Source organism: Marinomonas rhodophyticola (genome assembly GCF_026113935.1).
Lineage (GTDB): Bacteria > Pseudomonadota > Gammaproteobacteria > Pseudomonadales > Marinomonadaceae > Marinomonas > Marinomonas rhodophyticola.
On the sequence record NZ_JAPEUL010000007.1, the window covers coordinates 1032962 to 1090632 of the forward strand.

Annotated in this window: 58 protein-coding genes, 1 tRNA gene and 2 pseudogenes (1 of these 61 cut by a window edge); 39 read left to right on the plus strand and 22 right to left on the minus strand. The window is 44.3% G+C overall.

Annotated elements, in window-relative coordinates:
- The first annotated feature begins 137 nt into the window (after positions 1–137).
- From lon to ONZ52_RS13775, 4 genes are all read left to right on the plus strand, one after another.
- A complete protein-coding gene (lon, locus tag ONZ52_RS13760; protein WP_265219235.1) occupies positions 138–2531 on the plus strand; it encodes an endopeptidase La in 2394 nt (797 codons plus the stop codon).
- Between the two features lie 124 nt (positions 2532–2655).
- Positions 2656–2928 carry an HU family DNA-binding protein gene (locus ONZ52_RS13765; RefSeq protein ID WP_012069435.1) on the plus strand — a complete coding sequence of 91 codons (273 nt, stop codon included), beginning with the start codon at positions 2656–2658 and terminating at the stop codon, positions 2926–2928.
- Positions 2929–2935: 7 nt separating this feature from the next.
- Positions 2936–3012, plus strand: a tRNA-Asp gene (locus ONZ52_RS13770).
- A 76-nt stretch (positions 3013–3088) separates the two neighbouring features.
- Positions 3089–4912 (plus strand): SurA N-terminal domain-containing protein, encoded by a 1824-nt coding sequence (locus ONZ52_RS13775; RefSeq protein WP_265219240.1) that lies wholly within the window; start codon positions 3089–3091, stop codon positions 4910–4912.
- 107 nt (positions 4913–5019) lie between these two features.
- Here the strand turns inward: ONZ52_RS13775 and ONZ52_RS13780 are convergent, their stop codons facing one another.
- The 8 genes from ONZ52_RS13780 to ONZ52_RS13815 all read right to left on the minus strand — a co-directional run bounded on the left by ONZ52_RS13780 (position 5020) and on the right by ONZ52_RS13815 (position 12990).
- The gene (locus ONZ52_RS13780; protein ID WP_265219242.1) at positions 5020–5934 is read right to left on the minus strand and encodes a Dyp-type peroxidase; all 915 of its coding nucleotides are present in this window, start codon (positions 5932–5934) and stop codon (positions 5020–5022) included.
- Between the two features lie 30 nt (positions 5935–5964).
- The gene (locus ONZ52_RS13785; RefSeq protein ID WP_265219243.1) at positions 5965–6735 is read right to left on the minus strand and encodes a BatD family protein; all 771 of its coding nucleotides are present in this window, start codon (positions 6733–6735) and stop codon (positions 5965–5967) included.
- 53 nt (positions 6736–6788) lie between these two features.
- A complete protein-coding gene (locus ONZ52_RS13790) occupies positions 6789–7817 on the minus strand; it encodes a BatD family protein (RefSeq protein WP_265219244.1) in 1029 nt (342 codons plus the stop codon).
- On the minus strand, positions 7811–9562 hold the full coding sequence (locus ONZ52_RS13795; RefSeq protein ID WP_265219246.1) for a VWA domain-containing protein: 1752 nt from the start codon (positions 9560–9562) through the stop codon (positions 7811–7813). The genes ONZ52_RS13790 and ONZ52_RS13795 overlap by 7 nt, the downstream gene beginning before the upstream one ends.
- Positions 9559–10572, minus strand: a complete 1014-nt coding sequence (locus ONZ52_RS13800; RefSeq protein ID WP_265219247.1) for a vWA domain-containing protein — start codon at positions 10570–10572, stop codon at positions 9559–9561. The genes ONZ52_RS13795 and ONZ52_RS13800 overlap by 4 nt, the downstream gene beginning before the upstream one ends.
- A complete protein-coding gene (locus ONZ52_RS13805; RefSeq protein ID WP_265219250.1) occupies positions 10565–11062 on the minus strand; it encodes a DUF4381 domain-containing protein in 498 nt (165 codons plus the stop codon). Before ONZ52_RS13805 ends, ONZ52_RS13800 begins: the two co-directional genes overlap by 8 nt.
- A complete protein-coding gene (locus tag ONZ52_RS13810; protein WP_265219252.1) occupies positions 11062–11820 on the minus strand; it encodes a DUF58 domain-containing protein in 759 nt (252 codons plus the stop codon). The genes ONZ52_RS13805 and ONZ52_RS13810 overlap by 1 nt, the downstream gene beginning before the upstream one ends.
- A gap of 201 nt (positions 11821–12021) precedes the next feature.
- On the minus strand, positions 12022–12990 hold the full coding sequence (locus tag ONZ52_RS13815; protein WP_265219254.1) for an AAA family ATPase: 969 nt from the start codon (positions 12988–12990) through the stop codon (positions 12022–12024).
- Between the two features lie 130 nt (positions 12991–13120).
- On the opposite strand from ONZ52_RS13815, the gene ONZ52_RS13820 reads away from it, so the two are divergent.
- From ONZ52_RS13820 to ONZ52_RS13910, 19 genes are all read left to right on the plus strand, one after another.
- Entirely contained in the window at positions 13121–13342 is a 222-nt protein-coding gene (locus tag ONZ52_RS13820) for a DUF2835 domain-containing protein (RefSeq protein ID WP_265219256.1), read from the plus strand.
- A gap of 83 nt (positions 13343–13425) precedes the next feature.
- Positions 13426–14466 carry a quinone-dependent dihydroorotate dehydrogenase gene (locus ONZ52_RS13825; protein ID WP_111607698.1) on the plus strand — a complete coding sequence of 347 codons (1041 nt, stop codon included), beginning with the start codon at positions 13426–13428 and terminating at the stop codon, positions 14464–14466.
- Between the two features lie 120 nt (positions 14467–14586).
- Entirely contained in the window at positions 14587–16755 is a 2169-nt protein-coding gene (rlmKL, locus tag ONZ52_RS13830; RefSeq protein ID WP_265219258.1) for a bifunctional 23S rRNA (guanine(2069)-N(7))-methyltransferase RlmK/23S rRNA (guanine(2445)-N(2))-methyltransferase RlmL, read from the plus strand.
- A 117-nt stretch (positions 16756–16872) separates the two neighbouring features.
- A complete protein-coding gene (gene purU / locus ONZ52_RS13835) occupies positions 16873–17730 on the plus strand; it encodes a formyltetrahydrofolate deformylase (RefSeq protein WP_111636686.1) in 858 nt (285 codons plus the stop codon).
- A 154-nt stretch (positions 17731–17884) separates the two neighbouring features.
- Positions 17885–18145: a formyltetrahydrofolate deformylase gene (locus tag ONZ52_RS13840; protein WP_265219260.1), complete on the plus strand. Its 261-nt coding sequence runs from the start codon at positions 17885–17887 to the stop codon at positions 18143–18145.
- Between the two features lie 1297 nt (positions 18146–19442).
- Positions 19443–20474 (plus strand): DUF262 domain-containing protein, encoded by a 1032-nt coding sequence (locus ONZ52_RS13845; protein ID WP_265219261.1) that lies wholly within the window; start codon positions 19443–19445, stop codon positions 20472–20474.
- Position 20475: 1 nt separating this feature from the next.
- Positions 20476–21141, plus strand: a complete 666-nt coding sequence (locus ONZ52_RS13850) for an MAE_28990/MAE_18760 family HEPN-like nuclease (RefSeq protein WP_265219263.1) — start codon at positions 20476–20478, stop codon at positions 21139–21141.
- Between the two features lie 91 nt (positions 21142–21232).
- On the plus strand, positions 21233–21622 hold the full coding sequence (locus tag ONZ52_RS13855; RefSeq protein WP_265219264.1) for a hypothetical protein: 390 nt from the start codon (positions 21233–21235) through the stop codon (positions 21620–21622).
- Between the two features lie 348 nt (positions 21623–21970).
- Positions 21971–22942: a transposase gene (locus tag ONZ52_RS13860; protein ID WP_265219266.1), complete on the plus strand. Its 972-nt coding sequence runs from the start codon at positions 21971–21973 to the stop codon at positions 22940–22942.
- Positions 22943–23497: 555 nt separating this feature from the next.
- Complete coding sequence (locus tag ONZ52_RS13865; RefSeq protein ID WP_265219267.1) at positions 23498–24295, plus strand: glucose 1-dehydrogenase; 798 nt, start codon at positions 23498–23500, stop codon at positions 24293–24295.
- A 167-nt stretch (positions 24296–24462) separates the two neighbouring features.
- The gene (locus tag ONZ52_RS13870; protein ID WP_265219268.1) at positions 24463–24684 is read left to right on the plus strand and encodes a hypothetical protein; all 222 of its coding nucleotides are present in this window, start codon (positions 24463–24465) and stop codon (positions 24682–24684) included.
- Positions 24685–24851: 167 nt separating this feature from the next.
- Positions 24852–25613, plus strand: coding sequence for a carbon-nitrogen hydrolase family protein (locus tag ONZ52_RS13875; protein ID WP_265219269.1), 762 nt, complete (start codon positions 24852–24854; stop codon positions 25611–25613).
- Positions 25614–25685: 72 nt separating this feature from the next.
- The gene (locus ONZ52_RS13880; RefSeq protein ID WP_265219270.1) at positions 25686–26108 is read left to right on the plus strand and encodes a hypothetical protein; all 423 of its coding nucleotides are present in this window, start codon (positions 25686–25688) and stop codon (positions 26106–26108) included.
- Positions 26109–26235: 127 nt separating this feature from the next.
- A complete protein-coding gene (locus ONZ52_RS13885; protein WP_265219271.1) occupies positions 26236–26730 on the plus strand; it encodes a DUF1993 domain-containing protein in 495 nt (164 codons plus the stop codon).
- Between the two features lie 62 nt (positions 26731–26792).
- Positions 26793–27113, plus strand: coding sequence for an NIPSNAP family protein (locus ONZ52_RS13890; RefSeq protein WP_265219273.1), 321 nt, complete (start codon positions 26793–26795; stop codon positions 27111–27113).
- 480 nt (positions 27114–27593) lie between these two features.
- A complete protein-coding gene (locus ONZ52_RS13895; protein ID WP_265219274.1) occupies positions 27594–27872 on the plus strand; it encodes a hypothetical protein in 279 nt (92 codons plus the stop codon).
- Between the two features lie 128 nt (positions 27873–28000).
- Positions 28001–28258: a type II toxin-antitoxin system Phd/YefM family antitoxin gene (locus tag ONZ52_RS13900; RefSeq protein ID WP_265219276.1), complete on the plus strand. Its 258-nt coding sequence runs from the start codon at positions 28001–28003 to the stop codon at positions 28256–28258.
- On the plus strand, positions 28246–28557 hold the full coding sequence (locus ONZ52_RS13905) for a type II toxin-antitoxin system RelE/ParE family toxin (RefSeq protein WP_212918493.1): 312 nt from the start codon (positions 28246–28248) through the stop codon (positions 28555–28557). Before ONZ52_RS13900 ends, ONZ52_RS13905 begins: the two co-directional genes overlap by 13 nt.
- 12 nt (positions 28558–28569) lie before the next feature.
- Positions 28570–28758, plus strand: a complete 189-nt coding sequence (locus tag ONZ52_RS13910; RefSeq protein WP_265219278.1) for a BrnA antitoxin family protein — start codon at positions 28570–28572, stop codon at positions 28756–28758.
- Between the two features lie 117 nt (positions 28759–28875).
- On the opposite strand, the gene ONZ52_RS13915 is transcribed toward ONZ52_RS13910, so the two are convergent.
- On the minus strand, positions 28876–29946 hold the full coding sequence (locus tag ONZ52_RS13915; RefSeq protein ID WP_265219279.1) for a DUF3549 family protein: 1071 nt from the start codon (positions 29944–29946) through the stop codon (positions 28876–28878).
- Between the two features lie 131 nt (positions 29947–30077).
- On the opposite strand from ONZ52_RS13915, the gene ONZ52_RS13920 reads away from it, so the two are divergent.
- From ONZ52_RS13920 to can, 7 genes and pseudogenes are all read left to right on the plus strand, one after another.
- Positions 30078–30419: a YqcC family protein gene (locus tag ONZ52_RS13920; protein ID WP_265219281.1), complete on the plus strand. Its 342-nt coding sequence runs from the start codon at positions 30078–30080 to the stop codon at positions 30417–30419.
- Positions 30416–31276 (plus strand): DUF1853 family protein, encoded by an 861-nt coding sequence (locus ONZ52_RS13925; RefSeq protein WP_265219282.1) that lies wholly within the window; start codon positions 30416–30418, stop codon positions 31274–31276. Before ONZ52_RS13920 ends, ONZ52_RS13925 begins: the two co-directional genes overlap by 4 nt.
- 62 nt (positions 31277–31338) lie before the next feature.
- Entirely contained in the window at positions 31339–32952 is a 1614-nt protein-coding gene (locus tag ONZ52_RS13930) for a putative bifunctional diguanylate cyclase/phosphodiesterase (RefSeq protein WP_265219283.1), read from the plus strand.
- Entirely contained in the window at positions 32918–33340 is a 423-nt protein-coding gene (locus tag ONZ52_RS13935; RefSeq protein ID WP_265219284.1) for an EAL domain-containing protein, read from the plus strand. The genes ONZ52_RS13930 and ONZ52_RS13935 overlap by 35 nt, the downstream gene beginning before the upstream one ends.
- A gap of 128 nt (positions 33341–33468) precedes the next feature.
- Positions 33469–33558 (plus strand): annotated as a pseudogene (locus ONZ52_RS25060) (putative RNA methyltransferase); the annotation flags it as partial.
- Between the two features lie 97 nt (positions 33559–33655).
- Entirely contained in the window at positions 33656–34327 is a 672-nt protein-coding gene (locus tag ONZ52_RS13940) for a methyltransferase domain-containing protein (RefSeq protein WP_265219285.1), read from the plus strand.
- Positions 34320–34954 (plus strand): annotated as a pseudogene (gene can, locus ONZ52_RS13945) (carbonate dehydratase). Before ONZ52_RS13940 ends, can begins: the two are co-directional and overlap by 8 nt.
- A 76-nt stretch (positions 34955–35030) precedes the next feature.
- Here can and ONZ52_RS13950 read toward each other — a convergent pair.
- Together ONZ52_RS13950 and ONZ52_RS13955 are read right to left on the minus strand one after the other, a co-directional pair.
- A complete protein-coding gene (locus tag ONZ52_RS13950; RefSeq protein ID WP_265219287.1) occupies positions 35031–35984 on the minus strand; it encodes a LysR family transcriptional regulator in 954 nt (317 codons plus the stop codon).
- Between the two features lie 132 nt (positions 35985–36116).
- Positions 36117–37307: an AGE family epimerase/isomerase gene (locus ONZ52_RS13955; protein WP_265219288.1), complete on the minus strand. Its 1191-nt coding sequence runs from the start codon at positions 37305–37307 to the stop codon at positions 36117–36119.
- Between the two features lie 173 nt (positions 37308–37480).
- Here ONZ52_RS13955 and ONZ52_RS13960 point away from each other — a divergent pair, with 173 nt between their 5' ends.
- Complete coding sequence (locus tag ONZ52_RS13960; protein WP_265219289.1) at positions 37481–38683, plus strand: ROK family transcriptional regulator; 1203 nt, start codon at positions 37481–37483, stop codon at positions 38681–38683.
- A 77-nt stretch (positions 38684–38760) separates the two neighbouring features.
- Positions 38761–40230 carry a TyrR/PhhR family helix-turn-helix DNA-binding protein gene (locus tag ONZ52_RS13965; RefSeq protein WP_265219291.1) on the plus strand — a complete coding sequence of 490 codons (1470 nt, stop codon included), beginning with the start codon at positions 38761–38763 and terminating at the stop codon, positions 40228–40230.
- Between the two features lie 67 nt (positions 40231–40297).
- On the opposite strand, the gene ONZ52_RS13970 is transcribed toward ONZ52_RS13965, so the two are convergent.
- The 4 genes from ONZ52_RS13970 to ONZ52_RS13985 all read right to left on the minus strand — a co-directional run bounded on the left by ONZ52_RS13970 (position 40298) and on the right by ONZ52_RS13985 (position 44598).
- Positions 40298–40459 (minus strand): hypothetical protein, encoded by a 162-nt coding sequence (locus ONZ52_RS13970; RefSeq protein WP_265219292.1) that lies wholly within the window; start codon positions 40457–40459, stop codon positions 40298–40300.
- 103 nt (positions 40460–40562) lie between these two features.
- Positions 40563–41384 carry an HAD family hydrolase gene (locus ONZ52_RS13975; RefSeq protein WP_265219293.1) on the minus strand — a complete coding sequence of 274 codons (822 nt, stop codon included), beginning with the start codon at positions 41382–41384 and terminating at the stop codon, positions 40563–40565.
- Between the two features lie 51 nt (positions 41385–41435).
- Positions 41436–42860, minus strand: coding sequence for a sigma-54-dependent transcriptional regulator (locus ONZ52_RS13980; RefSeq protein ID WP_265219294.1), 1425 nt, complete (start codon positions 42858–42860; stop codon positions 41436–41438).
- Between the two features lie 10 nt (positions 42861–42870).
- On the minus strand, positions 42871–44598 hold the full coding sequence (locus ONZ52_RS13985) for a transporter substrate-binding domain-containing protein (protein WP_265219296.1): 1728 nt from the start codon (positions 44596–44598) through the stop codon (positions 42871–42873).
- A gap of 417 nt (positions 44599–45015) precedes the next feature.
- On the opposite strand from ONZ52_RS13985, the gene ONZ52_RS13990 reads away from it, so the two are divergent.
- Positions 45016–45987, plus strand: coding sequence for a TAXI family TRAP transporter solute-binding subunit (locus ONZ52_RS13990; protein ID WP_265219297.1), 972 nt, complete (start codon positions 45016–45018; stop codon positions 45985–45987).
- A 113-nt stretch (positions 45988–46100) separates the two neighbouring features.
- Positions 46101–48689: a TRAP transporter permease gene (locus ONZ52_RS13995; protein ID WP_265219299.1), complete on the plus strand. Its 2589-nt coding sequence runs from the start codon at positions 46101–46103 to the stop codon at positions 48687–48689.
- Between the two features lie 70 nt (positions 48690–48759).
- On the opposite strand, the gene ONZ52_RS14000 is transcribed toward ONZ52_RS13995, so the two are convergent.
- From ONZ52_RS14000 to ONZ52_RS14030, 7 genes are all read right to left on the minus strand, one after another.
- Positions 48760–49113, minus strand: a complete 354-nt coding sequence (locus ONZ52_RS14000; RefSeq protein ID WP_265219300.1) for a HopJ type III effector protein — start codon at positions 49111–49113, stop codon at positions 48760–48762.
- A 45-nt stretch (positions 49114–49158) separates the two neighbouring features.
- On the minus strand, positions 49159–49428 hold the full coding sequence (locus ONZ52_RS14005) for a hypothetical protein (RefSeq protein ID WP_265219301.1): 270 nt from the start codon (positions 49426–49428) through the stop codon (positions 49159–49161).
- Positions 49429–49442: 14 nt separating this feature from the next.
- Positions 49443–49724, minus strand: coding sequence for a hypothetical protein (locus ONZ52_RS14010; RefSeq protein ID WP_265219302.1), 282 nt, complete (start codon positions 49722–49724; stop codon positions 49443–49445).
- 44 nt (positions 49725–49768) lie between these two features.
- Positions 49769–50356, minus strand: a complete 588-nt coding sequence (locus ONZ52_RS14015; protein ID WP_265219304.1) for an MFS transporter — start codon at positions 50354–50356, stop codon at positions 49769–49771.
- Positions 50357–50614: 258 nt separating this feature from the next.
- On the minus strand, positions 50615–52129 hold the full coding sequence (locus tag ONZ52_RS14020; RefSeq protein ID WP_265219305.1) for a tripartite tricarboxylate transporter permease: 1515 nt from the start codon (positions 52127–52129) through the stop codon (positions 50615–50617).
- Between the two features lie 4 nt (positions 52130–52133).
- Positions 52134–52607 carry a tripartite tricarboxylate transporter TctB family protein gene (locus ONZ52_RS14025; RefSeq protein WP_265219306.1) on the minus strand — a complete coding sequence of 158 codons (474 nt, stop codon included), beginning with the start codon at positions 52605–52607 and terminating at the stop codon, positions 52134–52136.
- Between the two features lie 119 nt (positions 52608–52726).
- Entirely contained in the window at positions 52727–53710 is a 984-nt protein-coding gene (locus ONZ52_RS14030; protein ID WP_265219308.1) for a tripartite tricarboxylate transporter substrate binding protein, read from the minus strand.
- A gap of 182 nt (positions 53711–53892) precedes the next feature.
- Between ONZ52_RS14030 and ONZ52_RS24770 the strand changes: the two genes are divergently transcribed.
- From ONZ52_RS24770 to ONZ52_RS14045, 5 genes are all read left to right on the plus strand, one after another.
- Positions 53893–54411 (plus strand): sensor histidine kinase, encoded by a 519-nt coding sequence (locus ONZ52_RS24770; RefSeq protein WP_321160321.1) that lies wholly within the window; start codon positions 53893–53895, stop codon positions 54409–54411.
- Positions 54399–55544, plus strand: coding sequence for a sensor histidine kinase (locus ONZ52_RS14035; RefSeq protein WP_321160322.1), 1146 nt, complete (start codon positions 54399–54401; stop codon positions 55542–55544). The genes ONZ52_RS24770 and ONZ52_RS14035 overlap by 13 nt, the downstream gene beginning before the upstream one ends.
- A gap of 4 nt (positions 55545–55548) precedes the next feature.
- Entirely contained in the window at positions 55549–55941 is a 393-nt protein-coding gene (locus ONZ52_RS24775) for a response regulator (protein ID WP_321160323.1), read from the plus strand.
- Positions 55938–56240, plus strand: coding sequence for a helix-turn-helix domain-containing protein (locus tag ONZ52_RS24780; protein WP_321160324.1), 303 nt, complete (start codon positions 55938–55940; stop codon positions 56238–56240). The genes ONZ52_RS24775 and ONZ52_RS24780 overlap by 4 nt, the downstream gene beginning before the upstream one ends.
- A 186-nt stretch (positions 56241–56426) precedes the next feature.
- Positions 56427–57671 carry the 5' portion of an ABC transporter ATP-binding protein gene (locus ONZ52_RS14045; protein ID WP_265219310.1) on the plus strand. 642 nt of this gene lie beyond the right edge of the window, so 1245 of the gene's 1887 nt are visible here — the first part of the coding sequence; it begins with the start codon at positions 56427–56429; its stop codon lies off the right edge, out of view.

Here is a 57671-nt window from a genome sequence, read left to right on the forward strand (position 1 = left end):
CCTGTCAAAACACTGTGTAGACTAAATTCAAATGGTGATAGTGCTTGTAATTTTGGGCTTCGCCCCTATCTCTTTCCTAATCAATGTTGAAATATAAAAGTGCGCGTTTTTCTTATGTGCCCAGATTGGAAAAAAATATGACAGATTCTTTACTCCTTCCAATGTTGCCACTGCGTGATGTGGTTGTGTATCCCCATATGGTGCTGCCGCTTTTTGTAGGTCGTGCTAAATCCATCGCGGCTTTAGAGTCGGCTATGGAAAATGATAAATATGTGTTTTTGGTTGCCCAGCAAGATGCGTCTAAAGATGATCCTGCCATGGCGGATCTTTATTCAATTGGTACCACTGCAAAAGTAATGCAATTGTTGCGTCTGCCGGATGGCACGGTAAAAGTGCTGGTCGAAGGTAGTAAGCGTGCACGCCTTGAAAAGATGGAAGAGGCAGATGGTTTTGTTTTGGGTCGTATTGTTGAATTGGATTTGAAAGAGGAAGACAAAACTGAGCATGGCGTGATTCGTCATGCCCTGCTTAAGCAGTTGGACGAGTATGTGGCTGGTAGTAAGCGTATTCCGGCTGAAGTGGTTGCGTCACTAAAATCCATAGATGATTTGGCAAAATTGATCGACAACATCACCGGCCACATGAGCTTAAAGCTTGAAGATAAGCAAAAAGTGTTGGAAATAGATTCTCTGACAGGGCGTGGTGAGTACCTTATTGGTTTGATGGATGGCGAACTTGATATTGCTCACTTAGAAAAGAGCATTCGCAGCCGTGTTAAGAAGCAAATGGAAAAAAGCCAGCGTGAGTACTATTTGAATGAGCAAATGAAGGCGATTCAAAAAGAGTTGGGGGACATGGAAGATGGCAGTAATGAACTGGATTTGCTGCAGGAAAAAATTGCTCAAGTTGGTATGTCTGATGAGGCAAAGGAAAAGGCGGAAGGGGAGTTGAAGAAACTTCGCATGATGTCACCTATGTCGGCAGAAGCCGCTGTGGTTCGTGGTTACATTGATTGGCTAACGTCCTTGCCTTGGAAAAAACGCAGTAAAGTGCGTAATGACTTGGCGTATGCTGAAAAAGTATTGAACCAAGATCATTATGGTCTTCAAGATGTTAAAGAGCGAATTCTCGAATTCCTTGCTGTGCAGCAGCGTGTGAAGAAAGTAAAAGGCCCTGTTTTGTGTTTGGTTGGGCCTCCAGGTGTGGGTAAAACGTCTCTTGGTCAATCCATCGCGAAAGCGGTGAATCGTCAATACGTTCGCATGGCGCTGGGTGGGGTGCGTGATGAAGCTGAGATACGCGGTCATCGCCGTACTTACATTGGCTCAATGCCGGGTAAGTTGTTACAGAAACTGTCTAAAGTAAAAGTGAAGAACCCGCTCTTTCTGTTGGATGAAATCGACAAAATGGGGATGGATCAGCGTGGTGATCCAGCGTCTGCGCTTTTGGAGGTGCTTGATCCGGAACAAAATCATACTTTCAATGACCATTATCTTGAAGTGGATTTTGATCTGTCAGATGTGATGTTTATTTGTACGTCAAACAGCATGAATATACCAGGGCCTCTTCTTGACAGGATGGAAGTGATTCGAATTCCTGGTTATACCGAGGATGAGAAGCTGAACATTGCTAAGCGTTACTTACTGCCTAAACAAGTTAAATTGGCAGGTTTGAAAGAACGCGAGATTAATGTAACCGATGCGGCTTTGATGGATGTGATTCGTTATTACACCAAAGAAGCGGGTGTTCGTGGTCTAGAGCGTGAATTGAGTAAAATTTGCCGCCGAGTTGTGAAAAAGCAAGCCTTGAGCAAAGAAAAAGAGTCTGCCGCTGTGGAAGTGACAAGCGACAATTTAGAAGATTTTTCTGGGGTGCATAAATTTAGTTACGGCAAAGCAGAAGAAAAAAATCAAATTGGTCAAGTAACCGGACTGGCATGGACCTCTGTAGGTGGTGAATTATTGACCATCGAGGCGGCAGGAGTGCCAGGTAAAGGTCGCCATGTGAAAACTGGATCCCTCGGAGATGTCATGCAGGAGTCCATTCAAGCGGCGTTAACCGTGGTGAGAAGTCGTGCCGTTGGTCTTGGAATTGACGATGATTTTCATGAGAAAACAGATTTGCATTTGCACGTGCCGGAAGGGGCGACTCCGAAGGATGGGCCAAGTGCCGGTGTGGCAATGTGTACGGCGATTGTGTCTGTGTTAACTAAGATCCCTGTTAAAGCCTCTGTGGCGATGACTGGCGAGATTACGTTGCGCGGGGAAGTGCTACCCATAGGTGGACTCAAAGAGAAGCTTCTAGCGGCTCACAGAGGTGGTATAAAAACCGTTATTATTCCACAAGAAAATGCTCGTGATTTGAAGGAAATTCCTGATAATATCAAGGCAGACATTGACGTCATACCTGTTAAATGGATTGATGAGGTGCTTGATATCGCTTTGGAGTACATTCCTTCGCCAAAAAAGGTAGAAACCTTGCCTTCGAGTGAAAAAACTGTTGATGAACAAGAAACTGTAAGTCATCATTAGAAGCATATCCTGTGTTGACAGGGAGTAGGTCGGGCTTGTATAACTTCTCGCTCGGCCTTTTTGGTAGGTTATATTGCGCCGAAAAAAATACTAAGGAACCACGAAAATACTGAAGGGGTACAACGTGAACAAATCTGAATTGATTGATGCTATTGCAGCGTCTGCTGATTTATCTAAAGCTTCTGCTAGCAATGCTCTTGACGCTACTCTAAAAGCAATTGAAGCGGCTTTGGCAAAAGGTGACCAGGTTACACTAGTTGGTTTTGGTACTTTTGCAGTGAAAGAACGTGCGGCGCGTACAGGCCGTAATCCTCAAACTGGTGAGGAAATCCAAATTAAAGCAGCGAAAGTTCCTGGTTTTAAAGCCGGTAAAGGTCTAAAAGACGCTGTAAACTAATGTTTTTGGAGCAGTAGTTCAGTTGGTTAGAATACCTGCCTGTCACGCAGGGGGTCGCGGGTTCGAGTCCCGTCTGTTCCGCCATTAGACACAAAAGGTGTATTCCAAGCGGAATGCACCTTTTTTATTTGTCATTTAATTCATTCATTCGGAGGCAGTAATGCTCCAGGATATAAGAGATAAGTCACAAGGCATTGTGGTAAAGATCATTGTTGGTTTTATCGTTGTGACTTTTGCTCTATTTGGCGTAGACGCCTTGGTTCAAAGTTTTAACTCATCCGATACGGTTGCCGAAGTGGATGGGGTCGATATTTCTCGAACACAAATGTTGCAAGGCGCAGAAACTCAGCGTCGTCAGTTGATTTCTATGATGGGCGGTCAAGTTAACCCTGCATTGTTGGAAGATAACCTATTACAGCGTCGTGCATTGGAAGAGCTTATTCAGCGTGTCGTACTAACGAATCAGGCTAAAGAGTTAGGCTTGGGAGTGTCTGATGCTCAAGTTAATGCTTACTTGTTGCAAGCTGAACAATTTCAAACGGATGGACAATTTGATCAAAACAAATATTTGAACTTTATACGATCACTTGGCTTTACGCCTTTAGCTTTTAAAGAGCGAATTAAGCAGGATGTTTTGATTCAGCAGCCACGTAATGCGATTGCAGGTTCTGAGTTTGTTTTGCCTTATCAGGTTGATAGTGTTGCGAAGCTGCAATCTCAGCAGCGTTCTTATGATTATGTTTCTTTCTCGTTAGCAAGCGAGTCAGAAAATACGAATGTGTCAGAAGAAGAATTACAAGCTTACTACGAGGCAAACAAAGACAATTTCAAGACACCAGAACAGGTGAAAGTGAATTATGTGGTTGTTTCAAGCGCCGATTTTTATAGCAAAGTAAACGTCACGGATGCTGAATTACAAGAAGCATATCAAGCTTCTATTTCAGGTTTGACGCAAGAAGAAAGATCAGCATCGCATATTTTGATAGAAACATCGGATCGCAGTGATGCTGACGCGCAAAAACGTGTTGATGAGATTCAAGAGAAGTTGAAATCTGGTGAGGCATTTGCCGATTTAGCGGCAACCTATTCAGATGATATTGGTTCTAAAGACGATGGTGGTAATTTAGGTTACGTTGAAAAAGGCACCATAGATCAGGCTTTTGATGATGCGTTATTCTCAATGCAGAAAGACGAAGTGAGAACAGTAAAAACACAGTTTGGTTACCATGTTATCAAGTTAGATGATATCACTAAGCCAGATGTGCCTAGCTTTGCTTCACTAGAAGCGGATCTAAAGCAAAAGCTATTAGATGAGAAAGCCAGAGACGCTTTGTTGACTGCGCACGAGGATATTACGGATTTGGCGTATGCAAGTGATAAATTAGACGCAATCGCTAAAGAGTACGGCGTCGATGTCTTGCAAAGTGCCTACTTTGGGCGCGATGGCGGCTCTGATGAGATATCAAGCAACCCTGCGGTGATTGCAGCGGCGTTTGATGTGCCGGTATTGGAAGACGGTCAAAACAGTAATTTGATTGAATTGAACGAAGACCAAGTGGTTGTGATTCATTTAAATGATCATAAGCCAGAATCTTTCCAATCTTATGAAGAAACAAAAGAGCAAGTGGCTTCGATTGTTGTGCAAAACAAAGCAGTAGAATCGCTTAGAGCGAAAGCAGAAGCGGCGAAAGACGCGGAAGGTACTGCTTGGTCTTCTGTGAGCGATGCACAGCGTGGTCAGGACGAAATGACATCATTGGCTTTCTCTATGCCGCACCCAGATGATAAGCCTGTTGTGGCAATCAAGGGGTTGTCTAATGGGGATTTGGCTTTGATTCGTCTGAATAAGGTCGATGTGGGTAATGACGTTGCACCTGATGATCAAAAGTTAGCTTATGAGCGTTACTTGAGTCAGACTCAAGCGACTCTTAGCACGCAAGGTCAGCAAGACTTCTTGAAAAATAATGCAAAAATAGAAAGATAAATTACTATTACGCGTAACAAAAAAGCCACTTCTATCATGAAGTGGCTTTTTTTTGTTTGACGGTTCTTGTGGATCAATGAGCTGAGGTGATGTTTGTTTTGTTGAAATCAAACTAAAGACATTAGCCAGTGGTTCGAGGGCACAAAAAAAGCCTGGCCTGTTGTGGCGCGAGTGTATTTCATAAGGTGATCTGTATTACCCTGTTCATCGCCTTTTACCATACTTTCGAGCATTTGATTAAAAATGACAGGGGTTTTGCTGTAGCTTGCAAACATGAGGCCTTTTTCTGTTAAAGAGGCGAAAGGCATGCTGTGACGCAAGATTTCCAAAGAGCGACCTTGCTCATCTTTTAATGAGGTTCGCTTGGTATGAGCATGAACAGATTTTTCTGCAGAAGGATACTCTTGGTTGCTGTGTTTGGTTCGACCGTAAATATCCTCTTGGGTTTTTAAGTCTTCTTTTTCCCATTTGGCTAGGTCGTGGACAAAGCGCATTAAATTAAAATACGAGCCATTTTTGAAGTCTGGATCCTCGTCATCAACGAGTGCCACCGCTTTGCGTTTTTCTCCTTCAGGATTTTCTGTGCCGTCCACAAACCCTGTCAAATCACGGTTATCTAGATATTTAAAGCAATTGACTTCTTCTACCAGCGTAACGCTTTTGCCAAAGGCGGCAAACAATGTGGTGCCTAACTGGTAGGTCACATCTCGACGAGAAGAGCGAATATGTAGCACAAGGTCCACGTCCGTCGGCAAGATTTCTGTTTCTTGGCCTACAATGTGGGGGAAAGGAGACAGCAGTTGTGGGCGCTTAGTGTCTAGCGTGTCCCATATTTGGCTGCTAAGGCCGATACTGGCATGCAGCGCCGCATCAGGAAATTGTTGTTGCATTCCTTCGATTAGCCGAGGGGCGGCCGCTAACGTGTCTTTAAACGTTTTGATTTCGGATTTATTGACATTAAGTGTGATAAAGAGAGCGTCACTAGATGCTTCGGCAATAATACCGGATTGAAAAGGTGTCATTATGGTCGTCCTTACTGACGCTAAAGGTCATTAGAAATTGGGGTAGAGTGTTTTCAGTTGACTAGCCTGAGACGGCTTGGCTTGGCCGCTGGTGTACTCTTCTAGCGCTTCGGCAAGAGGGTGTCCTTGCCATTCATGAGCTGGGTTATTTGAGTACAGCATCAATTCAGCTTCCATTAGTAATTGTGTAACCTGAACAGTTGTGAGGCGTTTGATATCATCGACGCTGCGAATTTCATTGTCGCCCCAGCGATGACGTGCCCATTCTAACAAACTCGGTCTTAGGGAAGGTAGATCGTTTTGGTTGCAGCATTCCATTAAGGCTTTAAACGCGCTCTGCTCATCGTAAGTGCTGAGTGGCGCAAAGTCCTGCAACGTAGGAACTTGGTAAGTATTTTCTGGCTCTGTTTTCTTGCGTTTGAACCACAGCACAGCCCAACTGGCCGTCATAACCGCTGCCAGTAGAAGCAACCCAGCGATGAGGTACTGGCGAACCGTATAACCGTCATGTGCGGGTGTGATTTTCACCGCCAAAGGCTTGGGTTGGTTTTGGGTATTAGGTTCGGCCACTTGTTGCGGTGGTTGCGAAGGCTCTACAGGTTTTTTTGCCAGAGAGATGGGAGCCATAGAACGCGTTGGCTCTGGTGATGCTTCGCTTACAACGGGCGGTGTTGGTGTTGAATCGCTGGCTTTGTTTGTGCTGCTGGGTAGTGGCGCAATCTCGATGCTTTGCGTGGTCGCACTGGCCACGCTGATGGCTTGTTTTTCTGTGTCCCAGTAAGGGATATTAATGTCGGGCAATACCAGTGTGCCTTCTTGAGTTGGAACAACTTCAATCGTTATGCTCTGGCTGCCTATGACCCCCGCAGCGGTTTTTGAGTATCAAATTTCGGTGGTTGAGGATACAGTTTGTAGAGGCGTGTGCTATTAAAGTCTACCGCTGGAATTTGTTCTGGCAATGCGCCTTTCGCTTTTATATCAATGGTCCAAACCAGTGTATCGCCCACTCTTGGTGAAGCGTCTGATTTTGTGAGCGAAGTGGATACGGTGACGGCTTCGCTTGGCAACCAAGCATCTGCTGTGTAGCTTGCAGGAATAGGAATAACTTGAAGGTTCAAAGGTTCACTTTGCACCTTGATCATTCGGCGTCCAGTGGAGGTGTTGACCATGGCTTGGATGCTTTGTGGTGGTATAGTGACTTGGCCACTACGCTGTGGAAACACCATATACTCTCGTGTGATGACTTGGTACTGGGTGCCATTGATCGTCTGATAACTCATCTGGTCATCTATCAGTCTTTCAATGATCAAGTCAGGATGAGAGGGTATTGCTCGATTGGCATTCTGCAGCGCGACAGATGTATAAAGCTTCACGCTGAGCGTGATTTCTTGTTGAAGGTATGGCTCTGTTTCAGATACTTCTGCTTTTAGCATTACTGGCGGATTGCCATTACTGTCCAGTAGCTGAGGAGAGCTTTTGACCGTGAGTCTAACGGGTTGCGATTGAAGGTCGCCTATTTGTATCGGCGGGATTTCAACGGTACCAACCGATTTTGGCATTAAGCTAACAACCCAAAAGTTCAACGCAGTGCTGGTGCCGAGATTAAAACTAAACTGGCTGTTTTGGCTTTTGCCTAAGATGTTGAAATCGCGCTCAAGGGGAGTGAGATCTGGACCGTTTCCGGTATTGGAAAAATCAGCGCGCAGCGTAAGTTGGACCACTTCATTTTCGGTGACGACATTTTTATTAAGCGTCGCGGTAACACTGGCGGCTTGAAGAGAGCTTGAAAGCACAATAAAAAGCACAGCCATCATTAGTGAGAAAAACAGGCGCTTCAGCGTGTTTTGCGAAATTAATGAAAGGGAATATTGCTTTGTTACCATGGGTTTTGCCCATCCTCTTGCGAAAATCGAGTGTCATTGCGTTTTTCTTGGTGTAAGTACCAAAGTTTGCGCTGCAGCAATAATCCAGGGTCGTCTTGGATTTGCCTTAGCCACTGGTTTAATGCCTGTTGTTTTTCTTTATTCAGCGGTATTTTTTCCGCTTCGTCTTGGTTTTCATTGTCTGAGTGTTCATTTTGCTTATTATCCTCAGGTGTTTTGTTCTTGTCTTGTTTTTCGTTCTTTTTATTGTCATTTTTTGAGTCAGATGACTCTTTGGCGTCATTTTGGTCGCTAGAACGGGAAGCGTCGTCCTGGTTTTGTTCTTGTTTTTGCTCTTGTTCTTGATTTTGTTGGTTTTTGTTTTCGTTATCTTTTTGTTCTTGTTGCTGGTTTTGTTGTGATTGTTGTTGCTTTAAGTAGTCCAGATTCTCTTTGGCCGCCTTGAAAGAAGGGTCCTGTTCCAAGGCTTTTCCATAGGCTTGGATGGCTTTTTCAATGTCGCCAGACAAGGCCAATGCGTTGCCCAAATTATAATTCTCCGCAGCGTTTCTACTGAGGTTATCAAGTTGCTGAATGGTGTCTGGATAATTTTCTAACGCGTAAGCGGAGGCCGCTTTCCAATCAGGGCGTTGGAAATATTGATCGGCCGTTTGCCAATCGCCTTTATCTACCGCCTGCTGACCTTTTTGATCTGGTGTTAAAAACCAATCCAGTGGTGAGGCGTATGACTTCTCTGCAGGAAAAGACAATACGCCAAGTAACAGCATAAAAAGCATGCCTTTTCTAAACTGGAGTCCTAGCCACAGTAAAAAGGGCAAAGCAAACCAGTGGCCTTGCTCTATCCAATGAATGCTTTTGTTTTGAGCTTTTTGAGTCTGTTGATTGTCCATTGAAGTATTGGTGATTTGTGTGATTTCTTGCGGCGTCAAACGACCCTGATAAAACTGCCCGCCAAGGGCAGTTGTCATATTCTTGAGTTCGTCTATCGGGGTAATGGGTGTAACGTTTTTTCCATTTTTTCTGAGCACTTGCCCATCGGGTAATTGGATGAAAGTGGTATTGGTTGTGCCAACCGCAATGAGGCTTAATTGTATGTTTTTATCTTTAAACAATGCTGGAATGGCGGTTTTATCTTGTTCGCTAATGTCGTCCGTTAAGACAATAAGGCGCAGTGGCAAGGTATCATCCGTACTGAGCGAAAGTGCTGCTTCGAGGCCACTGGTTAGATTGCTGCCGTACGTTGGCATGATGATCGGATCTAATGCCAGCAAAAAATGGGTAATGGTTTCTCTATCTTGGCTAAAAGGGCTAATAACAAAACCCTCGCCAGCAAATGCCACCAGCGCAATGTCGCCTTCTTTGCTTTGCTCTAGTATATCTCGTATCGTCTGTTTTAATTGAGTTTGTCGATTGGGCTTGATATCGGTCGCGTACATGGATAAAGATTGATCGACAACCAAAACGGTTTTTTGGGTGTTTTCGAACATGGTAGTGGGTGCTTTTGTCCAGCTGATGCCCGCCAAGCCAATCCAACACAGTGATATTGCGATTAAACCAAGCCACTTGTTCGTATTGCTGGCGCTATTTTGATAGACCAAATGCGGCATTAAACGTGGGTCGACCACTTTATTGAGTGTGCTTTTGTTCGCGCTTTTTGCCGTAATAAACAAAGCCAATAGCAGGGTAATAGGGAGTAAAATTAGCCAGTAAGGCCGTTCAAAATGCACCGCATCAAACAGCATCATGCTTTGTCTCCTTTACGCCAAATTTCTCGGTTCCATGACAAGGAGTTGCTGGTCAGTAGGGCCAAACCAAAAAACAGCATGGAGGCTAACCCTAGCCAATGGAATAAGCTGGTTAGTGGGCGTTGCCATACCTCTTCGGCGGGGGTGGGTTCCAAGGCGTCAAGCGTTTGATAGATAGCGTGCAGGTCTTCCGTGCTTTTAGCGCGGAAATATTCGCCACCGGTTTGCGCGGCGATATTCTTCAATAGCGTTTCATCTAGGTCAGTGGATGGATTAATCGCTTTTGGTCCGAAGAAGCTTTGTACAATCATGCTATCGGCACCAATACCAATGGTATGTATTTTGACATTCTGCGACGCCGCAAAGGTGGCTGCCTGTTGCGGCTGGACGCGGCCAGCGGTATTCGCGCCATCCGTCATTAGGATAAGGACTTTTTTATCGGATGGTTTGTCTTCCAAGCGTTTAATACCTAAACCTATGGCATCACCAATGGCAGTCTGTTCGCCAGCAAAACCAATTTGTGTTTCTTGCACCAGCTGATTAATGGTTTTGGTATCAAAACTTAACGGGGCTTGCAGATAGGCTTTAGAGCCAAACACGATAATACCAATCCGATCACCACGACGTTGTTGGATAAAATCAGAGAGAACCGATTTTGCGGCTTCTAGTCGGTTTGCCGATTGATTATTGAGCGTCATATCGGTGACTTGCATGCTACCAGATAAATCCAAAGCAATAAGCAAATCGCGTCCAGAGGGCGTGACTTTTGTTGGCTCGCCAAACCAAACAGGTCGTGTCATAGCAAAGATTAACAGCACCCAAGACAAGAGCAGGAGTAGGTAGCGCCATGATAGACCTTTGGACGTTGCTTTACGGTCTTGATGATGGATTAACTGTCCTGTATTTCCCCACCAAATACCGTCGCCTTTGGGTTTGGCTTTGGGGAGGAAATACATAAAAAAAGGCAAAGGTAAAAGAAGGAGAAACCAAGGCCAAGATAGCTCAAGCATGGTGTTTCCTTATCCAATAACAGGTTGTTTTTAGCATGGCAGTACGTTGTTGTTTGGTGAGTTCAATCTGACTTCTATAAGGGCCATCGATAAATTCGTTGCCAATGACTGAAAATTGTCGTTTTGTGGGCAAGGTTTTGTCTAATATTTCAAACAGCGTTTTGCTTGGTAGCGCCGCGGTTTCTATTTTTCCTTCACTCATCAAGCAGCGGCGAACCATTTCGTGACACAGTAAAATGCAGTCTTTGTCGTTAAGTTTGCCCGCTTTTTGGGTAATGCCGGCTAAGGCTTCGCGTCGGTAAGTGCGCTTCTTGTATCGTCGATAGTAAAAGATCAGTGCGCCGATTAATAACAAAACAATCGCAGCAACTATTAGCCAAGTCCACCACACGGGTGGCCACATAGGGACGGATTGCGGCAGCATGTAGGCTTTGTTTGGTAAGTCAATGACCTGTGACGGAGCTTGAACTGGCGTGAGCGCGGCAGACATTAGTGCAGTGCTCCTTGTGACAATAGATAACGGGCGATTTTTTCGGGAGATTCTGTGATATCAAATATTTGATGGCGAACACCAAAAGACATTAGTTTGTTACGCATTAAGGTGTTTTGTGAGAGAAAATCGGCTTTTGCCTGTTGCATACTGTTTTTGCTGATAGAGACCGATTGAATGCCGCTGTTGTCTGCTATTTGGTATTGTCCAGCGGGTAAATTAAAGACGTTACTATCAATGATTTGTATCCAGTGAACAGTATTGTGCTCGGCTAGCTTTATCAATGCGCTTTCTTCGTCATCATTCCAGCTTTGTTTGTCCGTCAGGATGATCACATCTTTATTATGAGTTTTGCGGGTCAGTGGGGTATTGGACCAAATACTGACCGTGTTATGGTCACAGGATCGATGCACTAGTTTAGAGGCGTCTTTTAGGGTGCTTAGCAGGGTCGACAATGTGGCCACTTTATTGCTGGCATGCTCTTGATCGCCATAGGTCATGCGATAAGACAGTGTGTCGCCTTGTTGTTTTGAGCGCCATGCGATAATCCCAGCGAGCTGAATAAAGCGTGTGGAAATAAAGGTATGGCGAGTACCAAAATAGGCGCTACTAGACAGGTCTAACAAGAGAAGTCGCTGGTGGTCATTTTCTTGGGCATACAATCGAGTATGAGCGTGGCCAGTGCGAGCGGTTACCCGCCAATCTATGTGGCGCAAATCGTCGCTGGCTTGATAGGCCCGCAGCTCAAGCATTTCCATGCCGTGGCCTTTTTGTCGCGAGCGACGTTCACCAGATTGAGTGGCAAAACGAATGGCTTTTGGCGCTCGTCCTAAATGTTTGGCATAGTTTGCCAGCAGCGAAAAGTGGGCGTCATCCAGCTCTGGCGATTCAGGTGATAATAATGGAACTCATTGTGCTATTGCCTTTTACTACTATGCTATGAGTGACTATGCTTTGAGTTACAGTGCTGGCACATGACTGATCAATCGCTTCAATAAATCATCAACCGATAATCCAGCGGCTTGTGCTTCAAACGTGGTAATGATGCGATGGCGCAATACTGGCAAGGCAACTTGGCGAACATCATCTGGTGTCACAAAGTCTCTGCCGTTTAATAATGCATTGGCTCGAGCGCAACGATCCAGCGCAAGCGTACCCCGTGGACTCGCTCCAAACTCAATCAAATTAGTGCCTTTGCCCGCTTCGCCCAAGTAACGTTCAGGTTGGCGAGTGGCCATAACAAGCTGCACTATGTATTGCTCAACGCTTTCTGACATATATAAGGATAAAGCTTTATGTTGAAGTTCAAGAATATCATGGGGCTTGCAAATGGGTTGTGGTTTGCTTGCTGAAGTCTTGTGTAAGTCTTGTTGGCGAACCAGTCTTAGTACATCTAATTCGCTGGCTGCACTCGGATAACCAAGATTGATCTTCATCATAAAACGATCAAGCTGCGCCTCTGGCAAAGGATAAGTTCCTTCTTGCTCTATTGGGTTTTGTGTGGCGATAACAAAAAACAGCGCTGACAGTGGGTAGCTGTGATTGCCCACCGTGACTTGTCTTTCCCCCATGGCTTCCAGTAATGCTGATTGCACCTTGGCAGGCGCTCGGTTGATCTCATCCGCCAGCACGATATCATTCATAATGGGGCCAGGGACGAAACTAAATTTCCCTGTTTCTTGCTGGTAAATATCAGAGCCCGTCACATCGCCGGGTAATAAATCTGGTGTGAACTGAATACGCTGGAAACGACTGTCGATTGCGCCAGCTAGGGCTTTTGCCGCGGTGGTTTTGGCGATGCCAGGAGGCCCTTCAAGCAGCACATGGCCATTAGCGATTAAAGCGACGAGTAATTCATGAGTTAAATCTGGCTGACCAACGACGGCATGATTTAGGTGATCTTTTAATTGCTCAATTACAGTTACCATCGAACCTAGGTTCCTTATACTTCTATCAAAAAAAGTGTCAACGCAATATAATAGACTTCATCTTATCGGATTCAAATCTTTACGCACAGAGCGTTTTCTGTAAGGGTAGCGTAAGCACAGGACGAACAAAATGGCAAAAATTGTATTAAATGTGGCCCTGCCTGCGTTTAAATATGAAGCTATGTATGCTGGAGCGGCAAAAAACCTCGTCGCAAACAGTCTAGATGGGCGTAAAGTCCAGCTGCCTTTGTCGGCTTTTCAGCGGTTTGTGACCCATCAAGGGATTTACGGTTTTTTTGAAGTAGAATTTGATGACACGAATAAGCTGATTGCCGTCACTAAAGTTAGATAGCACGAATTAGAAGACCACATAAATTAGACAGCACAGATCGGATAAGGCATTTATCTGATCTTAATCGCCTAGGAGCCTTAACAATGTACCAACTTGCCCGCTCGTTACTTTTTAAATTGGACGCTGAAGTGTCCCATGAATTGTCATTGGATCTTCTTGCAGCAGGCAGTCGGTTGGGGTTGAACAAATTTCTAGGCGGATTACCGTCTACCAGACCGGTTGATGTAATGGGGCTACGTTTCCCCAATGCGGTGGGTTTGGCAGCGGGGCTGGATAAAAATGCCGATGCCTTTGAAGCGTTAGGCGCGTTAGGTTTTGGTTTTGTCGAAGTGGGCACCGTGACACCGAAAGGCCAAGCGGGGAATCCTAAGCCACGTTTGTTCCGTTTGCCCGAACACGAAGCCATCATCAACCGCATGGGCTTTAATAACAAAGGCGTGGATCATCTCGTGTCGCGTATTAAATCTCATCGCTATCCAGGCGTGTTGGGTGTCAATATTGGCAAAAACTTAACCACCTCGGTAGAAGACGCTGCAGCAGATTATTTGGCGTGTTTAGAGTCGGTTATTCCTTACGCGGATTACATCACCGCCAACATCAGCTCGCCAAATACGCCTGGTCTTCGCAGCTTGCAATTTGGTGAAAGCTTGGCGCAATTAATCGCGCCATTGGTTGCGGCGCGTGACCGTTATGAGGCGGAACAGGGGAAACGTGTTCCATTAGCGGTAAAAATCGCCCCAGATATGACAGACGATGAAATTAAAATGGTCGCTGATACCCTCGTAGCACAGGGCGTTGATGGTATTATTGCCACCAACACGACACTATCCCGCGATGCGGTTGTCGGTCATGCCTTTGAAAAAGAAGCAGGTGGTTTGAGTGGGGCACCGGTTCGTGACGCCTCAACCCATGTGGTAAAAGTACTGGCTGAACACTTGAAAGACACACTGCCTATTATTGGCGTGGGGGGTATTTCCAGTGGTGCAGATGCGGTAGAGAAGCTGCAAGCAGGGGCACGCCTAGTACAAATTTATTCAGGTTTTATTTATCACGGACCAGAGTTAATCAAGGAAGCCATAGCCAGCACTGATGCTTATTACCGTGAGCTTGATCTCGGTATCTAAAGATCGAATAGAAAACAAGGCGCTGCGTATTTTTGCACCTTGTTTTATAAGAGGGCGGGACACGATCTCGCCTTTCTGCGTTTCGAAACCTTCATTGAAATTTAAAAAAGTATTTTATAAATGAGCACGATATTACAGACAACTGATTCAGCAAGTCAGGTTTACGCATTAGAAATAACCTGTCCTCTTGGGTTAGAAAATGTCTTAGAAAAAGAGTTGCATGGCGAAGGCCTAACGCAAACCCGATTGGGTGAAGCTCAGGTGAAGCTAACCACAGATCTAGAAGGCATGTACAAAGCCTGCCTTTGGTCACGTGTTGCGACTCGCGTTATGTTGCCAATTGCTAACTTTAAAATGGAATCGGCCGACGATCTATACAATGGTGTAAAAGCGATTCAGTGGTCTGATCACATGAGCGCTACCAATACCATGGCGATTGACTGTCACGGTACCAACCACCATATTCGCAACACACAATTTGGTGCCGTGCGCGCCAAAGATGCGATAGCCGATTACTTTGTGGCCTTGTCTGGCGAACGTCCTAACGTTGAAAAAGAACAGCCAGAAGTCCGCATTGCCTTGCGTATCAAACGTGACGTCGTGACGGTGAGTATCGATTTATCTGGCGAAAGTATGCACCGCCGTGGCTACCGTCAACAAGGCGGCATGGCACCGCTTAAAGAAAACCTAGCCGCCGGTCTTTTGCTGCGTGCAGGTTGGGGAACCGATTGCGGCTTGACGCAACTTATCGACCCTATGTGCGGTTCTGGTACATTTTTAGTGGAAGCCGCGATGATGTCTTTGGACATTGCACCAGGTTTACGTCGCTCCTATTGGGGATTCAAGGGCTGGAAGCAGCACGACCATCGTATGTGGCAACAGCTAATGGACTTCGCGAAGAACCGCAAAAAAGATCCAGCCACATTGGGTATTCGTTTCCAAGGCACAGATCGTGAGCAAAAAGCCATCGCGGCCGCCCGTGAAAACATCAAGCGTGCAGGGCTGACAGGCGTTATTGATGTCACCATGTCGTCGTTTCAAGAGCATGAATTCGATATCAACCCTGATGCGCTGGGTCTATTAATTACCAACCCTCCTTATGGCGAGCGTATTGGCGATGAAATGGCCTTGATTGCGTTGTATCGTCAATTGGGCGAATGGGTTGTCAACCATGTGCGTGGCTGGCAGTTTATGATGCTCACCAGCAACGATCATTTGGCGCGTCAAATTCCCGCTCGACCTGAAAAAAGCACCCGAGTGATTAACGGTGGTATCGAGTGTCGTGCTTATCAGTTCCCCTTATTGGCAGGCAACATAAAAGAAGACGTGGTCGCGCAATCGGTGATGACGCCGGGCGCGCAAATGTTTGCCAATCGTCTGCAAAAGAATGCCAAAAAGCTGAAAAAATGGGTCGAGAAAAACAAGATTCAATGTTACCGCCTGTATGACGCTGACATGCCAGAATACTCAGTGGCCATTGATATTTACCAAGATTGGGCGCACGTTCAAGAGTATCAAGCGCCCAAGAGCGTTGACCCTGAAAAAGCCAAACAGCGTTTGTTCGACGTGATGTCTGCGATTCCTAGTGCCTTGAATATTTCAGAGGCCAAGGTCATCTTGAAGCAGCGTCAAAGACAGACAGGCAAAGAGCAATACGAAAAATTCGATCAGACAAAACACGAAATGATTGTAGAAGAGTATGGCTGTGACTTCATCGTCAACTTGAAAGATTACTTGGATACTGGCTTATTCCTTGATCACCGTCCTGTTCGTAAATTGATTCAAGACAAAGCCAACGGCAAGCGATTCTTGAACCTCTTTTGCTATACCGCAACAGCATCCGTGCACGCGGGTCAGGGTGGGGCGCACAGTTCATTGAGTGTTGACATGTCGAACACCTATACCGAGTGGGCGCGTCGTAATATCGAACTGAATGAATTTTCGGATCGATATCATCAAGTAGAACGTGCAGACTGCATCGAATGGCTAAAACAAAGCCGCGACACCTTTGATCTAATTTTTATGGACCCACCCACGTTTTCGAACTCGAAAAAAATGGCCGATGTGTTGGATATCCAACGCGACCATGGCGAGCTAGTGCGTTTGGCCATGGCAAGATTGGCGAAAGGAGGCGAATTAATCTTCTCCAATAACTACCGTCGCTTTGTGTTGGATGAAGCGTTAGAGCACGAGTTTGAGGTGAAGAACATCACTCGTGAAACGCTAGATCCGGACTTTGATCGTAATGACAAAATTCATCAGTGCTATATCATTAAACACAAATCATAACTGACTAAGCACACGTGAGTTTATTCGGTATAATTCGCAAACATATCAAGGGCTAAACACCTGATTTAGCCCTGTTTTTTTAGGTTTAATACGTTTTAAGGTTTATAAGTTTTTAGTATGAAAAAAACATTTCGACTTGTGATTAGTTGCCCCGACAGAGTGGGCATTGTAGCGGCCGTGAGTCAGTTTTTGAACGAGCGCCAAGGCTCCATTATGGAAGCCAGCCACCACACAGATTTAGAGCAAAAATGGTTCTTCATGCGTCATGACATCGACGCAGAAAGCTTGTCCATCGATGTTGAGACATTCCGCAAAGAATTCGCCCCCATCGCAGAAGAATTCAACATGCGCTGGTACGTAAAAGACAGTGAAGATCGTCCTAAAGTGGTACTCCTTGCCACCAAAGAATCTCACTGCTTAAACGACATCATGCATCGCTGGCACACAGGCGAGCTGAACTGCGAAATCGTCGGCGTCATTGCCAACCACGAAGACCTTCGCTCCATGGTCGAATGGTACAAGATTCCATACTTCTGCATTCCCGTGCCAAAAGAAAACAAAATGCCCGCTTTCCAAGAAATTGAAGCCTGCATTGATGCGTCTGGCGCCGACACCATAGTATTGGCTCGCTACATGCAGATTTTCCCTGAATACTTGTGCGAGAAATACCGCCACAAAGTCATCAACATACACCACAGCTTCTTGCCGTCTTTCATTGGTGCGAAACCCTACCACCAAGCCGCGGTTCGTGGCGTGAAATTGATCGGCGCCACTTGCCACTATGTGACAGCAGACCTAGATGCCGGCCCGATTATCGAACAAGACGTGATTCGCGTTCGCCACAGCCACGCGGCAGAAGACATGGTTCGCCTAGGTAAAGACATCGAAAAACTCGTACTGTCACGTGGCCTACGCTACCACCTAGAAGACCGCGTACTCGTACATGGCAATAAAACCGTCGTGTTTGCAGAATAACGCCACTACTACAAGGTTAAGCAAAAAAGGGAAGGCCACGGCCTTCCCTTTTTTATTTTGTCATCTTAGTACGATAAAATTTTTTCTTGAAAAAAGTGTCTATAGTCTATAGTTAATAAAACAATTCATTAAGAGACGGCTAGTGAGGTGACGAATGAAACTCAAATTAACGCCAACTCAGAACCTATGTGTTGGCTATTTAGAATCTGGTTTTAAATTGATCCAAATGGGCGAACAATTCTACTTTATCAAAGGCGAACGCCGACAAAAGGTATTACCCAAAACCCTAGACGCACTCGTCAACCGAGGGGCACTAGACTATACCGAACAAGGCGACTACATGCTGAGTGACGAATTTATCGAACACCGCAAACGCATGCGCGAAATGAACGATCCCAAACAGACTCGTCATTAACAAAAGACCAACGACCAACTTGGCCCCATTTTTCTCGTTAGGAATGGGGCCTTTTTTATGACAAGTATTCAGCGCCCAGATGAAACCAAACGGCGTTTATCTTCGAAACTATCGCCTACCTCATCAAAACGCCGTTTGCTTTCATCGTAAATCCTCATAAATCAACATTCCACGTAGGTCTGCATGAGGGAGGCACGACCGTAATCAGACATAAAAGCCTCGTAGCCACAACCTATCTTATCGAAGCACCAAACAACGTTCAGCACCCAAAATGCTGCGCATTTATGCCGACAACGTAATTATTCCCTCCCCTTATGTCTTCCAAGGGGAGGGCTAGGGTGGGGTTATTTCTTAGATTTTCAAGTCTGTTCGCTACTTCTCAGCGTTTCCTAGTTTGCAAGCTTGGTTCCGCTCTGCTGAGCGGGTAACTTTTGCCCAGATCCGCAAAAGTAACCAAAAAGTCTCTTTAAGATCTTTAATGCCTGATTTTCATCATAGGCACATAACTGTTCCCCTACGCTCGTTATATCGTAAGGCATAGATTGTTTTTGCTGGTAGGGGGAAGGGAGTTTTAACTGACTCTGAAACGCCATAAAGTCGCGCAACTTCGTCGCGTCGAACTGGCTTCATCTGTGATGCTGGTTTTTCGTAGGGCGTGATGAGGGAAGTACGACCGCTTTTCCATAACAAAAAAGCCGCTGAAAGCGAAGCTTTCATTGTCGCGCCTTCAGGCCGACAACGTAATTATTGTCTTCTAATTAAGCTAGGGTGGTGTTATTGCTTTGCTGCGTATCACCACAATCTAAGTACTAAAAAAACACACAAAATTTATATGGTTTTCGCTTTTCGCTTCTTGTATTCTGTAAAGAAATGGTCAGGGAAGACGAACAGATAACTCATATCAAATGAACACGTCCTTCTCCCTTTCCCTGGCTAACGTTAAATTTAACACACGCATTTTTGCTTAGCTAAAAAAATAAATGACAAGTCAACGACAAGCCTGATTGGGACATTCTGGGACTAACATCGTTTCGTTGAAAACGCTAAAATGATTAGAACCAAGTAAGCGCTGTTTGCTCGTTGAAAACGCCAAAATGATTAGAACCAAGTAAGCGCTGTTTGCTCGTTGCAATAGCATCAGGGATAAAAGCTAAAAAAGCTTTACGAAAAATCCGAATAGATGGCTGCAAAACTGTTCTTGTTAGATCTTGATTTTACTTGCAAAAATCGGGGTGTCCATAGATGTTAGCACTACTAATTTTACCATCGTGAATAATTCGCGAATTTAGGAAAGAGCATGAAAGATTATGTAAATCAGTTAGACCAGGAAACACGAAAGGTAGATTTCGACTCGTTTGATATATCTGTTAAAGAGTTAGTTTCAATGTCAGATGAGGGAATAGTCGACATTGCGCCTGAATACCAAAGACAGTTTAGGTGGCCTCATGAAAATCAATCAAGACTAATTGAATCAGTTCTTTTAGGAATTCCTGTGCCAAGTCTATTTATGGCAGCAAACAAGGATGGATCTTGGGAGTTAATAGATGGTGTGCAAAGATTAAACTCGTTAATCCATTTTGTTGGAACTGATGAACAGTTAAAAAAATTTGGTTTTGATTCCAATTTAGTGTTAAACGGCTTGGATGTACTAACCGAGTTCAATGGCTCGAGTTTTAAAGATCTCCCCCAAACTTTGAAACTAAAATTCAGCTTGAGACCACTGAAAGTTACTACTTTAAGCGACAAGAGTGATTTAAAAGTTCGCTTCGATCTTTTTGAAAGATTAAATACTGGTGGTATCAAATTAACAGATCAAGAAATTCGCGCTTGTGTATTTAGGGGACAATTTAATGACTTCCTTACTGAGTTATCAGAAAATGAACATTTCAACACCGTAGTAAACCTTCCTAAAGCAAAAAGTAATGATGGCACTAAGAGCGAGTTAATCTTAAAGTTCTTTGCATATAAAAATAATAGAGACAAATTCGACCATAGTGTTGTCGGCTTTCTTAATGATTATATGGCAGAGGCGTCGACCTCATTCAATTACAAGAAGAATCGTTCTATATTTGAGAAAACATTTGAGGCTCTAGCAAACGAATTGCCGGATGGAATAAAAAGGGGAAATAGGAGCACAACACCCTATAACCTTTTTGAAGCTGTAGCTATTGGTGCGGCAGATGCTATTGAGGAAGGACTAAATATTCTTGGCAAAGATGTTGCGAATTGGATTAACGATGAAGAACTTACAAAGTTAACATCTTCCGCAACTAACTCGAGGCCTAAATTACAAGCACGGATTACGTACGCGTACGATAGGTTTAAATAGAATGTATCAAACTATCGAGTTAGAGATAAGAGATAGGCTAAATCAATCAAAAGAGTTGATCAGCCATATTTCTAGTTTGGAAACGGTTGAACAAAGCTCCGATTTATTGAAAATCCAAAAAGGTTTCTTGTTTATCTCTATGTATTCCTCCATTGAGTACACGATAACAAGTGTTGTTTCTAGGTTTTTAGAACTCATAAAACAAGAAGAACTAAAGCCAATGGAGTTCAAAAAATATTTATTATGTACAGTATTGGATAGTAAATTTAATGCATTGTTGGGCAGCAGCAAAAAAATGGTCTGGCATAAGAAAAAAGAGCTTTTCGATGCTTTATTTTCTTCAGAACCCGCAGTTATAGATGATTCTGTTTTTCCAACAGATGGCATTAATATCTCTCAGCAACAGATTGAAGACATTTGGCAAATATTTCATTTGTCAGGTGAAGCTATTCCAACGGGTGTAAACACTTGGATTTTGAAAGAAATAAAAGATCATCGCAATGCTATTGCACATGGCAGAGAGAAAGCCGTAACTATTGGAGGACGGTATACCGCACAAACTCTTATGCAAAGGGTAGCGGATGTAGAGACTCTTTGTTTTCATATTGTTGCTGGATTCGAGAGTTTAACCGTCAGCAAAGCCTATAAATATTCAGGGGTAGCCTAGTGCTAACAAGCACTTTCAGTCTTACGCCAAAACCTCCGGGTTCGGCGCAGCTGAAGTGAGTGTTATAGCAACGAATGCTCGGGCCAAACTAATGAGTAGAGAAAAGGAAATTAAAGTAGCATTTTGGCGGGGAATTCTTGTTGGCCCGTTGGCTATATTTCCGGCTACCTTTCTTTTAGCTTTGGCTTCAATAGCAAGTGAATTTTCGCTGAGAAAGCTGTTTGAATCTTTATTTGTAGGTCTTTATGGGGCGTGCATTGCCTATATAGTCATAATCATTTACGGCAGTATTATTTGGTATTTCTTGCGCCTGCTTAACAAGCTGGCATTAGCAACTCTATTGCTAGCCGCACTTGCTCCAGCTCTAACAGTGGCGCTACTCACGCGAGAGTTTGTATTTTCATTACTAATAGCTTATTACTCTCTTGTGGTCGCATTTACGGCTTGGTTTTTTGGTTTGCGCCAAGTTAAAAAGCTATAACAAAGCGGTCAAACATCGTTCCGCTTCGCTCCACTGGACAGAATTCAAGGATAGAGCTGAGTAAGTAATTTAAAGTGGGTGGCGATATCAATCATTGTCCCATCACTAATAGTAGTATTGGGTGTTCAGTGCTCTTATTGGTTTTCAAGACTAACAAGACACCCACATAAACTTGGTAGCTAAAAATAATAATTATCCGTTAAAAACACACGCACCTCAGAAAGCCAGCATTTACAAGGTTTTTAACATGCGCGTGGACTAACAAGACACCCACACAAATTTGACAGCTAAAAACAATACTGTATATTTAGCCAGTATTGTTTTTTCTCATGGAAGAGAGGTTTCGTCATGCCAAGAGCCAGAAGTCAGCAAGTTAGTTTACAAGATACGCCTTACTATCACTGTGTTTCACGCTGTGTTCGTAGGGCGTTTTTGTGTGGAGAAGATCCTGTCTCTGGTGCAAGCTTTGAGCACCGTCGTGGCTGGGTTGAAAAGCGTTTGTTATTTTTAGCCGGTGTCTTTGCTATCGATGTTTGTGCCTATGCGGTAATGAGTAACCATCTTCATGTGGTGTTGCATATCAATACAGAAAAAGCCGCGAAGTGGTCTACATTAGAGGTTCTGCAAAGGTGGCATAAGTTACATAAAGGCACCGTGTTTACTCAGCAATTTGTACGAGGTGAGTCATTGCCTGACTATGCTATGACGTTGGTGGAATCGTCTGCCGAAACCTTTAGAAATCGTCTTACAGACATTAGCTGGTTTATGAGGGAATTGAATGAACCTATTGCTCGCCAAGCGAATTTTGAAGACCAATGTACAGGTCGGTTCTGGGAGGGGCGATTTAAGTCTCAGGCTCTTCTAGATGAATCGGCATTAGTGGCTTGTATGGCCTATGTTGATCTTAACCCATTGAGAGCAAAAATAAGCCAGACACCAGAAACCTCAGAATTCACCAGTGTTAAAAAACGTGTGACCGCTGCAAGGCATCAAAAGCAACCAAAGTTGCTTTATCCTTTTGTTGGTAACCCCAGAGAAAGCATGCCAGATGGTCTACCTTTTGAATTGTCAGATTACCTTGAGTTGGTTGATATGACTGGGCGAATCATCCGAGAAGATAAACGAGGTGCGATAGACGCTTCATTGTTACCGATTCTTCAACGACTCAACATATCCTCAGAAAATTGGCTGTGTATTGCAACAGAATTTGGCGCAAGAACGGGTGCTGTGGTTGGTGCTGAACATTCCATTGCTCATTATTGTGATTCAAACAAACTAAATAGAAAACCAAGATCCAGTCATAACCGACTACTCGCCTAGCTTCATTCCATCCACCATCCACCATTCATCGTCTTTCTTTACTAATCATATATTAGTAAATTTACTCGCCTAACAACCTAATAACTAGCCTTTTAGTAGTGAATTGCTCCTTACCAAAACGATAAAAGATGAACTCCATATAAGTACTATCTCTTGAGAAGGTGGTTTTGTATGATAAATATCAGTGTTTAACGTGGGTGTCTTGGTAAGCCCCTTATAAATACTCATTCCTCAGTATTTGTGGCTGACGAGCATCTACATCAAAAAATCTATAAAGTTGAGAAGGAAGATAGTATTACTCACTTTAGGTACGTTGATCAATTGGATAAGCCCTATGTTGTATTTGAATTATTAGGTCAGTGTTTAACGTGGGTGTCTTGGTAAGCCCCTTTTCGACTTGATGCATTGTAATTATATAGTATCAATTTTCAGGAAGAGAGGTGGGCAGTTATGCCGCGGCCAAGAAGTTAACAAATCAGTGTAAGCGATACGCCTTATTATCATCTAATAAAAATCAGCGGTAGTTGGGAGTATCAGGCTTTAATAGGAGACATTATGAGACTCGAAGGAAAGGTGGCTTTAGTCACTGGGGCTGCTAAAGGGATTGGTGAGTCAATTGTTCGACATTTTGCTCAGGAAGGTGCCTTTGTTTATGTCACGGATATTGATCAGGACAATGGGCTGCAAGTAGCGCTATCCATTGGTCAATCTGCCCAGTTTGCTTTGTTAGATGTTCGCGACGAAGGAGCGTGGCAGAAGCTTATTGGGAAAATAATCGATGTACATGGTCGGCTTGATATTGTCGTTAACAATGCTGGCATTACTGGCTTCGAAGAGGGCTTCGTCCCGCATGATCCAGAGAATGCAACCTTAGACGCTTGGCGCAAAGTACATGAGACAAACCTTGATGGGGTATTTTTAGGATGTAAGTATGCCATTAAAGCCATGCGTGCCACACAGAAAGGGTCCATTATTAATATATCCTCACGCTCTGGCATCGTCGGTATTCCAACGGCCGCGGCCTATGCTTCCAGTAAAGCGGCAGTGCGAAATCATACAAAAAGTGTCGCCTTGTACTGCGCACAGCAAGGCTTAAAAGTGCGGTGTAATTCCATTCACCCTGCTGCAATTCTGACGCCTATGTGGGAACCGATGCTGGGTGATGGGCCTGAACGTGAAGCGAATATGGCCGCTTTTGTTCAAGATACACCGCTTAGGCGTTTTGGTTTACCTGAGGAAGTCGCTTGTGTTGCTGTCATGTTGGCTTCAGATGAATCTGGCTATTTGACAGGAACAGAGATAAATATTGACGGTGGCATTCTTGCAGGTTCAGCCGGAACGCCTGCAAAATAATGTTTAACAACGTTGATCTCACTATTTACATAGATAGATTTTATACAGGGGAGTAACGCATAAAATTTGTCGTTCGTTTTACGGTCTGTCGGCTGTCGTCACTTACAGGGATGCTCGTATTCGTCTAATTTCAGTCAGGCGTTCCCGCAATAAGGAGATTGAGCTTTATGAAAGCTAAAGACTTCGATAAAAAATTTGAGGAAGGCCAGGAAGACATGGTTGATGACCTAGATCTTTCTTCTGCTCGCCGCGTAAATCAGGAACAGAAGCTGATGGTGGAACGTATGAAGATCTTGGAAGGTATTGCGAAGGGCGAGCAGGCCATCCGTGAAGGTCGAACAATGGATATGTCGCAAGCCAAAGATAAAATGAGTAAATGGCTCAAATAATTTGGACTGAGCCAGCACTGAATAGTCTGAACGATATTGCTGAGTATATTGCCGTTAATAAGTCACGCACTTTAGAAAGCCAGCATTTAAAAGGTTTTTAACATGCGTGTGCTTATCAAATCGATTTTTCAAAAAAGCCGTTATCAATTGAAGTACGTTAAGGAGAGATGTTGAAAACAAGTATCCGTATCAGTTTGGCTCAGGTTCCTGTTGTTAAAGGTGATGTGACAGAAAATCTCGCACAGCATATTAAGATGATTGAGCAGTCTTCATCATGCAAAGCTGATGTGGTGGTGTTTCCTGAGTTATCTTTGACGGGCTATGAGCTTGAACTTGCTCAAGAACTGGCTTTATCTGAAACATCACATGTGTTCGAAGCGTTATCTCAAGCGGCAGTAGATCACAACATTATTGTTCTCGCAGGGTGCCCTCTTAAAGTCACTCTTACATCGGGAAGGGACGCCAAACCAACCATCGGAGCGGTTATTTGTTTTCCTGATGGGGCACGAGAGTTCTATGCTAAGCAGTATTTGCATGAAGGCGAGGGTAAGCATTGTTCGAGCGGTGCAGCTGACTACGTTTTCACTGTAAATGGTTATCGAATTGCATTGGCGATATGCGCGGATTTTGCGTCGCCAGAACACGCTCAAAAAGCACGCGAACTGGGTGCTGATATATACATTGCCAGCGCTTTAATATCTGAACGTGGCTTTGAAGCGGACGCCAAAATGTTGTCCTCCATCGCAGCGATACATGGTTTTCCTGTGCTTTTGAGCAACCATATATCTACAACGGGCGGTTGGTCCTCATGCGGTAATAACTCAATTTGGAATGCAAGTGGAGAGCGTGTTTTCAGTTCGGAGTCGAAAGAGCCTTGCCTCGTTTTATGTGCAATGGCCGACCACAAGATAGACGCTATCAAAATATGATATTGAGACAAAAAGATCAGCATGTAGTTGGTGAATATTTGCATACTGGCGTTGTGCGCAAAAGGAGCGGCTGTGATTAGTCCCATTATACAAGAAGAAACCACAGGATGCGGGATTGCTTCTGTGGCTAATGTTGTTGGTAAAAGTTACGCGGAGATGAAGGCATTAGCGAATTCAATGGGTATTTATGCTTCTGATACATCGCTGTGGTCGGATACGCAATATGTTCGACATATGTTGTCTCGTGTTGGTGTTGAGGCTACTGAGAATGAAATTCTATTTGAATCTTGGGGCGCATTGCCTGATCTGGCGTTGTTGGCTATTAAACATCATCAGGAAGAGGGGAGAGATTTTTGGCACTGGGTTGTTTTTAAACGTGTGGATGGGCGAGACCTTGTTCTCGATTCTGCTAGTTATTTGACCTCTAACATTCGAACCGATTTTAATGCCATGCAGCCCAAGTGGTATATTGGACTCAAAACTATCAAACGTTAAGAAGACACGCACTTTAGAAAGTCAGTATTTACAAGGTTTTTAACATGCGTGTCCTAATAAAATTTACATGATCTGTTGGGTGAATGTTTGTCAGGTCACATTCTATCAAGGAGGCTTAGAGTTACTAATGAGTCGTACCATTAAACAATTATTCAAGGGCTACTTATTACAGTTGGAGACGATTGTTAATAAAGTGCCCCCTGAACTGTTCTCTGAGTCTTTAGCGGATGATATGTTTTCGCTTGAAATGAACGCAAAAATTGCAGCCAATTTTGTGTTAAGAGGGTATTACCCGCTGCTGGGGAAAGAGGCTGTTTCATTAATGTCGGATGAGGTAGGGAAAGCCGCCGTTGTTCGTCAAATCATTGAAACGAGAGAACTGTTAGAAAAGCTTCCTGATATTTGTTTTTTTGATGATAGTAAAGTTTTGAATGATAAAGCGGGTTTTTCAGAAGTTCAGCTGTGCCAGTCAGATTTTATTCATCAATACATAGTGCCTAATTACTTCTTTCATATGGGGATGGTTTACGCTATCGCTAAAAGCAAGGGCGTAGCGGTGAGTAAAGGCGATTTTGATGGTCTTCATTCTTACCCTGTAGGCTTTAGTTTTGTAAGTAGTTAAGCATGGCTGCTTGGTGTTATACATTGAGTATTAAATTAGGCTATTAGAAAGATTTAAATTTTATGATTACTTGCTATGTCAGGTACGTGATTGACCCGAAAAAGGTTAAAGAATTTGAAGAATACGCAAGAATGTGGATTCCACTTGTTGAGAAGTTCGGTGGTCAACACAATGGCTATTTCCTACCGTCAGAAGGTGCGAATAATATAGCTCTAGCTTTGTTCACATTTGAAAGCTTATCTGTATATGAAGAGTATCGTCTTAAATCTTTAAATGATCCCGAGTGTATTGAGGTTTTTAAGTTTGCAGATAAAGTCGACTGTATTATTAGCTACGAACGTAGTTTTTTCAGACCAGTGCTTGGGCAGGGAAGCAACGTATAACAAACCTTTCAAGTCGGATTCTCAACACTTGGTGGTTTTGGGTTTATTTGGCTCCTGCGTTTATAGGATAACAGTTGAGTGTTGGGATAGTGTTGTTCACCATTTGAGCGGGCGTTATGTGTCAGGGAGAGTTCACTAATTGGAAATATTGATATTCGCAGGAATCATCGCTTTATTAGCATGTCTTTCGGCAGGGCCATGTTTGCTGATCTGGTCATTGTCGGCTAAATGGCTTCCTGAAAAGTATTACTTCCCACCTATTAAAATGACTTTTTTATGTGTGGTGTTGTCTTTGGTTACCGCATACGCCATTAATTTTGAGCTTGAGGGAGGCGGCATATCCATACTCATCGCAATCCTATTTCTATCAACTATTTGGTCAGTTGTTTTGTTGCCGATACTTTTAGTATTTAAATTGTTTGCAAAAGATTCTTGCAGTAAGAGAAACACATAATAAATCGCTCATATACGGAGATCTAAATGAATAAGAAGGAAGCTGAAGAACTAAGTGTTCTACTAATGCAAGTGTCAGGAAAGCTTGACCAAAGCGTGCGTTTCGTTATGGATAAGGATACAAAAGAAAATTTTGAATCTTATAGATCAAGCGCAGGGAAAGTTATGGGAGAGCTGTTCTTAGAGATGCTACAGCCTTTATGGGAACGTTATCCTGAGCTTAGGCCAAAAGAAATGGATGGAATTTACGAGGTAAACCCTCAAATACACGAACCACATTTTTACAAGCCAGATGACAATACATAACAAGCACATGAAAAATCGCCAACAAAAAGCGTGGGCTGGACTCGCTACTGTTCGTCTTTTATGTGGGCATTAGTTCTTTTTAAATTGGAGTGATACTATAGTGATACATTTTAATCTGAGGTGTCGCTATGAGAACCGAAGTCGTTACTACATTAAAGAGGCAGGCAACGAAGCTGCTTGCTGACTTGCGTGAGTCAAAAGAGCCTATTCTCATAACCGAGCATGGTCAGCCATCAGCTTATTTGCTTGATGTTGCTGATTACGAGTTGATGGTGGAACGGATGAATATCTTGGAAGGTATTGCGAAGGGCGAACAGGCCATCCGTGAAGGTAGAACAATGGATATGTCGCAAGCCAAAGAGAAAATGAGTAAATGGCTCAAATAATTTGGACTGAGCCAGCACTGAATAATCTGAACGATATTGCTGAGTATATTGCAGTGAGTAATCCGTACGCTGCGAGGCAATTAGTAGAAAATGTTTTCAGTAAGGTGCAGAGACTCGAACAATTTCCTGACTCCGGTAGAATCCCTGAAGAAATTTCGACTCTAAATTATCGAGAAGTGGTAGTGAATCCTTGCCGTGTTTTCTACAAAGTTGATAACGATTCAGTCTATATCCTTCATCTGTTGAGGCAAGAAAGAGATTTACGCAAGTATTTATTGTCTACTACGGATGAGAACTAGAGGATTATCGCTATGCGTGATCATTATGATTTTTCAAATTCAGTCAAAAACCCTTACGCTAAAAAGCTTAAGAAGCAGGTTACGATAAGGCTTGATGAAGATACTGTTGAGTATTTTAAGGCTTTGGCAGATGATAAGGGCATTCCTTATCAAAGCTTAATTAACCTGTATTTAAGGGGATTGTGCGCAGTCACGCCGTGACTTGAAGATAGCATGGCAGTAAGCCATTTCACTCATTTCAAAAAACCAAAGTCTGAAGCGTTTTTTTCTATGTAAAACGCCACAGACTCTATTCTTTTCGTTACTAACTATTTCTCATCACTGTACCGATGTGGGCGTTTGTGTGAATAAATAACTTACCGCTTGGGCCAGTTTCGGGCTGACGTGGCCGCTGCGTAACAAGCTCCAAAGGGGTTGTTTGGCTTCAGGGTGTTGGCTCAGTTCGGCGGCGATTTGTCTGAAAGCGATGTAGCCGTCTTCTCGGTGCGCCAGTTTTTCCATGATAATACGCAGTAGCTGTGGGTTTTGACCCAGCCAATGGGGGCATTTTGCGGCGAGAGCAGCAATGGGGTGAAGGTCGTTGTCTTGGCATTCTGTTAGACTGCCGAGCAAACCAAACAGTGGTAATAACAATGTATTGTTTAACTCTGCTCTGGATAAGGCGCGTAGGTAGCTTGCTTGCATGAGTGCGTCTTGCTCCGTTTGCAGTTGCGCAATCAGCGTTTCTTGTAGCTGACTTGACAGCGTTTCGTGCTCAAGAGCATGGCATAGGGCGCTGACAACGGGCTTGGCGGCGTGTTGAATGGCTTTTTGTATGAGCACTTGGTATGTGTCTTCGTCTACTCTGGCGGCGAGTTCGGCAATGCCTTGCAGCCCGAGTGTTTGCCAGCTGTCGTCTTGTTTGTTTACGTCCGATGACAGGTGTTTAACCACGTCGTCAAAGTAGTGCGAAGGGGCTTTGTGAAGATCTTTGCCAAGAATAGCGTGAAAACTGGCCATGCGTTCTTGATCTGGCTTGAAGACATAAGGGTTGTCTTCGAGGGCTTCGGATAAGCCAGCTTCTTCGCCTTTGTGCAGTATTTTATCGACAATACTTTTGATGAAGTGATCTCGCGTACCAAGATTTAGGCAACCTGCTTCGTCGAGCGGCAGTTTAACAAACCAAATGACGCCAGCATTGGCACTGTCTTTTTTGGCTGTGTCTTTTGATGTTAACAGGCAAGCTAGCCAAGCGTGTTGGCGAAAGGGAAAAGGGTAGGCTTGCTGTTTGCGATCGAACTGTATGGCTTGCTGCGGAGTGATTTTGGTGATGTTGCGTCCTAGGTCGTAGTAGCTCACATCACATCCGACCATATCAAATAAGTCAGAAAGCGATTCTATTTTGTTCATGATAAAGTATGGGACTCGTTTTGCAAGTAAGGGCGCAGTGGGCGCCCTTTGTTGAATAAAAGACAGTTATATAAAGAGAAAGTTACATAAAAAGATGCGTTATCTTACCGTTTTTTAGAGGAGAAATCAGGTTGAAAAAAGCCTTTTCTGACCATCATGTGTTGGCGGATTTGTTGATGGACTTGCAAATGGCGATGCAAGATTGTGGTGTTTGGGAATGTGGTACGCCAAGTAACGAGGCCTTACAGAGTACAGAGCCTTTTTGTATTGATACGATGCGGTTTGAGCAGTGGTTGCGATTTGTGATGATAGAGCGTTTTAAAACCTTGTTAGCCACTGGGAGTGATTTGCCTGTGCGCTGTCATATTTCTCCCATGGCGGAAGAGGCGTTTAAACATAAGCCTTCAGCCAACGTTGCGCATCTTGTCAATTGTTTGAATCGCATCGATCAACATTTAAGTGGCGCATTGTGATTTCTGATCAGCTTCATCATCCTTTGGTAAAAGACCTTGCTTGGTTGGTGGAAGGGCATTATATCGAGCGAGATTTTTACCTCGAAGCCTATTGGGTGGCCGATGTTGAAGCGCGGTTATTGGCACTGGATCAGATGCCTGCGCCATTGATTAATGCCCTTGCTGAATGTAAGTCACATTTTTTGGGCAGCTACTTTGAAAGTCTGTTTTCGTATGCGATAGAACATTTGTCTTGTTTAACGGTTATTCGCGAACATTTTCAAATAACGGCGTCAGGAAAGACGCTGGGCGAAGTGGATATGTTGGTGGAGACACCTGACGGAGTGCTCCATCAATTTGAAATCGCCGTTAAATTTTATTTAGAGCGTCCCGATCTTTTTCCCCATGATTGGATTGGGCCAAATAAAAATGATAGCTTATTAAAAAAGGTCACCAGAGCCAGAGAGCATCAGTTACAGATTTTACAAACGCAAGAAGGTTTTTCTGCCATTGCCGAGTTTGCTAGAGATCGTGTGCCGCAGACCAGTTTGTTGATATTTGGGCGTTTGTATCTTGCTCTTAATCATCAGCAGGATGTGGAGAAGTGGTTGAGTCAAACTGAGCATGGTGGCTGGATACGGGTGTCCCAAATGGCGTTGCTAACGCCGTATTTTTCTTATTTTTCTATCTTACAAAAGCCTCATTGGTTGGCGAATCAAAATATAACTGATAATTTCACTTTCAATTCTCTACAATCTGCCTACAATCTTGTAAGCGAATTCCTACATGACAGTCGCCCCAAACATGTACTTTTATGGCGAGCTGTGCGTCATGCTGAAAATAATAGAAATGTATTTATTGTGCCAGATTCATGGTGAAACAGAGTCCAATATTAAGATGCACTTTAGTTGCTTTACAAACTAGTAGTATTAAAAAGTAGATGACCGATTTATCAAAGTTACTGCAGGCTAAAATGCCATTAGCCGCGTGGATTATAGACGTAGAGCAATCAAGTGTACCGTGCTGTAATGAAGCGGCTGAAGCCTTGTTAATTGGCTCTCTGAAGGACATTAAATTGGGGCAACGTGCTATTCCGAGTGGATTAAGAGAACGTTTGTCACTTCATTTAGCGTCGCTTGATATTGGTGAAAGCTTACCCTTTAAGTGGCCATTTACGTCCAAGGATGGGGTTGAGTATCAGGTTCGTGGCTCGGTCATTGCTCTAGAGGACGCGCGAAAAGGGTTGTTTGTTGAGGCACACCCGGTCTCGCATTACGATGCTGTTTCTGTTGTTCAGGATGACTCTATTATTGTTCATCATGCCGGTTTGTTGGCGCAGTTTCGAAGTTTGTCTTTCGCTATTTTTGATCAATATGGTCAGTATCTTGAAGCCAGTGAGCATTTTATTGCGCATTTTGGTGTCATTCAGCACGTTCGAGATTTGTTTGCTGTGTCTGGTGCGGCTAATAGTTTTATTCGTCGTCTTGCTCATCAAGAAAATTTATTCCAAGAAATTCGGCTGGCGACACAAAATGGAATACGCTGGCATAAGATAGAAGTGTCTTATCATCCCTCAACGAACATGATTTATCTGTTAACTCATGATATTCAAGAAGAGCGAGATCATGAGGTGGCGCTTTATCGTCTTAATAATTACGATGGTTTAACCAATTTGCCCAATCGTAATTTGCTTTATCATCAGTTAGAAAGTGCGCTGATTAATGCCCGTAAGCGTCATCGACAGTTTGGTCTTTTGTATTTGGATTTAGATGGTTTTAAAGTCATTAATGACAATTTTGGTCATCGGGTCGGTGACGAGCTGATTCAACGCGTGGCGGAACGTATCAAAGACAGTATCCCTTCTGGAGCGTGTTTATATCGTTTGGGCGGCGATGAATTTGTTGTGGTGCTTGAGAATACGAATTCTATTGCAGAATTAGAAAGCATTGCTGAAAGTATTATGCAGAATGCCAGCAATACTTACCCTGTGGCCAAAATGGAAATGATGATCACCGCCAGTATTGGTATTGCCAGTTACCCTCAACATGCTGACAACGTGGATCATCTACTGAAAAATGCCGATGCTGCTATGTATCGTGCAAAATCCATGGGCCATAATATGTGTTTTGTCTATCAAAATAGCATGGCAGAGAATATTGATGCGTATTTAACATTGGGCGGTGGGTTGCGAAAAGCGATAGAAGAAGAGCAATTTATTTTGCACTATCAGCCTAAAATTCGCCTTCCAGATGAGACGGTAGTGGGCGCCGAAGCCCTTATTCGTTGGATTCATCCTGAGCTTGGCATGATTAGCCCAGATCAATTTATTCCTTTAGCAGAAGAGAGTGGTCTTATTCTGCCTTTAGGGGAATGGGTCATTCGCAGGGCGTGTCGTCAGTTACAGGAATGGCGCAAAGCGGGTTATCCTGATATCAAATTGTCGGTCAATTTATCCAGTCGGCAATTTATGCAGGCAGATTTGGTTGATATGGTTGAGCGAGTCCTTGAAGAAACGGGCGTTGATTCGAAATATTTCGAACTTGAGGCTCACTGAAAGCATGTTGATGGTCGATGCACAGCAATCGATTGAAAAACTGCACAGCTTTCGTAAGCTCGGCTTAACCTTATCAATTGACGATTTTGGTACGGGCTATTCTTCATTGGCTTATTTGAAAAAATTCCCTATTCAAACGTTAAAAATCGATCGTTCTTTTATTCATGATTTGGGGTTGGACAGTGATAATGACGCCATTGTTAAAGCCACCATTGCTATGGCAAATAGCCTGAATCTAAAAGTGATTGCAGAAGGCGTCGAAAACCGCGGCCAGGTAGATGTGTTGAATAAATATCATTGTCAAGAAGTGCAGGGGTATTTGTTTTCTAAACCCTTGAGTAGTGATGATTTTCTTGTCTATCTTGATAGCCATAATGTTGTCGCTTAGCAAGGGCTGGTTAGAATGAATGGCCGAAATAAGAAAGCATTATGGCAGCGCTTTTTTTCGTGTTCAGTATCCCACTAATAGGTTATCCTTATCGTTAATAGCGCTTATTAATCAACTATGGATACATTGTGTCGACGCTTGAAAATCTTTCTTGTCCGATAGATTCTGCGCCCTTGCAAAGACGCGAGCGCAGCTTAATTTGTCAACACGGACACACTTATGATTTGGCCAAAACTGGCTATGTCAATCTTCTTCCAGTACAAAACAAACGTTCTAAAGACCCAGGCGACAGCAAGGAAATGGTGGCTTCACGCCATGCTTTTCTCAATCAACACCACTATCTGCCTATCGTTCAGGCAATTCTCTCGTCTTGGCCAAAAGAAAACTTACACAGCGGTGTTCGTATTCTTGACGCTGGGTGTGGGGAGGGCTATTACCTTAGTGAGACTCGGCCGTGCCTTGTCAGGCCAAGGTATCTATGCTGAACGTATGGGGTTGGATATTTCCAAATGGGCGGTCACGGCCGCTAGTAAACGCGATAAAGATATCAGCTGGCTGGTAGCCAGTAATGCCGGTTTGCCGATGCCAAAGGAACGCTTTGATGCGGTGCTGTGCTTGTTTGGCTTTCCCGTATTTACAGAGTTTTCTCGGGTATTAAGTGATCATGGTGTGTTATTGCTGGTGGAGTCTGGTGCCGATCACTTGATTGAGTTACGTAAATTACTTTATCCATCCATTTATGAGTATAAAGCCACATTTGCGTCGGGTGTGTCGGGCTTTGAGTTGCTACATGAGCAGGCTGAACGCTTTACTTTTACTCTGGATTCCCAGTTGCACATTCAACAATTGTTGAGCATGACGCCTCACATTCATAAGGCTTCCTATGATGGCCGCGAGGCGGTAAAGCAGCTTAACTCTATTACACTGACGGCGGACATTAAGCTGCGTTGGTATCGAAAGGAAATAAAGGAAGTGAATTATGTCTAGTCATTTAGATGAGCTGTTTAATAAAAATAGAGAATGGGCGGCCAAGGTGACGGCAGAGGACCCAGAATTTTTTCTACCTTATCGAAACAACAAAAGCCGGAATATCTTTGGATTGGTTGTGCCGATAGCCGCGTTCCTGCCAATCAAATAGTGGATCTTTTACCTGGCGAAGTCTTTGTTCATCGTAATATTGCCAATGTAGTGGTGCATACAGACTTAAATTGTCTGTCTGTTATTCAGTTCGCTGTGGATGTGTTAAAAGTGAAACACATCATGGTGGTGGGGCATTATGGTTGCGGTGGTATCAAAGCGGCCATGGGGACGGAAGAGCACGGTATGATAGACAACTGGCTGCGTCATATTAAAGATGTTTATCGCTTGCATCGTGACGAGTTGGATAGCATTGAAGATGAGCACGCGCGTTTTGATCGTATGTGTGAGTTAAATGTGGTAGAGCAAGTGGCGAACGTTTGCCAGAGCAGTATCGTGCAAAACGCTTGGAAAATCGGTCAAGAATTGCATGTGCATGGTTGGTGTTACAGTATAGATAATGGGCATATTACGGATTTGAAAAGAACCGTTTCTAATGCAGAAGAGTCGATACAGCAGTTGAACAATATGTCATAGATGTGGCGTATTGCAGCGAGATAAAAAAACGAGCCAAGAGCCTCGTTTTTTTATGAATCAGACGTAAGACGGTCGATTATAAATTGTTGTTTTCAGCAATAGTGCGGGCGCATCCTGCAATAGTGGAGCGCAGCCAAATGTGTCCTGGATCATGTTGTAATAATGGGATCCATAGCATTTTCAATTCCACTGGTGGAATGTCAAACGGTGGCGGTAGCACCACAACACTTTGATTGCCTTTCATAAGGCGTGTGGCCAACGATGGCAGTGTGGCAATGAGTCCCAGTTGTTCTGTAGCGCGCATGGCGACATTATAGTTGCGTGTGAATAGACGGATATTGCGTTTAAAGCCTAAGTCCGCCAAGGTGCCATCGACCCAACCCAGTTTTTGCACTTCTTCTGGCTGAATGCCAACACCGACACCAAAGCCTGTTTTACTGACCCAAACATGCGGGGAAGCAAGGTACATTTCTAAGGAGAAATTTTTGGCAATATCAGAATTGGCCGGTACTAGACAAGAGAAATGATCCACCCAAACGGACTTTTGGTGGAAAGATTGTGGCAGGGTATCAAAGCGATTGATAACCAAATCTACTTTACCCTTTTCTACATCGTGAAAGCTGACATCACTTGGGTTCATGACATCGAGTATGACATTGGGTGCTTCATCCTGTAGCTTTTTCATCAGCGGTGGAATGAGCGTGGCTTCTGCGTAGTCACTGGCCATAATACGAAACACTCGAGAGCTTGATTCCGCTTCAAAGTTTTGGCCTAGGTGCAGCACTTCATCGACCGCTTGTAAAATGTTTTGCACACGAGGTTGCAGTTGTATGGCGAGTGCGGTTGGCATCATGCCATCACTGGTTCTTACTAGAAGTGGGTCGTGGAATAGATCTCTTAAACGTCTTAGTCCATTGCTCATCGCTGGCTGAGTGATGCCCAACTGATTGGCGGCGTGGGTGACATTCTGCTCCCGAAGTAAGGAGTCCAAATATCGAAGTAAGTTGAGATCTATTTTGTCTAACTGCATAAGGGAAGAGGCTCATGTCCACTGACGTTGGGGCTGCATGATACTGTATTTTGCCACTAAATAGAATGAGACCTTTGCTTGTGACATTGTGCAAAGGTCTCATAATGATTGCCCTCTAGTGAGTAAGGGGGATTATTTCACCTTGGTTAGCTGGTCTATTACCTCATAACAAGCGCCCATGGTGTGGTAGTCGGTTTTTCCGGCTGGACTTTTGCAGTCATCGTAGGCTTGGTTGTCTTGGGTAAGAATGCGAAACCAAGCACCGTATTGGTGATCAATCATGTGGGACCAGCTGTATTGCCAAAGTTGCTGATATTTATCCCAGTAGTGTGTTTCTTTGGTTAGGATCGCAAGCATGGCGGCAGCGGCAAACGATTCGGCTTGAACCCAAAAATATTTATCCCCATCGCAAATATTACCTTCTGGATCATAGCCATAACAAAGGCCACCATTGGTTTCATCCCAAGATTTTTTCCACGCTGAGTCAAACAGTGTCTGAGCTGTTGGAATCAACCAATCAAGTGGTGAGCGTTGATGAATCAATAGCAGCAGTTTGGCCCATTCCGTCTGGTGACCGGGCTGAAATCCCCATGGGCGGAATAAATGTTTAGGGTTGTCTTTGTTGTAATCCCAGTCCACTTGCCAATCTGGCGTGTAGTGTTCCCAAATCTCACCACCTGCTAACGCCGCTTGGCGTTGGCAAATGTGCTTGGCGAGTAGAGTAGCGCGTTCTAAATAACGATGTTCATGTGTTGCATCATAGGCGGCAAGCAGTGCTTCACAGCTGTGCATGTTGGCGTTTTGGCCACGGTAAGGGGAAACGTTTTGCCAATCGCTGGAAATTTCATCTTTGTATAATCCGAATTCAGCGTCCCAGAAATGTTCTTCCATGGTATGAAAGGTTTCTTCAATCCACGGTTTAGCTTCTGCTACACCCGCTTTGTAGGCCGTTGCATAAGCCAGCATAACAAAGGCAAACCCATAACAATGATTGGTTTCGTCGAGGTTTTGATTCTTGCTGAGTAGCCAGACATAGCCGCCATTTTCTCGACGGTGGCGATCACGCAAATACCTCAGTCCATGGCGAGTGGCATTTAAATAAGCCTGCTTACCTTCGGCTTGATAGGCTTTGGCGTAGTTAAAAATAAAACGCGTGCTGCTGACGAGATGACGCGTATCGGTATCGTAAATGTTACCGTTGTCTTTGAAAAATTGAAAAAAGCCACCCTCAGAGTCGATGCATTTAGGATGATAGAAATTCATGGTGGATTGGATGTGTTCTGTTAAAAAACCAATTGAAGTAAATTCAGGAAAAGAAGACATGATGTTGTCCTTTACTTTGGCTCTGCTTTTAAAAGCCAGCCGTGTTATTTTTGTTGGATAGGTTGTTTAACTCTATTGCTGATTTTCCATATTAATGGGTTATGTGATTAAATCAATTAGATTTATTAAATGTTAGCGATTAGTTTGCGGGCTTAACGTGAGAGTAAGATTATATGAAGTCGTCAGGCAGTACCTCAGAACAAAGCCGTATATACAACGAGCGAATTATTTTGCATTTGGTGCGTCAGCATCCTGAGATATCCCGAGTCACTATTGCAGAGCGAACTGGCTTAAGCGCTCAAACGATCTCGGTGATTACCTCGTCTTTGCTTGAGCGGCAGCTATTACAGATTGACGGCAAGGTAAAAGGCCGTCGTGGGCAGCCTTCGGTCAAATTAAGCATCAACAAACAAGGCGCTTATGGATTGGGTATTAACGTTGACCGAGACCATATCAGTGCTGCGCTGTTGGATTTTAGTGGTCGCTGTATTTTGTTGTTAGAGCGCGTGGTGTCTTTTCCTTCAGAAATGCTTGCGAAAAAAATCGCTGAAGACTTGATTGAAGAGGTCAAGGCGACCTTAGGGACAAATTGGAGTAAGGTGCAGGGCGTTGGTCTGGCCAGACCCGATTATATGGATTCGTGGCTGGAGACTTTAGTAACGGATACCGACCAGCGGGCGGACTTAGACAGGCTAAAAGAAGCACTAGCTTACTGGCAGTCTGATGCATTTGAATCCTGGCTAACCCAATTAACGGGGTTGCCATGTTTTTGTGAGAACGATGCCGTGGCCGCTGCAACCAGTGAATTATTATTGGCATCAGAGGTGCCACAACGGCATTTCTTTTACCTGTTTGTGAGTACGGCCTGTGGTGGCAGTTTTGTTGCCAACGGCGAGTGTTATTTTGGTGCGCATGGCAAAGCTGGCAGTTTTGGTTTGATTCCTTCCGCCACGGGAAAGCATGGTAAGTGGATTCTTGAAGCCTTGTCTTTGTCGTCATTGCGACGTTTTTTTATGGAACAGCAAGTCTTATGGCCAACATCGGCGGACGCTTGGCATGATAGGCAATACCATCAACTTATCGATCGATGGGCAGAAGAGGTGGCATTCGAAGTCACACCGGCTTTGGCTTCGGTGATTGCGTTGTATGATCCGGAAGCGATTCTCATTGGTGGGCGTTTACCGACTTGCGTATTGAACGCTTTAATAGCAAGCATGGAGCGCTCTTTGATGGCTCATAGTATGTTGCCATTACCTATGATACGCATCGCCCAAACAGGCCATACGGCAGGAGTGTTGGGGGCGGCGGTATTGCCCTTGTATGAAACCTTTGCGCCGCAGCAAAATTTGTTGCTTTTAAGTTCAAAAGAAAAGTAGCTCAAAAGAAAAGTAGCTCAAAGGAAAAATAATGCTTCGCTCTGAAGCAAGAGAATGACCATGAGATTAGCAATGCCATGAGATTAGAAATTCAGTGTGAAGACAGAATTGGTATGGTGCGTGAAGCCCTTGATCTGTTTATCCCTCATCAAATTGACATGCGTTTGGTTGAAGTGGATACCAAGCGACGTTGTATTTATTGCGGTTTCTCCGACATTCCTTTTCCTAAATTACAGCGCTTATTGGCGGATATTCGTCGTTTAGACAGTGTGGAAGATGTTAAAACGGTGATGTTTACACCATCGGAAAGAGAGCATAACGCGCTTTATACGCTACTTGAGGCTTTGCCTGATGGTGTGATTTCTGTCGACTTGAAAGGCCATATTACCATGGTGACGGAGGCTCGCGGCGGAAGATTTACAAGTGCCCATTTCGGAGCTGTTACACAAACCTTTGCAGCAATTTATAAAGGGATTCACTTCTCTAAGGACACTTGGGCCAATCCTAAAGAGGGTATCAGTAAACGCATACGCATTCGTCACAAAACCTTGTTGCTGGAAATGAAGCCTATTTTTGTGTCTGATGATGAAGGGGTTGCCAATCCTGCCGGAACGGTGATTTATGTAAAATCGAAAGTGCGTTTAGATCGCCAAGCAGAAAGTCTTAAGCAAGCGCCAGACGCAGAGAACCCCCTTGAAAGCTATTTTCAACCTGCGGTACGCAAAAGTCCTAGCATGAGGCAAACTTTGAACCAAGCCAAAGCCTTTGTCGACGTTCCTCAGCCGTTATTGGTGCAAGGAGAAACGGGAACCGGCAAACGCAGCTTGATTGATGCCTTGTTTCAGTATTGGCATAAACGGCATGGCGAGCGTGATGCTAGCTTGATCGTTCGTCATGCTAGAGACTTGACCAAGGCAGACATCGAAGCGTTCGATAACCTATCTGGTTGGATTGTCATTGAGGAGATCGAATACCTCAGTGAATCAATGCAAATTGAGATAATGAACTGGCTAACTCGGCAACCCAGTATGCGTTTGGTGAGTGTGTCTTCTTTGAGCCAAGCTCAGTTGGCTGATGGAACGAGGTTAAATAAAGCGCTGTATTTCGCTTTAGCGACGCTGGTTTTGTCTATGCCGCCATTGCGAGAGCGAAAAGAAGACATAGAAGGTTTAGTTCAGCAAATAGTGGTTGCTCAATCTGAGCGTCATCGACAAACGGTGCCATCAATAGCAAAAAATGCGATAGTGAAGTTGGCCCTGTATGATTGGCCAGGAAACCTGAAAGAGTTACAGAATATTTGCTTGCAAACCTTGCTGACGCAAAAAACATTATGGCTCGCGGAAGACATTCATGTGCCTCAATTAAATGCGTTTGCTGAGATGGCATTGGTAAACGATTCATTAGAGCAAACCGTAAAACAATGGGAAGCAGAGTTGCTAAAAAGGTTGTATCCAAACTTTCCTAGCACTAGACGTTTGGCCAAAGCGGTTGGCATGAGCCACAGTGCGATTGCTAATAAACTAAAAGAGTATGGTATTAAGACGTAAATGCCAGATCGAATGAATCAATCTGGCAAGCAGAGAATGGAAAAATGTCTTATTAAAGCACACTCACTCAGTAACGAGGTCTTTGGCGAGGTACTGGGCGACGTGTTTCTTCGCGTTCAATTTTGATAGGTTGCAGCTTTGTTTTTGGTTGCATAGTCTGTTTCTGGATGTTGGCAACCAAGAAAGCAATTGCCGCGCAGGCAACGATGAATAGCAAAAATTCAAACATGGCATTTCTCCAAACTAATTATTCTTTTAACAATCATGGTTCAAAATGATCGCTGGGTAAAGGCATTTATGTTGTCTTTTGGTAACTTAAAAGCACTTACAGACTACAAGTCGTACCTTTTTCTTAAGTATCTTGCAACGCCATCTTCGTCATGATGACCAATCACATCGGTGGCTGCATCTTTAACGTGCAGCAAAGCATTTTCAGTGGCAAAGGCTTCATCTGAAACAGAGAACATTGATAAATCGTTGTCACCGTCACCGAAGACTAGCATTCTTTTGGCACCAATTTCTGCCTTTAGTTCCATTAATGCGGAACCTTTACACACATCACTGTGGTGGATATCCAGCCAGAACGCATCAGGGTTATAGATGCCACCGCCAGAATACGCTGTCAGATGGCGGTGTTTTTGTGTGTCTTGCACAATATTTTCAATAAACTCAGGGCGTCCCATGGCACTGATATTGGTGATTCTGGCGGTATGAGAAAGCTCAGCCAAAGGGTGAAGGCTCATGTTCTTATGGTTGCCTAGTTCATTGGCAATGTGGTCGCTTAGATGACCACTCAAGGGGGAATGATACACGCGGTGAGAACCATCGTCTTCTAAACAAAAAACAAACGGCGTGACTTGGTTTTCTTCAAAAGAGCTTAGCAGTTCTGAAATGTGGCTCTGAGACAGTAAATTGCGGTGACGATACAGATTTTGTTGAGGATTCCACCATTCAACACCATTTTTAAAAATCTGCCAGTTAGGAAAGTCATGTCCCTCAATGCAAGGCATGGCTGCAAAACGTGTGCGGCCCGTTGCAATTGTATAAAAAACACCAGCAGACTTTAAGCGCTTAAGCGTCTCGAGAGTGTATTCAGAAAGACGCTGGTGCCGATTTAATAGCGTGCCGTCTAGATCAAATGCCACTAATTCCATAATCACCTCATGTTCAAGGGTATCGACTATCGCACTGATTTAACGAGGTGTTCAAGTGTCTTTTTCATTTTCCTCATGGTTTTCTTTCATATTTTTTAGCCGTTTACTGAGTGCAGGTTGTGAAATGCCGAGCATTCTTGCGGCGAGTGATTGGTTGTTGCTGGCTCTCTTCATGGCTTCATCGACTAATAAATCGGCCATATTGCTCAGCGTCGGCAACGGCATATTGGCAGCAAAGAGAATGCTGCTTTCCGTTAAGACGACGGGCTTTTCTCGATTGAACAGTGGCTCAAAAGGTGCGCAGTTTAGTTCATTCGATGTGCTTTGGCTTACCGCATCGTAAACCAGGGCCTTTAGCTCTCGTGCATTGCCAGGGAAAGAGTACTGGGACAAGTTCACAGACAAGTTTTTGGGGACGGTTAAACTTGGTTTATTCATCTCTTTGCAAGCTAACGTCATAAAGTGGTCGATTAGCAAGGGAAGGTCCGCTAATCGTTCTCGTAACGGTGGAATCGTCACCATATGCGTTTTTAGGCGGAAAAATAAATCTTTGCGAAATTTACCTTCCGCTTGGAGCTGTGCTAGTTGTTGATGTGTTGCGACAACGATTCTAGCTTCCAGTCTCTTGGGTTTATCGCTGCCAACAGGGTAGTACTCGCCTTCTTGCAAAAGGCGTAACAGTTTAATTTGAGACGCCAGACTGAGATCACCAATTTCATCGAGAAATAATGTCCCTCCAGCCGCTTTTTCCACTAAACCTAGTCGTGTTTTGTCTGCGCCAGTGAAAGCGCCTCGAGCGTGTCCAAAGAGTGTGTCTGCGAAGACATTGTCATCGACGCCCGCTACATTGACGCTGACAAGTGGTCCTGGGCAACGACTTAATTCATGGATAACATTGGCGATTAGCTCTTTGCCAACGCCACTTTCACCAGATATTAAAACAGGTTGGCGTGTACTGGCGATTGACTCAATATAGCGAAAAGCAGACCACATGGCTTTGTCTGAGGTAATAATGTTTGCAAAGGCATCTGGTTTTTCTAGCTCGTTTGACAAAATTTGCGCGCGTAAAGCTTGGTTTTCTAGAGTGAGTTCTTGGGTATGAATGGCGCGCTTTAAACCGTCTAGGATTTGATTCTGGTCTGAGGTTTTTACAAAGTAGTCAAAAGCGCCTTGTTTGACGCACTCCACAGCGGTGTTGACTTGATTGACACCACTAATAATGATGACGCACACATTGGGGTATTCTTCTTTTAACCAAGACAATACTTTTTGGCCCGATACTTTTGGCATGGTGAGGTCTAATAAGACCAATCCTATGTCTTCACTTTCCATTAATGACGGGATGAGACTTGGATCAGAGCAGGTTATTAGGTTGTTAAAACCTTGTATTTCCAATGTTAACGACATGCTTCTAAGAAAGGCGATTTCATCATCAACCAATAAAATCTTAAATTGAGGGTAGAGATTATGTTTCATGAAAAGGCTCTTATTTTTTGGTAGGGAGTTCAAAAAGATCAGTATTGCTCAATGTGCCTTCCATTGCCGTGTTTGGCTTATAGACTGGGAAAGACACGGTTACACAAGTCCCTTTGCCTACTTCAGAATCAAAGGCCAATTTCCCTTGATGTGTATTAATAATGGCCGAAGAAACAGACAGCCCCAATCCTGTTCCACCTTGCTCCCTTTTGGTGGTAAAAAAGGGATCGGTTAAGCGAATTAGGTTGGCAGGATCAATGCCTTTTCCTTGATCCTCAATGACAATAAGGACCTCTTTCTCATCCAAGCTTAAAGTCGTTGTGACACGAATGCTATCTTGGCGTTTTTCTATGGCGTCACAAGCGTTGATAATTAAGTTAATCATCACTTGTTCTACTCGTTGAGCGCTACCGATGATGATTGGATCGCGTTTGTCTACATAAAGTTCAAAGTCATCGGTGGCATTCCGAATTGAGGTGTCCACGAGTCTTATGGCGGTGGAGACCACTTCATTTATATTGACTTCTTGGGTGATTTCATTGGGTTCTTCACGGGCAAAATCTTTTAAATCATTGACTATGTTGCGGATGCGCAATGTACTTTGATCCATTTCGTCTAGTAAATACGGTAACTCCTGACGTAAACGATCAAACTTAAGGCCCGCGAGTGAAAAACTAGGGTCATTTTGGGCGTGTTTTGCTAAATAGGGGAGCGCGTCTTCCCAAGCGGCTTTCAAAATGGGGAGATTCAGCATTAATAAGCCAGTTGGGTTGTTGATTTCATGGGCAACACCGGAAACGAGTATACCCAACGAGGCCATTTTATCCGCTTGAATGAGTTGTTCTTGCTGAGACTTGAGTTGATTAGAGCGCTTTTCTACTTCTTTTCTCAGCATTGCGTTCCATATGCTTATGGCGCCGATGGCGAGCAACAAAGCGATAATGATAGAAGCTGCATACAGCCCCAGTTTTTTCCAAGGAAAAGGTGGTGGTTCTAGTGCACCAAACCATTTCTCATAAATTTGTTGTTGCTTGCCAGTGTTTTTAAGAATAGCGAGGCCTTCATTGAAAAGGGCGATGATGTCTTCATTTTTGGGCAAGGCGCCATAACCCAAGCGTTGACCCGATATTGGGCTGGCGATGGCATGAATATTATTAAGCTGCATTTCCTTGCTTAAATAAAGGCTAGGGGAGTTGGCTGTTAAGGCGTAATCATGTTTTCCCGACGCCAATAAACGCAGTGCTTCAGCGTGGGTTTGAACGGGAATGATGATGGCTTGGATGTTATTGTCGATTAGGTATTCGTGCATGATGCTGGCGTTTTGGATCATGACTTCTTTGTTTTTGAGTTGTGAGACATCGTCAATAACGGGCGAGTCTTTACGAGCAAAAACAGAGTAATTGACAATCGAATGTGCGGATGAGAAGCGAATACTCTGGGCACGCTCATCGGAATACGCAATGCCTTGAAGAACGTCTAAACGACCAGAATGTAGGCCTTCAAATACGGTTTGCCAATCGGCCATTTCTATTTGGACATGAACTCCCATTACTTCTGCAATAGCGTTTGTGAGTTCAACCGTGTAGCCCGTAGGCTCACCGTCGTCTCCCGCAAATTCGTAAGGTGGAAAATTATAATCCGCACCTACGGATATGACTCTTTTCCAGCCAGTATGGCCGAATTGCTGTCTCTTGCCGATAGCGGACCAGATAAGGACGCCAAGCCTAAAAATAGACAAAACAACGAGGCTAAAGTGCGTATTTTTAATGAGCTTAGCATGTACGGAAGGTCTTTTTTATTGATGTTATTGGGGCGAATACTAACGGTATAAGCCCAATAAAAAAAGCGTGGGAAATGAAATAGAGGTGAGCAATGAGTTTATTTATTGGTGCAATATAACAAAAGTTATAATTATAGCTTTTGTTATTAAGTGTATAGAGTGTGCATGTTTCGTAGGCTCTGGCTGACAGTTTCTTTGCAAAGCGATTTTTCTATAACTTAAGTTATAATTTTGATCACGAATAAATGTGTGTTTTTATTTTGTTATTTTTATAAATATCAATTGGTTAGAGAGTTTTATGGAGTTGGCACTTAATTTGCCATATAGCCCCGGTCACATGACATTAATTTAAATACCGGAATGCTTGAGGATTCTATGACAATTAAAAAAACACTATTTAAAGCTTTGTTTGTACCTGCTCTTGCGGGCGCTTCTATGTTGTCTATGGCTGACACGCAGTTTGTTTCGATTGGTACAGGTGGTGTAACAGGGGTTTACTACCCAGCTGGTGGTTCAATTTGCCGTATGTTAAACAAAGATCGCAAAGAACATGGTATTCGTTGTTCTGCCGAGTCCACAGGTGGTTCAGGTTATAACGTCAACAGTATTCGTGCTGGTGAATTAGAGTTTGGTGTTGCTCAGTCCGATGTTCAAACAGCCGCCCTAGCAGGTACAGGACCATTTGAAGGGAATCCTTTCCCTGAGTTGCGTTCGGTTTTTTCGTTGCATCCAGAGCCTATTCATCTAATGGCGCGTGCTGATTCTGGTATTAAAACATTTGATGATCTTGCTGGTAAGCGAGTCAATATCGGTAACCCAGGTTCTGGTAACCGTTCGATGATGGAGCTATTAATGGCGGAAAAAGGCTGGACCACAGCAGACTTCGCTATAGCCGCTGAGCTAAAAGCATCGGAGCAAGCACAAGGTATTTGTGATGATAAATTTGATGTGACCATCTACGTGTCAGGTCTTCCAAATGGCGTTGCCCAAGAAGCAACGACGACTTGTGATATTAAATTGATTCCAATGAATGGATCTGCCTCTCTTGCGGTAATGCAAAAAAATAGCGCTTTCTCACAAGCGATTATTCCAGCCGGAATGTACACAGGAAATAATCAAGATATTGCGACATTTGGACCCAAAGCGACCATAGTGACGTCTGCTAATGTCTCTGATGAGGTGGTTTATCAACTGACAAAATCTGTTTTCGAAAATTTAGATTCTTTTAAACGTCTGCATCCTGCCTTCGATCGTCTTGAGCCACTTGAAATGGTTCACACTTCCCTTGTGGCACCATTGCACCCAGGTGCTGTGCGTTACTACCAAGAAAAAGGTTATATCAAGTAAGTACTCTGTTGCATGACGTTTCATGCACTTTGAATCAAGCACCTATCTTTTGATGGGTGCTTTTTGAGTTTTGCAATGCGCTGCCACTGTGAAGTGGTGGATTAGGAGTCTGTATGTCGACCAACACAAGCACCACAGTTTCACCCGATAAGTTAGATGAACTTGTCGCGGAAGCCGATATCGGTAAGCGTAGCCCGACAGGTAAAATCTCTATCGGTTTACTTTTTTTGGTACCACTGATGTGGTCTTTGTTTCAGCTATGGACAGGCTCACCGTTGCCATCACAATTTGGCATTGGTTTTTTAAATGATACCCAATCTCGTGCCCTTCATTTGGCTTTTGCGGTTTTTTTGGCATTTTTAGCGTTTCCCGCTTTTAGTAACAGTCCTACACGTTATATTCCATGGTTTGATTATGGTTTGGCTATTCTGGCAGCGGCTTGCGCTTCCTATTTGTTTCTCTTTAATGATCAGTTAGCCATGCGTCCTGGTCTGCCAACGACTATGGATCTTGTGGTGTCTGCGATTGGTTTGGCCTTAACTTTAGAGGCGGCAAGACGCTCTCTTGGGCCGGCATTGATGTTGATTGCCTTATTTTTCCTGCTGTATGTCTTTTTTGGCGACAGCGCTGTGTTACCAGAAATATTACGCTGGAAGGGGGCCTCTTTCGAAAAAGCCATGAATCATATGTGGCTCACAACGGAAGGTGTATTTGGTATTGCCTTGGGCGTGTCTTCTGGTTTTGTTTTCTTATTTGTTTTGTTCGGAGCCTTGTTAAATCAAGCGGGAGCGGGGAATTATTTTATTAAAGTGGCGTTTGCTTTACTGGGTCACATGCGTGGCGGTCCAGCAAAAGCCGCGGTTCTTTCCTCTGCCATGACGGGCTTGATTTCGGGATCTTCTATTGCCAATGTGGTGACGACGGGAACCTTTACTATTCCACTAATGAAGAAGGTGGGGTTTAGCGCCGAGAAAGCGGGTGCGGTAGAAGTGTCGTCATCGGTAAATGGTGTCATCATGCCACCGGTTATGGGGGCGGTGGCTTTTTTGATGGTGGAATACGTTGGTATTTCATACATTGAGGTGGTCAAGCATGCTTTTTTACCAGCCACTATCTCTTACATTGCCTTGCTATACATTGTGCATTTAGAGGCGCTTAAAGCGGATATGCAAGGTTTACCTCGCTCTACGCCAGCACGCACGTGGACTGCACAGTTGATTCGTACCGGTATTCTTGTCACCAGTATGTTGATATTGGCGGGCCTTTTTTACTACATCGTTGTGGCGGTTAAGTGGTTACTCGGTGACTATGCCAACGCCGGGTTATTGGCACTGGTGGTGCTGGGTTATTTTGGTTTGTTGTATGTGTCTTCAAAGTCCGATGATTTAGAAATAGAGGCGAGTGATGAGGCGATTATTAAGCTGCCTATTTTCTCGGAAGTTTACAAAGCCGGTTTGTATTACCTTGTACCACTTCTTGTCTTGGTGTGGTTTTTAATGGTTGAGCGCAAGTCTCCGGGGTTATCGGCTTTTTGGGCTTGTATGTTGATGGCTTTCATTTTGTTAACACAGAAGCCTTTAAAAGCTTGGTTTCGTCAACAAAAGCACATTGTGCAGCAGGCAAAGTCGGGGGTTGTTGATTTGGTTGACGGGCTCAATACAGGCGCTCGTAATATGATCGGTATTGGTGTGGCAACCGCAACGGCGGGGATTATCGTCGGCACGGTTACCTTGACGGGGATTGGTCAAGTCATGGCCGAGTTCGTCGAGCTGGTCTCTGGCGGTGTGTTGATCATTATGCTACTGATGGTGGCGTTGATCTCCTTAGTACTTGGAATGGGATTGCCAACGACAGCGAACTACATTGTTGTGTCTTCACTGATGGCAAGCGTTGTGGTGGAGCTTGGTGCTCAGTCAGGTTTGATTGTTCCTTTAATTGCCATCCATATGTTTGTGTTCTATTTTGGCATTATGGCCGATGTGACTCCCCCTGTCGGTTTGGCTTCCTTTGCCGCTGCCGCTGTGTCGGGTGGGGATCCGATTAAAACGGGCTTTACTGCGTTTTTTTACTCGATGCGCACCGCTTTGTTGCCATTCTTGTTTATTTTCAACACGGATTTATTGTTAATCGATGTAACCTTTATTGAAGGGGTGGTGGTTTTTATTGTGTCTTTAGCGGCCATGTTGATTTTTGCGGCTGGTACTCAAGGGTACTTTATGGCACGCAGCAAATGGTATGAAAGTGCAGCATTGTTATTGATCGCCTTTACGCTTTTCCGCCCTGGTTTTTGGTTGGATATGGTCGAGGCTCCATACCAAGCGCAGTCAACTCAAGAGATGTATCGCTACATTGATCAGCATCCTAGTTTAGACACACTAAGAATGTCGGTGGAAGGCGAGAATTTAGACGGTCGTTGGATATCGAAAACGGTGCATATGCCGTTATCAGGTCAAGGTGATGCCATCGATAGGTTAGCCAAAGGTTCGGGTATTGAGTTGCGCGAAGAAGACGGAAAATTTCTAATTGATAATTTGGCGTTCGGGAGTTTCGCAGAACAACAAAAATTAGATTTTGACTGGGAAATAACACAATTTGAAGTTGAGTCAGATAGGCCTGCGAAAGAATGGTTTTTTATCCCAGCCTTTTTATTGGCTGTGTTCGTTGCTTGGTGTCAGAGTAAACGTAAAGCGAACGCTCTATAGGGTGGTCACAGATGACCTGTTGCTCAGAGTAAACTAAAAAAGGGCCGGTTGCGATAACCGGCCTTTTTGTTTAAGCGCTTTTTTTCACCAAAGCCGAGGTTTCTAAGTGTATTCCAGACCAGCCATTCTCGATAAATTGGCGAATGTTTTGATGGTCTGTTCCTGCTGGATTATCTAAAACGTCTACTCGATAGAAGTCGCCAAATAAATGCAAGGTTTCCACTTCGTTAAGCTGATGGATCGATGCAAAAGAGAAAATTTTGCAAGAGCCATTGTTTTCATTGACGCCATTTTTTTGTTTGCCGTTGCTAAAGGCCATTGGTGTGAAATCGTACTCTTGCTCAATCACTTCAATGACTTCTTTGAACTGAACCTGTTCAGGCGTGGTTTTGATTTTTTCAATGAGTGTTTGTGTGCTTAGCATGGTTACTCCATGTAGTGAGTTGGTTTTATAGTATATGGATCAGTACTAACGTTCGGTTAGGGTTATCTTGTTGGTGTATCTTACGGTGGCTTTGAAGCAGACAAAAGCAATAATACCGCATGCGGCTATGGTGCCAAGCATTGGTATGGAAGTACCGTTATGAAGAATACTAACGACCGCGCCGCCCAGTGCTCCCATTGCGAACCGCGATGTTCCTGCAAGGGCTGTCACGCTGCCGTTATGATTACCTGCGTTTTTCAGTGCTCCAGCCATAAAACCACTGCCAAGGATGCCCATCGGTCCCATGAATAACATGCTTGAAACTATGATTAACCAAAGGGGGGATGGTTAAAAAGGCTAAGGACAATCATGAGTATTGAAGCGACTAACGGAATATAGATGGCGTATTTAGACAAAACTTCGGTGCCCAGTTTTTCTACATAGCGCCCGTTAATAGTGGAAGCAAACATCATGGAAATGACATTGAGACCGACTAAAAATCCAAAATGAGCTGGGTTAACATGATAAATTTCAATATAGACAAACGAACAGCCAGTAATAAAACTCATCATGCCAGCAAAGTAAAAAGCGGAGGCAATGATATAGCCCATGACTGAATGATTTTTAAGTAAGGTAATATAGTTTCGTATGGCATTTAAAAAAGAAAAGGGGTGCGTTTTTCAACGGGTAATGTTTCTGGAATTGTTCGTAAAAAAAGCAACACAGCGACGATAGCTAATACACCTAAGAGGACAAAAATATAGTGCCAACTTAATACCGTCAGGATAGCGCCACCAATAATGGGCGCAGCCAAAGGGGCCAACGCCATGACCAACATGATCATCGACATGGCTTTAGCAAACTGATTAATGGACAAGCCATCTTTCACCAAAGCCGGAACACAAACCGCTACCGCTGCGCCACCAAAGGCCTGAATAGCTCGTCCTACCAACAGCACTTCATAACTTTGCGCCAACGCGCACAAAAAACTACCTATAGCAAAAATACCCAATCCGCCAACCACAACTTTACGACGGCCAATCGCATCGGAAATAGGACCAAACAAAATTTGCATAAACGCAAACACCAGTAAGTAGATACTTAGCGTCATTTGAACGAGGCCGATGTCTGTGTTTAGACTTTTGGAAATCGTTGGAATGCTAGGTAGGTATGCATCAATTGCTAAGGGTGTTAGCCCAGATAAAAGACCAAGTACAAGAATGATTGGGAAGGTGAGTTTCATAGGGTGACTCAATGAGTAGGTTGGTCGCTAATCGACATAGGGTAAGCCAATAACAGAACGAGCTAAATTATAATCGGTTTAGGCGCAATGAAGCAGATTAATTGTGCAAGTAATAAGTAAAGCTGGGTAATCATGTGGGAGGAGGGTCTATCTGGTGAGGTTTAGCCGAATAAAAAAAGAGACAACCCAATGACTGAATTGTCTCCAAATACCCTATCTAATAAAATCTATTGCCGTACTGTGTTGCATACGACTATTTCATGACGCTGCGGTTTTGTTTCTTTTGCCTAATAATTTGCTAATTAGTGGCATAAGCAACAATATTACTGCAATGATCATGATGGTTAAGGTTAGCGGACGCTCCCAAAGGAAAGACAAACTGCCATCCGACAATACCATAGAGCGGCTGAGGTTTTGTTCCATAATGTCACCAAGAATATAGCCCAATAGCATCGGTGCCATAGGGAAGTCCAACATCTTAAGAAAGATGGCAATCACGGTAATGAATACCATCATCTGAATATCAAACGTATTGAAGCTGACCAAATACACGCCCGTGACTGAGAAGAACAAAATCAGCGGAATCAGTATGGGACGAGGAATGGCTAACAAACGTGAAATATAGGGAATCAAGGGTAGATTCAAAATCAACAGTACCAAGTTACCAAAGTACATTGAAATGATCACCGACCAAAACACATCAGGATTATCGACAAACAAACGTGGACCAGGTTGCACACCTGCGGCAATCAGCGCGCCCAGCATGATGGCAGTGGTACCTGACCCTGGAATCCCCAAGGTTAACAATGGCACAAAAGACCCTGTAGACGCCGCATTGTTAGCTGTTTCAGGGGCGGCAAGACCGCGCAAAGCCCCTTTACCAAATTTTAGCTTTTCTTTTGCTGAAGCAAAGTTACGCTCCATGCCGTAGGCCAAGAAGGACGCAATGGTGGCACCTGCGCCTGGTAGTACACCAATGATAAAACCAAACACAGAAGAACGTGCAACCGTAGGCGCCACTTCTTTTACTTCTTCTTTGCTAAGCTTCATGCTGCCCAGCGCGGCCATGTTGATTTCAGGGTCTTTTTCAAGATGCTGTCCCTTCATGACGGACATGATGACTTCAGTTAGCGCAAACGTCGCCATCGCCAATAACAGGAAGCTAACGCCATCCAGCAAATCGAGACTGCCAAAGGTAAAGCGTGGTACGCCTGTCATGACATCGGCGCCCATCGTAGCAATCATCAGACCGAAAACCGTCATGATCATGGCTTTAATGACTTGGCCTTTACCAGAAAACGCCGCCACCGCAGTGAGGCCCAGTACCATCAAGGCAAAATAGTCACCAGACTGAAAGCTTAAAGAAACGGTCGCCAGCGCAGGCGCCGCAAACAATAAGATAATCGCGCCCACTGTACCGCCAGTGAAAGAGCAATAAGCTGCCAATGCCAACGCTTTACCGGCTTGGCCGCGTTGCGCGATAGGATAACCATCAAACGAGGTTACCACGGTACTAGAGCAGCCCGGCGCATTAATCAAAATAGAAGAGGTCGAGCCACCAAATACTGCGCCATAATAGACGCCGGCCATTAAAATAATGCCAGAAGAAGGGTCGAGGCCGTAAGTGATAGGAATCATCAAGGCCACTGCCGATATTGGCCCAAGGCCTGGCAGCATACCGATGAAGGTACCCGCAAAACAACCCACGACAACCATCATGATGTTGAAGGGCATGATCGCGGTGCTAAGACCAACAAATATTCCGTCTAACATGTTCTTAACCTCCAAACAGCATGGTTATTAAACGCCCAGGAGCAAGATAAATATCCAGCAGTTGGGACAGAGAGAACCAAATAAAGACGCTAAAAGGAAGCGAGGCAATTAACAGCACTTTCCAGCGACGTTCCCCTAAAACCCAATAGCCGCCAATGAGAAATAACATGGTAGAAAGCAAAAATCCGACCCACTCTAGTGCAAGACCAAACAGTATCACCAACACTAATAGCTTAATAACAATAGCAAAATCATAGCCTTGCAAAGAAAGGCGCTCGCCGCCATTTTTACTGGCATTGATGATGAGAGCGATGGATAAAATTCCGCCCATATAAGCCAGCACAGTCGGCAAGGTTTGTGCGTTGAAGGGTTCGTATTCATCACCTGGCAACATAGGTATGTCGCCTGTGTAGTAGCCATAAGCGGCGGAAAGGCACAGGAACGCCAAACCACCAATATGATCTTTTGTAATCACCATAGGGTTCACCTTTGACGGTACAAATGCCGTCCATCTCATAATAAAAGGGTAGGATAAGAAAGAGCTTCAAGGACATGAATTGTCGTTGAAGCTCTAAGAGCGTTGGGATACCGGTGCCGTTATCTTAAGAAGCCTAGTTCACGCATCAGGTCACCAATCACGGCTTCTTGGTTCTCTAAGAAGGCAACAAAGTCTGCGCGAGGTTTGAATACTTCAGTCCAACCATTACGGTCACGAACGACTTCCCATTCGGCCGTGTCGTACATTTTAGACAGTAAGTTAGCGTATTCATCGGCTTCAGCATCGGATAGCGTTGGTGCTCCGAAGAAGCCGCGCCAGTTTAAAAAGCTTGCGTCATAGCCCAGTTCTTTTAGCGTAGGTACATTCGGCGCAGCAGCGGAGCGTTCATCCCCAGTAATGGCTAGGATACGCACTTCACCCGCATTGGCTAACACCAAGGCTTCACTGAAACCGGTTGACAATATGTTGGCTTCACCAGATAAAATGCCTGCCATAGCGGTACCGCCGGCATCATAAGCCACGTATTTTAGACGACGAGCATCACCACCCGCCGCTTTGAATGCCATGGCGGCAACTAGGTGATCCATGCTGCCACGGGCTGAACCGCCGGCGATAGAGACTGAACGAGGGTCATTGTTAAAATCGCTGACCACTTCGGTAAACGTCATATATTTTGAGCTGGTTGGCACGACAAAAGCACCATAATCACCAACCACAGCGGCAATGGGTTTTAAATCACGGAAAGATTGTGGAAACACTTTAGACAAAGAACTGATCACAATAGGCGTAGAGTTCACCATCAAGGTGCCATGGCTCTGATCGGCTTTTTCAATCAAGTTTGCGATGGCTTTGCCGCCGCCGCCACCCGATAGGTTTTCAAAAGACACTCTTTCTATTAAGCCTGACTTAGTCAGTGCTTCACCGACACCGCGAGCGGTACTGTCCCAGCCACCGCCTGCGCCGCCTGGAACCAAGAAATGAATCTGATCGTTCGCGGCTTGTGCCATGCCTGCAGTCAATGTAGATGCGAAAACGGCTGCCAATAGCGTTGAACGTTGACGAGTAAGAAATCGAGATAGCATAGAAGTATCCTCAGTTGTTTTTATATTTTTAGTGATTTCTTTACTATATTCGGACGCTTCCTGTTTAAAAATATATTGCACTTAAAGGCTATATCATCCTTTAAAATCATTTTGTGCATTTTGTTCACAGGCAGTTTGATTAGATATTCGCTACCATAGAATAAAAAAGAGCCACACACCCTATGACAAACCCTTTACGTAACCTTAAACTCAAGACTCGCATGACCTTGGTTTTGGGGCTGATGGCCCTATTGCAAACGGGCTTTTTGGGCGTCTTTGCCCTCAATCACCTCAATGAATCACTGGAAGAGCAGGTGGCGGAACGTGCGCTGCAGGTCGCTAAAACTATTGCTGTTATGCCGGAGATTATTGCCGCGGTTAAAGCGTCGGACACATCCTTTTTACAGCCTTTAAGTCTACATTTAGCAGACACTACCCATGCACGTTTTGTCGTCATTGGCGATAAAAATGGCCTACGTTTATCTCATCCTACGCCAGAGCGAATCGGTAAACCGATGAACGATGACGATGAAGATGGCATGGGAGGTGAGTACAACAATCCCGCCTTATTGGATGGTAAGGCTTATGTGCAAAAAGCCACCGGGAGTTTGGGCGTTTCCATTCGAGGAAAAACCCCATTATTGATCAAGATGGTGACATTGTTGGCATTGTTTCGGTTGGCTTTATTTTGGATACGGTAGAAAGCATTCTGGCGCGTTATCGCACCACCTTGTTGATCGCTATTTTATCGGCTTTTGTGCTCAGTGTGTTGATTGCACTCTGGTTTGCCCGTCATTTTAAGAAAGCCATTTTTGGGCTTGAGCCAGAGCAAATAGGGCTGTTGTTTGAAGAGCGTAATGCCACATTAGAGTCGATTCGTGAGGGTATTATTGCGATTAACGCAGAAGGGATTATCACTACCTTTAACCGTGCTGCATTAAATACCTTGAATTTGTCAAACAAGGACGGTTTGTTGGGGCAGCCTATTCAACAAGTGCTGCCTGATAGTCAAATGATCAGTGTACTGGAAAATGGACAGCCGCAATTCGATCAAGAAGTGTGGTTGGGGGAGGCGTGTTTTATTACAAACCGTCTGCCTGTGCGTCAAGATGACCGCATTATTGGTGTGGTGTCCAGTTTTCGGCCAAAAGATGAGCTGGACATGGTCAGTCGCAAGCTGACGCGTATTCGCCAGTATGCGGATAGTCTGCGCAGCCAAACCCATGAGTATTCCAATAAATTGCACACCATTGCGGGTTTAATCCAAATTGGCGCCGCTAAAGAAGCGTTGGCTTTGATTGGTCAAGAAACCGAGAATCATCAAGCGTTAATTGATCTGTTGGTGGTGGCCATTCCTGATCCGGTATTAGCAGGGTGTCTATTGGGTAAATACAACCGAGCGCGTGAACTTGGTTTGCGTCTCATCATCGACTCAGAAAGCCATATGACAGATATTCCTGCAAACATTCCCCGCGAGTTATTAGTCAGTGTGATTGGGAATCTATTAGACAATGCGTTTGAAGCCACACTGTCTCATACGGGGGCGGGAGGTGAGGTCAGCTTGACCATGACAGACTTAGGCAACGATCTGATTTTTGAGATAGAAGATCAAGGTGCTGGCATTCCGCTTGAAGAGCAGGCGCGTATTTTTGAACGTGGTGTCTCTACAAAGGGGGAGCCAAATCGAGGCATAGGTCTGCACTTAGTGAATCAACTGCTGACACGCATGGGGGCGACCATTATTATTGAGCCAGCCGATTTATGCGGTAGTCGCTTTACTGTTTATATCCCCAAAAAGAAACTTTCTATTGATCCTAAATCGACTCAGGAGTGACGTTATGAGTGCCAATATACGTGTCGTAATTGCCGAAGATGATTTGCAGATTGCGGAAATTCAGAAACGCTTTTTGGAGCGCATAGAAGGTTTCGAATTGGCTGGTTTAGCCCATGGTCTTGAAGAGGCTCGAGATCTAGTTGACATATTAAAGCCTGAGCTTTTGCTTTTAGATGTACAGTTTCCCAAAGGCAATGGGCTGGAATTACTGCGCGACCTTCGTGCTAATCATTGTGCGACAGATGTGATCTTGATTACCGCTGCACGCGAAATTGATACCCTTCGTGCGGCTTTGCATGGCGGTATCTTTGATTATATTTTAAAGCCCTTAGTGTTCGAGCGACTCAAAGAAGCCCTTGCGAATTATGCGCTGCACCTGGAAAAACTCACGGGATGAGCACTTTGGTTCAGACCGAGGTAGATCGTCTGCTGCCACGTGGTCAACACACTTCCTCTGCGCCAGTGGCTTCGCCATTACCAAAAGGTGTCGATGCGCTTACTTTGGCCAAGGTTATTGAGGTTATTCATGAGACAAATACGTCTCTTAATGCTGAAGAAGTAGGTAAACAAATCAACGCCAGTCGAACCACCGCAAGACGCTATTTAGAGCACTTGGTGAGCCGAGGGGAGCTGACCGCAGAAGTCAGTTATGGCACGGTTGGTCGCCCAGAAAGACGCTATCAAAAAATAAGATAACTGTCAGGCTCAGTCTAAACAGGTATAATGAAAAGGATTATCTTTTCTGGTTTTATATAATGGAACGTGGTTCAATTTCGTCTCCATTTCATGTCGATAATCATATTGCTTTTATGTCCCGCCTAGCACTTTTTTATAAAGTGCTGCTTTTTTGTCGGCCAAAGTTCGGTTTACTAAGGAATATCCATGTTACGTTTTTTTGAAAAGTGGGTGTCTGCTTACCCAGACACAGATGCGATAAAAGCGCCTAAAACCTTATTTGCGTTCTGCCGCTATTACTCAAAAGGAGTAGAGATTCCGCTTTTGATTATGTCGTTATTAACCGCGACCATTGCCATTTTAGAAGTGACCTTGTTCAGCTTTATGGGGCAATTGGTGGACTGGTTGATCAACAAAGATCCAGAGACCTTTTTTGCCGAAGAGGGCACACACTTATTATTGATGTCCTTGATGATTTTAGTGGTGATGCCATTAGTGGCTTTTTTGCACTCGACCATTATTCATCAAACCTTATTGGGTAATTACCCAATGCGTATTCGTTGGTTGTCACACCATTATATTTTGCGTCAAAGCATGTCTTTCTTTCAGGACGAATTTGCTGGGCGTATCTCCACTAAGGTGATGCAAACTTCCCTTGCGGTTCGTGAAACCGTGATGAAGTTGTTGGATGTCTTGGTTTACATTGGGGTTTATTTCATCTCCATGGTGGTATTGATCGCTAAGGCCGATTATCGCCTAATGATTCCCATGTTGGGATGGTTAGTCTGTTATGTGCTATTGCAACTGTATTTTGTGCCGAAGCTTAAAAAGGTCTCTGCCGAGCAGGCGGATGCGCGTTCCACTATGACAGGACGAGTGGTAGACAGCTACAGTAATATTTCGACGGTAAAACTGTTTTCGCATCATCAGCGTGAAGCTGACTATGCCAAAGAAGGCATGGATGGTTTTTTACAAACGGTTTATAAGCAAATGCGCTTGGTTACCCTGCTCAGCGTGGGCGTGCAAACCTGTAACTATGTGTTGGCATTTTCCGTGGCGGCTTTGTCTATTTGGTTGTGGACGGGCAGTATTATCAGTGTGGGCGCGATTGCCATTGCGGTCAGTTTGGCGCTGAGGTTGAATGGTATGTCGCAATGGATTATGTGGGAAATCAGCGCCTTATTTGAAAATATTGGTATGGTTAACGACGGCATGAAAACCTTGTCTCGAGCCATTGAAATAGAGGATAAGCCCAATGCACCGGCGTTATCTGTGCCAAACGGCATGATTGAGTACGATGCTGTGAATTTTCATTATGGTAAGCAAGACAGTAAGGTCATTGAAAACCTGACGTTATCGATTAAAGCAGGCGAAAAAGTCGGTCTGGTTGGACGTTCTGGTGCGGGTAAATCGACCATTGTGAACTTGCTGATGCGGTTTCATGATATCGAA

What these genes read in the sequence shown, in the direction of transcription:
- ONZ52_RS13895 (WP_265219274.1), top strand. Translation starts at nt 27,594, where the DNA reads ATGAATAAGAAGGAAGCTGAAGAACTAAGTGTTCTACTAATGCAAGTG.
- ONZ52_RS13960 (WP_265219289.1), top strand. Translation starts at nt 37,481, where the DNA reads ATGAAGTCGTCAGGCAGTACCTCAGAACAAAGCCGTATATACAACGAG.
- ONZ52_RS13900 (WP_265219276.1), top strand. Translation starts at nt 28,001, where the DNA reads ATGAGAACCGAAGTCGTTACTACATTAAAGAGGCAGGCAACGAAGCTG.
- ONZ52_RS13775 (WP_265219240.1), top strand. Translation starts at nt 3,089, where the DNA reads ATGCTCCAGGATATAAGAGATAAGTCACAAGGCATTGTGGTAAAGATC.
- ONZ52_RS13955 (WP_265219288.1), bottom strand. Translation starts at nt 37,307, where the DNA reads ATGTCTTCTTTTCCTGAATTTACTTCAATTGGTTTTTTAACAGAACAC.
- ONZ52_RS13825 (WP_111607698.1), top strand. Translation starts at nt 13,426, where the DNA reads ATGTACCAACTTGCCCGCTCGTTACTTTTTAAATTGGACGCTGAAGTG.
- ONZ52_RS13860 (WP_265219266.1), top strand. Translation starts at nt 21,971, where the DNA reads ATGCCAAGAGCCAGAAGTCAGCAAGTTAGTTTACAAGATACGCCTTAC.
- ONZ52_RS13970 (WP_265219292.1), bottom strand. Translation starts at nt 40,459, where the DNA reads ATGTTTGAATTTTTGCTATTCATCGTTGCCTGCGCGGCAATTGCTTTC.
- ONZ52_RS13980 (WP_265219294.1), bottom strand. Translation starts at nt 42,860, where the DNA reads ATGAAACATAATCTCTACCCTCAATTTAAGATTTTATTGGTTGATGAT.
- ONZ52_RS14010 (WP_265219302.1), bottom strand. Translation starts at nt 49,724, where the DNA reads ATGGGCTATATCATTGCCTCCGCTTTTTACTTTGCTGGCATGATGAGT.
- ONZ52_RS14020 (WP_265219305.1), bottom strand. Translation starts at nt 52,129, where the DNA reads ATGTTAGACGGAATATTTGTTGGTCTTAGCACCGCGATCATGCCCTTC.
- ONZ52_RS13990 (WP_265219297.1), top strand. Translation starts at nt 45,016, where the DNA reads ATGACAATTAAAAAAACACTATTTAAAGCTTTGTTTGTACCTGCTCTT.
- ONZ52_RS13995 (WP_265219299.1), top strand. Translation starts at nt 46,101, where the DNA reads ATGTCGACCAACACAAGCACCACAGTTTCACCCGATAAGTTAGATGAA.
- ONZ52_RS14030 (WP_265219308.1), bottom strand. Translation starts at nt 53,710, where the DNA reads ATGCTATCTCGATTTCTTACTCGTCAACGTTCAACGCTATTGGCAGCC.
- ONZ52_RS13780 (WP_265219242.1), bottom strand. Translation starts at nt 5,934, where the DNA reads ATGACACCTTTTCAATCCGGTATTATTGCCGAAGCATCTAGTGACGCT.
- ONZ52_RS13800 (WP_265219247.1), bottom strand. Translation starts at nt 10,572, where the DNA reads ATGCTTGAGCTATCTTGGCCTTGGTTTCTCCTTCTTTTACCTTTGCCT.
- ONZ52_RS13905 (WP_212918493.1), top strand. Translation starts at nt 28,246, where the DNA reads ATGGCTCAAATAATTTGGACTGAGCCAGCACTGAATAATCTGAACGAT.
- ONZ52_RS14025 (WP_265219306.1), bottom strand. Translation starts at nt 52,607, where the DNA reads ATGGTGATTACAAAAGATCATATTGGTGGTTTGGCGTTCCTGTGCCTT.
- purU (WP_111636686.1), top strand. Translation starts at nt 16,873, where the DNA reads ATGAAAAAAACATTTCGACTTGTGATTAGTTGCCCCGACAGAGTGGGC.
- ONZ52_RS13875 (WP_265219269.1), top strand. Translation starts at nt 24,852, where the DNA reads ATGTTGAAAACAAGTATCCGTATCAGTTTGGCTCAGGTTCCTGTTGTT.
- ONZ52_RS13795 (WP_265219246.1), bottom strand. Translation starts at nt 9,562, where the DNA reads ATGATGCTGTTTGATGCGGTGCATTTTGAACGGCCTTACTGGCTAATT.
- lon (WP_265219235.1), top strand. Translation starts at nt 138, where the DNA reads ATGACAGATTCTTTACTCCTTCCAATGTTGCCACTGCGTGATGTGGTT.
- ONZ52_RS13890 (WP_265219273.1), top strand. Translation starts at nt 26,793, where the DNA reads ATGATTACTTGCTATGTCAGGTACGTGATTGACCCGAAAAAGGTTAAA.
- rlmKL (WP_265219258.1), top strand. Translation starts at nt 14,587, where the DNA reads ATGAGCACGATATTACAGACAACTGATTCAGCAAGTCAGGTTTACGCA.
- ONZ52_RS13915 (WP_265219279.1), bottom strand. Translation starts at nt 29,946, where the DNA reads ATGAACAAAATAGAATCGCTTTCTGACTTATTTGATATGGTCGGATGT.
- ONZ52_RS13940 (WP_265219285.1), top strand. Translation starts at nt 33,656, where the DNA reads ATGCTTTTCTCAATCAACACCACTATCTGCCTATCGTTCAGGCAATTC.
- ONZ52_RS13855 (WP_265219264.1), top strand. Translation starts at nt 21,233, where the DNA reads ATGAGTAGAGAAAAGGAAATTAAAGTAGCATTTTGGCGGGGAATTCTT.
- ONZ52_RS14005 (WP_265219301.1), bottom strand. Translation starts at nt 49,428, where the DNA reads ATGTTATTCATGGGACCGATGGGCATCCTTGGCAGTGGTTTTATGGCT.
- ONZ52_RS24775 (WP_321160323.1), top strand. Translation starts at nt 55,549, where the DNA reads ATGAGTGCCAATATACGTGTCGTAATTGCCGAAGATGATTTGCAGATT.
- ONZ52_RS13845 (WP_265219261.1), top strand. Translation starts at nt 19,443, where the DNA reads ATGAAAGATTATGTAAATCAGTTAGACCAGGAAACACGAAAGGTAGAT.
- ONZ52_RS13950 (WP_265219287.1), bottom strand. Translation starts at nt 35,984, where the DNA reads ATGCAGTTAGACAAAATAGATCTCAACTTACTTCGATATTTGGACTCC.
- ONZ52_RS13805 (WP_265219250.1), bottom strand. Translation starts at nt 11,062, where the DNA reads ATGTCTGCCGCGCTCACGCCAGTTCAAGCTCCGTCACAGGTCATTGAC.
- ONZ52_RS13885 (WP_265219271.1), top strand. Translation starts at nt 26,236, where the DNA reads ATGAGTCGTACCATTAAACAATTATTCAAGGGCTACTTATTACAGTTG.
- ONZ52_RS13810 (WP_265219252.1), bottom strand. Translation starts at nt 11,820, where the DNA reads ATGGAAATGCTTGAGCTGCGGGCCTATCAAGCCAGCGACGATTTGCGC.
- ONZ52_RS24780 (WP_321160324.1), top strand. Translation starts at nt 55,938, where the DNA reads ATGAGCACTTTGGTTCAGACCGAGGTAGATCGTCTGCTGCCACGTGGT.
- ONZ52_RS13975 (WP_265219293.1), bottom strand. Translation starts at nt 41,384, where the DNA reads ATGGAATTAGTGGCATTTGATCTAGACGGCACGCTATTAAATCGGCAC.
- ONZ52_RS13815 (WP_265219254.1), bottom strand. Translation starts at nt 12,990, where the DNA reads ATGGTAACTGTAATTGAGCAATTAAAAGATCACCTAAATCATGCCGTC.
- ONZ52_RS13910 (WP_265219278.1), top strand. Translation starts at nt 28,570, where the DNA reads ATGCGTGATCATTATGATTTTTCAAATTCAGTCAAAAACCCTTACGCT.
- ONZ52_RS13870 (WP_265219268.1), top strand. Translation starts at nt 24,463, where the DNA reads ATGAAAGCTAAAGACTTCGATAAAAAATTTGAGGAAGGCCAGGAAGAC.
- ONZ52_RS13840 (WP_265219260.1), top strand. Translation starts at nt 17,885, where the DNA reads ATGAAACTCAAATTAACGCCAACTCAGAACCTATGTGTTGGCTATTTA.
- ONZ52_RS13865 (WP_265219267.1), top strand. Translation starts at nt 23,498, where the DNA reads ATGAGACTCGAAGGAAAGGTGGCTTTAGTCACTGGGGCTGCTAAAGGG.
- ONZ52_RS24770 (WP_321160321.1), top strand. Translation starts at nt 53,893, where the DNA reads ATGACAAACCCTTTACGTAACCTTAAACTCAAGACTCGCATGACCTTG.
- ONZ52_RS14015 (WP_265219304.1), bottom strand. Translation starts at nt 50,356, where the DNA reads ATGAAACTCACCTTCCCAATCATTCTTGTACTTGGTCTTTTATCTGGG.
- ONZ52_RS13820 (WP_265219256.1), top strand. Translation starts at nt 13,121, where the DNA reads ATGGCAAAAATTGTATTAAATGTGGCCCTGCCTGCGTTTAAATATGAA.
- ONZ52_RS13790 (WP_265219244.1), bottom strand. Translation starts at nt 7,817, where the DNA reads ATGGTAACAAAGCAATATTCCCTTTCATTAATTTCGCAAAACACGCTG.
- ONZ52_RS13850 (WP_265219263.1), top strand. Translation starts at nt 20,476, where the DNA reads ATGTATCAAACTATCGAGTTAGAGATAAGAGATAGGCTAAATCAATCA.
- ONZ52_RS13930 (WP_265219283.1), top strand. Translation starts at nt 31,339, where the DNA reads ATGACCGATTTATCAAAGTTACTGCAGGCTAAAATGCCATTAGCCGCG.
- ONZ52_RS14000 (WP_265219300.1), bottom strand. Translation starts at nt 49,113, where the DNA reads ATGCTAAGCACACAAACACTCATTGAAAAAATCAAAACCACGCCTGAA.
- ONZ52_RS13965 (WP_265219291.1), top strand. Translation starts at nt 38,761, where the DNA reads ATGAGATTAGAAATTCAGTGTGAAGACAGAATTGGTATGGTGCGTGAA.